The following is a 57,122-nucleotide window of genomic DNA, read 5'->3' as shown; positions in this document are numbered from 1 at the left end:
GACACATAGGCAGCCGCACCGACCGCGGTACCGGCGTCGCCGGAAGCCGGCTGGACGAACAGCTCCTTGAGGTCGGGGCGAGCAATGATCTTCTGGTTGAGCTTGACGTTAAGCGCGCAGCCGCCAGCAAAGGCCAGTTTGCCGGTCTCTTTGAGGATGTCGCCCAGGTAGTGGTCGATCATCTGCAGGGCGAGCTTCTCGAACAGCGCCTGCATGCTCGCGGCGTAGTGGATGTAGGGCTCGTCGGCGATGTCGCCTTCGCGTTTCGGGCCCAGCCACTCGATCAGTTTTGGCGAGAAGTAGAAACCCTTGCCCTTATCTTTATAACGACGCAGGCCGATGACGTTGGCGTAGTCGGTGTTGATCACCAGCTCGCCGTTTTCGAACGAGGCCAGGCGCGAGAAATCGTACTTGCTGGCGTCGCCATAAGGCGCCATGCCCATGACCTTGAACTCGCCATCGAGCATTTCGAAACCGAGGAACTCGGTGATCGCGCCGTACAGGCCGCCGAGGGAGTCCGGATCGAAGAATTCCTTGATCTTGTGGATCTTGCCGTTTTCGCCGTAGCCAAAGAAGGTCGTGGCGTATTCGCCCTTACCATCGATACCGAGGATCGCGGTTTTCTCTTTGAAACCGGAGCAGTGGTAGGCACTGGAGGCGTGGGCCAGGTGGTGCTCGACCGGCTCGATCTTGACCTTTTTCGGGTCGAAGCCCAGTTGCTCCAGGCACCAGACGATCTTCTTGCGGTAGCGCTTGTAGCGACGGTTGCCCATCAGGATCGCGTCAAGGGCGCGATCCGGGGCATACCAGTAACGCTTGGCGTAGTGCCAGCGAGCCTTGCCGAACAGGCTGATCGGGGCGAACGGGATCGCCACCACATCAACGTCGGACGGTTTGATACCGGCCTGTTCCAGGCAGAACTTCGCCGATTCGTAGGGCATGCGGTTCTTTGCATGTTTATCGCGCACGAAGCGCTCTTCTTCAGCGGCGGCAATCAGCTTGCCGTCGATGTACAGGGCCGCGGAAGGGTCATGACTAAGGGCGCCGGACAGGCCAAGAATCGTCAATGCCAAGGGTCTAGCCTCTTCAATCTGTATATATGCGCGCTGGCACGTGGGGCGAGCGGCAGCCAAAGAGCGGGATTATAACGCAAAGTGTGGGAGCGGGCTTGCCCCGCGATTCGGCGTAACTGACGCACCTCAAACGCGCGGCGAGCCCGCTCCTGCCGCGCTTATTCGGCGATCAGCCAATCCATCCGCCAGCTGCCCTGAGTCTGCGCCAGCACCTGCGACAGCCATGGCAACAGCGTGCGCAGCTCTTCTTCCAGGCCCCATGGCGGGTTGGCGATGGCCAGGCCCGAGCCGTTGAGGCCCTGCGGACTGTCCTGAGGGTGCACGTACAGCTCGACCCGCAGCAGCTTCGGCGCGCCGGTGCTGGTCAGGTCCTGGTAGAAGCGCACCAGCTGGCGCTGGTCCTTGATCGGGTACCAGATGGCCGCGACAGTCTGGCGCATACGACTGATGGTCTCTTTCATCGCCTGGGTGCAACGCTTGAGCTCATCCGCCTGCTCGAACGGCGGGTCGATGAGCATCACCGCACGTTTTTCCTGCACCGGCAGCAAGGCCCGCGGCACATGCCAACCCTCGCCCAGGTGCACGGCAACGCGCGGGTCCTTCTTCATGTTGTCCTTGAGCAGGCGACCGTCTTCGGGGTGCTTCTCGTTGAGCAGCACGCGATCCTGCTGGCGGGCCAGACGCCGCGCCAGCTCCGGGGAACCCGGGTAATAGCGCAGCTCGCCGTCGGGGTTCATCTTGCGCAGGATGCGCAGGTAGTCCGCGGTGATTTCCGGCAGGTCGTCGCGCCCCCAGAGGCGGCCGATACCTTCCAGCCACTCGCCGGTACGTGTCGCCTGATCGCCCTGCAGGTCGTAAAGACCAAGGCCTGCGTGGGTGTCGAGGTAGGCGAACGGCTGTTCCTTGCGCGACATCAAGGCGATAAGGCGGGTCAGCACAAGGTGTTTGAAGACGTCGGCGTGGTTACCGGCGTGGAAGGCGTGACGATAGTTCATGGCAACTCCTGCAAGACCGCGCAGTTTACCTTGTCATGCACAACAGGGGGAGCGGCGATGCGCAGATGCGGCTTGACCCGCGATGCCAGCCATCGCGGGTCAAGCCCAGTGGGAGCGGGCTTGCCCCGCGATGAGACCAATGCCGCCAGCCCACCTGCTGCTACCTGAATTGCGACCGCTTCGCGCTCGATCGCGGGACAAGGCCCGCTCCCACAAGACTCTTGCGAGGCCGGGCCGTGGTCAGGCGAAGCTCAACAGTCGATCAATGACCGGCCTTGAACGCCTCGTCGGCGGCTTCGAAGCGCGAAACCATCGCCTTCGACGGGCTGCCGGCCCGGCTGACGAAGTAGATCGCCAGGGCGCCGAGGATGAAGCCCGGGATGATTTCGTACAGGCCCCAGATGGAGAAGTGCTTCCACACCACCACGGTGATCGCACCGACCAGGATACCGGCCAGCGCGCCGTCACGGGTCATGCCTTTCCACAGTACCGAGATCAGTACCACCGGACCGAAGGCAGCACCGAAGCCGGCCCAGGCGTAGCTAACCAGGCCCAGCACGCGGTTCTCAGGATTGGAGGCGATCAGGATGGCGACCACGGCCACCAGCAGCACCATGGCGCGACCGACCCAGACCAGCTCCAGCTGCGAGGCACCCTTGCGCAGGAAGGTCTTGTAGAAGTCTTCGGTCAGGGCGCTGGAGCACACCAGCAACTGGCAGCTCAGGGTACTCATGACAGCCGCCAGGATGGCCGACAGCAGGACACCGGCAATCCATGGGTTGAAGAGGATCTTGGCCAGCTCGATGAACACACGCTCGTGGTTCTCGGTGACCGGGCCAGCAACTTCAGGGTGCGCCGAGAAGTAGGCGATACCGAAGAAGCCAACGGCGCAGGTACCGACCAGGCAGAGGATCATCCAGGTCATGGAGATGCGACGGGCCTTGGCGATCGACTTGACCGAGTCAGCGGCCATGAAGCGCGCTAGGATGTGCGGCTGGCCGAAGTAGCCCAGACCCCAACCCATCAGCGAAATGATGCCGATGAAGGTAGTGCCCTTGAGCATGTCGAAGTTGCCTGCGTCCTTCAGCTCGATAGCCGCGAAGGTGGTATCGAAACCACCGGTTGCGATCAAAACGATCACCGGGGTCAGGATCAGGGCGAAGATCATCAGCGTAGCCTGGACGGTATCGGTCCAGCTCACCGCCAGGAAGCCACCCACGAAGGTGTAGGCAATGGTTGCCGCCGCACCAGCCCACAGCGCTGTCTCGTAGGACATGCCGAAGGTGCTTTCGAACAGGCGGGCGCCGGCGACGATGCCGGAAGCGCAATAGATGGTGAAGAACACCAGGATCACCACGGCGGAGATGATCCGCAGCAGCCCGCTGTTATCTTCGAAGCGGCTGGAGAAGTAATCCGGCAGGGTCAGCGCATCACCGTTGTGCTCGGTCTGCACCCGCAGGCGGCCGGCGACGAACAGCCAGTTCAGGTAGGCACCGATGATCAGGCCGATGGCGATCCAGCTTTCCGACAGGCCCGACATATAGATGGCGCCCGGCAGGCCCATCAACAGCCAGCCACTCATGTCCGAGGCACCGGCCGAAAGCGCGGTAACCACGCTGCCGAGGCTGCGACCGCCAAGAATGTAGTCAGAGAGGTTGTTGGTAGAGCGATAGGCCATGAAGCCGATCAGCACCATTGCCGCGATATAGATCACGAACGTGATCAAGGTTGGATTGCTTACACTCATTGTTGCGCCCTGGCGTTTGTTTTTATGTAGCGACAGCCTCGAAGAGGTTGCACCCAGGCCGCGAATCCTATGCAACAACGCAAAGAGGGTGCAACCTGTTTTTACAATCAAGTTGCACCTCGTCGGAAATTTTGCGTAACAGCGGGTTTTTGCTCCCTTTTGGAGCAAGAAGACCTGTTTTCAGAAGAAAATGCACCACAAACAGCCATTTTTGCTGTGTGGTTTTACCCTCCGGACGAGTAGCACTTTTTTCCTGCATATTTTGGGTTGCACTAGGTTGCACCCAAAATCGCGCACGGCTAATCTTGGCGCCAGCTTAAGCCACAGCCTGTGGCAATAATGAGGATAAGAAATGGCGACGACCACCCTTGGGGTCAAACTCGACGACCCTACCCGTGAGCGACTCAAAGCAGCTGCGACCTCTATCGATCGCACGCCGCACTGGTTGATCAAGCAAGCGATCTTCAACTATCTGGAGAAGCTCGAGGGTGGCGCCACCCTGACCGAACTCAACGGTCAGCCCGGCCTTCATGCCGACGATGCCGGCGAAGTACAGGCCGACCACGCCCACCAGTGCTTCCTCGAATTTGCCGAAAGCATCCTGCCGCAGTCGGTCTTGCGCTCGGCCATCACCGCCGCCTACCGCCGCCCTGAGCCGGAAGTGGTACCGATGCTGCTGGAACAGGCGCGCCTGCCGGCCGCCATGGCCGAGGCCACCAACAAGCTGGCCGCCGGCATCGCCGAAAAACTGCGTAACCAGAAGAGCGCTGGCGGCCGTGCCGGCATCGTTCAGGGCCTGCTGCAGGAATTCTCCCTGTCGTCCCAGGAAGGCGTGGCGCTGATGTGCCTGGCCGAAGCCCTGCTGCGTATCCCCGACAAAGGCACCCGCGACGCCCTGATCCGCGACAAGATCAGCACCGGCAACTGGCAGCCGCACCTGGGCAACAGCCCGTCGCTGTTCGTCAACGCCGCCACCTGGGGCTTGCTGCTGACCGGCAAGCTGGTCTCGACCCACAACGAATCCGGCCTCACCTCTTCGCTCAGCCGCATCATCGGCAAGAGCGGCGAGCCAATGATCCGCAAGGGCGTCGACATGGCCATGCGCCTGATGGGCGAGCAATTCGTGACCGGCGAGACCATCGCCGAAGCCCTGGCCAACGCCAGCAAGTTCGAAGCCAAAGGCTTCCGTTATTCCTACGACATGCTTGGCGAAGCTGCGCTGACCGAACATGACGCTCAGAAGTACCTGGCTTCCTACGAGCAGGCCATCCACTCGATAGGCAAGGCTTCCCACGGTCGCGGCATCTATGAAGGCCCGGGCATCTCGATCAAGCTCTCGGCCCTGCACCCACGCTACAGCCGCGCCCAGTACGAGCGCGTGATGGAAGAGCTGTACCCGCGCCTGCTGTCGCTGACCCTGCTGGCCAAGCAATACGACATCGGCCTGAACATCGACGCCGAGGAAGCCGACCGCCTGGAGCTGTCGCTGGACCTGCTCGAGCGCCTGTGCTTCGAGCCGCAACTGACCGGCTGGAACGGTATCGGTTTCGTCATCCAGGCTTACCAGAAGCGCTGCCCGTATGTGATCGACTACGTCATCGACCTGGCCCGCCGCAGCCGCCATCGCCTGATGATCCGCCTGGTAAAAGGTGCTTACTGGGACAGCGAGATCAAGCGCGCCCAGGTCGAAGGCCTGGAAGGCTACCCGGTCTATACCCGCAAGGTGTACACCGACGTTTCCTACATTGCTTGTGCACGCAAACTGCTGTCGGTGCCGGAAGTCATTTACCCGCAGTTCGCCACCCACAACGCCCATACCCTGTCGGCCATCTACCATATCGCTGGCCAGAACTATTACCCTGGCCAGTACGAATTCCAGTGCCTGCACGGTATGGGCGAGCCACTGTACGAGCAGGTTGTCGGCAAGGTTGCCGATGGCAAGCTGAACCGTCCGTGCCGCGTGTATGCCCCGGTCGGTACCCACGAAACCCTGCTGGCCTACCTGGTTCGCCGCCTGCTGGAAAACGGCGCCAACACCTCGTTCGTCAACCGTATTGCCGACCAGTCGATCTCGATCCAGGAACTGGTCGCCGACCCGGTAGCCACCATCGAACAGATGGCTACCCAGGAAGGCAATACCGGCCTGCCGCACCCGCGCATTCCGTTGCCGCGTGACCTGTATGGCACCGAGCGGGCCAACTCCGCCGGTATCGACCTGGCCAACGAACACCGCCTGGCTTCGCTGTCCTGCGCCCTGCTGGCCAGCGCCCACAACGACTGGAAAGCCGCGCCTATGCTCGGTTGCGCCGCCAGCAACGAAGCAGCTGCGCCGGTACTGAACCCGGCTGACCTGCGCGATGTGGTCGGTCATGTCCAGGAAGCCAACGTCACTGACGTCGACAACGCCATCCAGTGCGCGCTCAATGCCGCACCGATCTGGCAGGCCACCCCGCCGGCCGAACGCGCCGCGATCCTGGAGCGTGCCGCCGACCTGATGGAAGCCGAGATCCAGCCGCTGATGGGCCTGCTCGCCCGTGAAGCCGGCAAGACCTTCGCCAACGCCATCGCCGAAGTGCGTGAAGCAGTCGACTTCCTACGTTACTACGCCGTCCAGGCGCGCAACGATTTCAGCAACGACGCTCACCGCCCATTGGGCCCGGTGGTGTGCATCAGCCCGTGGAACTTCCCGCTGGCGATCTTCAGCGGCCAGGTTGCCGCGGCCCTTGCCGCCGGTAACCCGGTGCTGGCCAAGCCGGCCGAGCAAACTCCGCTGGTCGCGGCCCAGGCCGTGCGCCTGCTGCTCGAAGCCGGTATCCCTGAAGGCGTGGTGCAACTGCTGCCGGGCCGCGGTGAAACCGTCGGCGCCCGCCTGGTCGGTGACGATCGGGTCAAAGGCGTGATGTTCACCGGCTCCACCGAAGTCGCCCGCCTGCTGCAACGCAACATCGCCGGCCGCCTGGATGCCCAGGGACGTCCGATCCCGCTGATCGCCGAAACCGGCGGCCAGAACGCGATGATCGTCGACTCCTCGGCGCTCACCGAACAAGTGGTCATCGACGTCGTATCGTCAGCCTTCGACAGCGCCGGCCAGCGTTGCTCGGCCCTGCGCGTACTGTGCTTGCAGGAAGATTCCGCCGACCGCGTGATCGAAATGCTCAAGGGCGCCATGGCCGAAAGCCGCCTGGGCAACCCTGAACGCCTGGCCGTGGACATTGGCCCGGTGATCGACGCCGAAGCCAAGGCCGGTATAGAGAAGCACATCCAGGGTATGCGCGACAAAGGCCGTACCGTGTACCAGATGGCGATCGCCGATGGTGAAGAGATCAAGCGCGGCACCTTCGTGATGCCAACCCTGATCGAACTGGAAAGCTTCGACGAACTGCAGCGCGAGATCTTCGGCCCGGTACTGCACGTGGTGCGCTACAACCGCAAGAACCTTGACCAGTTGATCGAGCAGATCAACGCATCCGGCTATGGCCTGACCCTGGGTGTCCACACTCGGATCGACGAAACCATTGCCAAGGTCATCGACAACGTCAATGCCGGTAACGTCTACGTCAACCGCAACATCGTCGGTGCCGTGGTCGGCGTGCAGCCATTTGGTGGCGAAGGCCTGTCAGGTACTGGTCCGAAAGCCGGTGGCCCGCTGTACCTGTACCGCCTGCTGTCGACCCGTCCGGCCGGCGCCATCGAGCAGTCGTTCCAACGCACCGACGGTGACAATGCCCCGGACACCCGCCTGCGCGACAGCCTGAGCAAACCGCTGCAGGCACTCAAAGCCTGGGCGGCGAACAACCAGTTGAACGACCTGAGCGGCCTGTGCGAGCAGTTCGCCCAGCAATCGCAAAGCGGTATCAGCCGTCTGCTGGCGGGCCCGACCGGTGAGCGCAACAGCTACACCATCCTGCCGCGCGAGCACGTGCTGTGCCTGGCCGAAGTCGAAGCCGACCTGCTGACCCAACTGGCTGCGGTACTGGCCGTAGGCAGCTCGGCGGTGTGGCCGGAAAGCGAGTTGAGCAAGACCCTGCGCAATCGCCTGCCGAAGGAAGTGCAAGCGCGCATCCAGCTGGTAGCCGACTGGAACAAGGACGACGTGGTGTTCGACGCCGTCCTGCATCATGGCGACTCTGACCAGCTGCGCGCCGTGTGCGAGCAGGTGGCCAAGCGCGCCGGTGCCATCGTCGGTGTTCACGGCCTGTCGTCGGGTGAAACCGCGATTGCCCTGGAGCGCCTGGTGATCGAGCGCGCACTGAGCGTCAACACCGCAGCTGCCGGTGGTAACGCGAGCCTGATGACTATCGGCTGACGTTAGCACCACAACGAAGAAGGGAGAGCATCGGCTCTCCCTTCTTCGTTGTGCGCTCAATTAAAGACCTATTACCAGCGAACCTACAGCTAGCAACACCAACGACGGCCAAAACAATAGCCCCCAAAGCATCCAGACCCAGTTAACTAACGATAGCTTTGCATTGGTCGCCCCTTGGTCATCTCCTTCACTGAAGTTGATGGCGCACTGAATTCTGACAATCACCCAGATGAACACTGCATATGAAGTCAGCAGGAGCATCGTGGCGATATGAAAGAACTGTTCCCAGGCACCTTGGTCCAACAACAGTAAAGGCCCCACGCCAATCAGATAAAGCGATGTCAGGAGCAATGGTGACCATCGGTATTCAAGCCTTGAATGGCGAATTCGCGCATCGATCCGTCTCATCAATGGATATAGGAAAATGACCGGGAACAATGCGCGAACTAACGGCAAGACAGGCTCGCCTGTAGCTTTTCGGTGCAAGACCCAGTTTCGGTGAAAGCAGAACCACCAATACAGGCCAAAGGTGAAGAAACTCATGATGGCCAGTTTTTTGGGCGACACCACATAAAACTGAGGGCAATTGTTGACCCTGACGATTGTTTCTAACGACATCGACGAATACCGACTCGGTGAACCATAGAATGAAGTGATATTTAACCGGTTTGAGGCATCTGGAATCTGCCCTACGGGTCCTAACCCTAAGTACGACCGGTCCTAAGCCGGGCGGATTAACTCGCTCATGCCCCGTCATCACCTGCACCTATTAACCTGTCCTGATCCTTGCCTCCCCCCTAGACTCGGCCCATCCCCAGACAGGAACGCCGCCATGTCCGAGACCCTGCTCAGTGCCCGCAACCTGGCCTTCGAACTCTACGAAGTGCTCGATGCAGAGGCCCTGACCCAACGCCCGCGCTTTGCCGAACACAACCGCGAAACCTTCGACGCCGCTCTGAGCACTGCGCGGACCATCGCCGAGAAGTACTTCGCCCCGCACAATCGCAAGGGCGACGAGCATGAGCCGCGCTATGAAAATGGCGAAGCGCTGTTGATCCCCGAGGTCAAGCCTGCGGTCGATGCATTCCTCGAAGCCGGCTTTCTCAACGCAAGCCGCGACTTCGAAGCCGGCGGCATGCAGTTGCCGACCCTGCTCTCGCAAGCCTGTTTCGCCCACTTCCAGGCGGCCAACGCCGGGACCACGGCCTACCCGTTCCTGACCATGGGCGCCGCCAACCTGATTGAGAGCTTTGGCAGCGACGAGCAGAAGCGCCTGTTCCTGCAGCCGATGATCGAAGGCCGTTTCTTCGGCACCATGGCCCTGACCGAGCCGCACGCCGGCTCGTCCCTGGCCGATATCCGCACCCGCGCTGAACCTGCCGGCGATGGCAGCTACCGGCTGCGGGGCAACAAGATTTTCATTTCTGGCGGCGACCATCCGCTGTCGGAAAACATCGTGCATATGGTCCTGGCCAAGCTGCCGGATGCGCCGCCCGGGGTGAAGGGCATTTCGCTGTTTATCGTGCCCAAGTTCCTGGTCAACACCGACGGCAGCCTCGGCCCGCGCAACGATGTATTGCTGGCCGGGCTGTTCCACAAGATGGGCTGGCGCGGCACCACCTCGACGGCGCTGAACTTCGGCGACAACGGCCAGTGTGTCGGCTACCTGGTGGGCAAGCCACACCAGGGCCTGGCCTGCATGTTCCAGATGATGAACGAGGCGCGTATCGGCGTCGGCATGGGCGCGGTGATGCTGGGCTATGCTGGCTATCTGTACTCGCTGGAGTACGCCCGCCAGCGTCCGCAAGGGCGCCTGCCAGACAACAAGGATCCGGCCACCGCTGCCGTGCCGATCATCAATCACAGCGACGTCAAGCGCATGCTGCTGACCCAGAAGGCCTACGTCGAAGGCGCCTTCGACCTGGGCCTGTACGCCGCGCGGCTGTTCGATGACACCCAGAGCGGCGAGAGCGATACGGTTCGCCAGCAGGCCCATGAACTGCTCGATCTGCTGACGCCGATCGTCAAGTCCTGGCCTTCGGAGTTTTGCCTCAAGGCCAACGAACTGGCCATCCAGATTCTCGGCGGCCATGGCTACACCCGCGAGTACCCGGTCGAACAGTACTACCGCGACAACCGCCTGAACCCCATTCACGAAGGCACCCACGGCATCCAGTCGCTGGACCTGCTCGGGCGCAAGCTGGCGCAAAACGGTGGAGCCGGGCTCAAGCAACTGGTCCGCCTGATCGCCACCACATGCGAGCAAGCCCACCCGCACAGCGGCCTGGACCGCCTGCGGTTACCGCTGGAGCAATTGCTCACTCGCCTGCAGGAAGTGACCCTCGGCCTGCTCGGCGATCTGGCTCAGGGCCAGGTCAATGCAGCCCTGGCCAACTCGGCGCTGTACCTAAAGGCTTTCGGTCACTGCGTGATCGGCTGGCGCTGGCTGGAGCAGGCGATCCGCGCCGAGCAGGGGCTGGCCCGGGGCAATCCGGCTGATCGCGACTTCTACCTGGGCAAATTGCGGGCCGCGCGTTATTTCCTGACCTGGGAAGTGCCGGGCTGCCATAATGAGCTGGCATTGCTCGCGGCCCGTGACGATACCTGCCTGAGCATGCACGACGAGTGGTTCTGAGGGGGAACCACCGCGCACACGGAGGTTCCCGCATGTTCGAGTTGACCGCATTGCTGCGCCAGCGCTTCGCCGCCCTGCGCAGCAGTGGCGAATTTTTCTCCCTGCGTTATGTACAGCAAAACCAGCAGCACCTGTCGGTGCGCAAGAATATCGCCGAGCCGCCGTTCCTCAGCCGCGACGAAGGCGCGATGCTCACCGTGCGCGTCCATGGCGTTGAAACCTACGCCGCCACCGCCGACCTGTCGCAAGCCGGCCTGCAGCGTGCCCTGGAGCAGGCTGAAGCCCTGGCCCGGCAAATCGCCGGGCGCGCCCTGCTCGACCTGCGCGAGCAACCGCTGGCCACAGGCCGCGCCGATTACTGCTCGCCCAACCTTGAGCAAGCCTTCCCGTCCCTGGCCGACTGCTACGCCCTGCTTGCCCAGGAATCGGCCAGCGTGCCGGACGACAGCCGCCTGGTGAACTGGCAGGCAAGCCTTGGCATCAGCACTATCGAGCAGATCTACCTGAACACCGCCGGCGCTGAACTGCGCCAGGCCCAGCGGTTTATTTACCCAGGCTTCAGCACCACCGCCTTCGACGGCCAGGACAGCCAGACCCGCACCCTGGGCCGGGAAAACTTCGGCCAGCAGGGCGGCCTCGATGTGATCGAGCGTTGCGGCCTGGTTGGTGCCGGGGCCAAAGTCGCCGAACAGGCCCTGCAACTGCTGCTGGCACCGAACACCCCGAGCGGTGTGCGCGACCTGCTGCTGATGCCCGACCAGATGATGCTGCAGATCCACGAATCCATCGGTCACCCGCTGGAAATGGACCGCATCCTCGGCGACGAGCGTAATTACGCCGGCACCAGCTTTGTCAAAGCCAGCGACTTCGGCAGCCTGCAATACGGCTCGAAATTGCTCAACGTGACTTTCGACCCATCGATTCGCGAAGAGCTGGCCAGCTACAGCCACGACGATGACGGCAGCGCTGCGCACAAGCAGTTCCTGATCAAGGACGGTTTGCTGATTCGCCCGCTGGGTGGCGCCCTGTCGCAGTTCCGTTCCGGCCTTGAAGGGGTGGCCAACAGCCGCGCCTGCGGCTGGAACCGGGCGCCGATCGACCGTATGGCCAACCTCAATATCGAGCCGGGGGACAAGACCCTGGCACAACTGGTCGGCGGTATCGAGCAGGGCATCCTGATGCGCACCAACCGCTCATGGTCGATTGATGATGCGCGCAACAAGTTCCAGTTCGGCTGCGAATGGGGCCAATTGATCGAAAACGGCGAGCTCAAGGGCGTGGTCAAGAACCCCAACTACCGCGGTATCTCCGCCCGGTTCTGGGGCAACCTCAGCGCCGTTGGTGACGCCAGTACCTTGCAGGTGCTGGGTACGCCGAACTGCGGCAAGGGCGAGCCCAACCAGGTGGTACGCGTGGGCCACGCCTCGCCCGCCTGCGTATTCAGCCAGATCGACGTATTCGGAGGAGACGCCTGATGGCTGCCACCCCATTGCAAAGCTTCCAGCACCTGGTCGCCAGCCTGCGCGACGCGGTGCGTGCGCCAGAGCATTTCACCTTGAGCTACAGCGGCGAGCACTCGCAGTTCATCCGCTTCAACCACGCCAAGGTGCGCCAGGCCGGCGAAGTGCAACAAGCCAGTTGCGTGCTCAAGCTGGTCGCTGACGGGCGCCAGGCCGAGTTGCAATTCACCCTCGGCAACGACGTCGAGGTCGATCGACTGCGCTTGCAGCAAGCCCTGGAACAACTGCGCCAGACCCTGCCGCTGCTTGAGCCCGACCCTTACCTGCAACTCAACGACAGCGCCTGGCAAAGCCATAGCGTGCAGGATCAGCCGCTGCCAGACAGCGCTGCGGTTCTGGCGCAGATCGAGCAAGGCGCAGGCGACCTCGACCTGGTCGGCATCTACGCCGCAGGCCCGATCTACCGGGGTTTTGCCAGCTCTTTCGGGGCGTTTGGCTGGCACCAGGCCAACAGTTTCAACTTCGACTGGAGCCTGTTCCACTGCAACGGCGAGGCGGTCAAAGCCAACTATGCCGGCCAGACCTGGAACGGCGAAGCCTTTGCTGTGCGCCTGCAGCAGACCCGCGAACAGCTCGACCACCTCGGCCGCCCACTGAAAAAGCTCGCCCCCGGCCAGTACCGCGCCTACCTGGCACCGGCGGCGCTGGACGAGATCATGGGCATGCTCTGCTGGGGCGGCTTCTCGGCACAGGCCATCGCCACCAAGAACAGCCCGCTGCAGCGCCTGTACAGTGCCGATGCCAGCCTGAGCCCGTTGGTCCAGATCAGCGAACAAGTCAGCGGCTCGCTGAGCCCGTCGTTCTCGGATGAAGGCCTGGTGCGCAGCGACCTGCGCCTGATCGACCAGGGCCAGGCCCACGACCGGCTGATCTGCGCCCGTAGCGCCGCCGAGTTCGAACTGGCGGCCAACGGCGCCGATAGCTACGAGTCGCCGTGCGCGCTGAGCATGGCCGGCGGCGTGCTTGCGCAGAGTGAAATCCTCGCGCGCCTGGGCACTGGCCTGTACATCAGCAACCTCTGGTACCTGAACTACTCGGACCTGCCCGCTGCGCGCATGACCGGCCTGACCCGCTTTGCCACCTTCTGGGTCGAGAACGGCGAGATCCAGGCGCCGGTGAGCACCATGCGCTTTGACGACAGCGTCTACAGTTTGCTGGGTTCACAACTGGAGGCATTGACGGCCGAGCGTGAGCTGATTCTGTCGACCAGCACCTACGGTCAGCGCCAGACCAGTTCGAGCCATTTGCCGGGAGCTTTGGTCCAACGCCTGACGTTGACACTGTAATTAGCCCATCGCGGGTCAAGCCCGCTCCCACAGACCCGCGATGAGCCCATCAAGGACTGCACACCAACCCATGCCCAACCGCGCCCCGCTGGACCCGACCACCGCCCGCTGGATTCCCTGGGTGGTGGCCATCGCCTTTTTCATGCAGTCGCTCGACGGCACCATCCTCAACACCGCCCTGCCCGCCATGGCCCGCGACCTGGCCGAAGACCCGCTGCGCATGCAGTCGGTGATCATCGCCTACATGCTCACCGTGGCCCTGCTGATCCCGGCCTCGGGCTGGATTGCCGACCGCTTCGGCACCAAGCGCATCTTCTTCGGCGCCATCCTGCTGTTCAGCCTCGGCTCGCTACTCTGCGCCCTGGCCAGCAGCCTCGGCATGCTGGTGGCGGCACGGGTGATCCAGGGCCTGGGCGGCGCCTTGATGCTGCCGGTCGGGCGCCTGGTGGTACTGCGTGCCTATCCGCGCTCGGAGCTCGTGCGGATCATGAGCTTCATCACCATCCCCGGCCTGCTCGGCCCGCTGCTGGGCCCGACCATGGGCGGTTGGCTGGTGGAGATTCTCAGCTGGCACTGGATATTCCTGCTCAACCTGCCGGTTGGCGCCATCGGCGGTTATGCCGTGTGGAAGTTCATCCCCGACCTGCGCGGCTCGGAGCGTACCCGCTTCGACGGCATCGGCTTCGTGCTGTTCGGCGCGGCGATGGTACTGATCACCATTGCCATGGAAGGCCTGGGCGAGCTGCACTTGCCGCACCTGCGGGTGATGTTGCTGCTGTTCGCCGGCATGGCCTGCCTGGCCGCCTACTGGCTACGTGCGGGTAGCATCGACAACCCGCTGTTTTCGCCAAAACTGTTCCGCACCCGGACCTTTTCGGTTGGCATCCTCGGCAACCTGTTCGCCCGTCTGGGCAGCGGCGCCCTGCCGTTTCTGGTGCCACTGTTGCTGCAGGTGGCGCTGGGCTATTCACCGTCCCAGGCCGGCATGAGCATGATCCCGCTGGCCGCTGCAGCGATGGTCGCCAAGTCGATTGCCCGGCCGCTGATCGAGCGCTTTGGCTACCGCAACATTCTCACCGGCAACACCCTGCTGCTAGGCCTGCTGCTGGCCAGCCTGGGCCTGGTCGACGAGCAGACGCCTTACGCCCTGTTGCTGTTGCAGTTGGGCCTGCTGGGCGCGGTCAACTCGATGCAGTTCACGGCGATGAACACCGTGACCCTGATCGATCTGGACGACAACAACGCCAGCAGCGGCAACAGCCTGCTGTCGGTGGTCGCGCAACTGTCGCTGAGCCTCGGCGTGGCCTGCGCCGGCGCCCTGCTTGGCGGCTTTACCGCAGCGGGCAGCGCCGAGGGCGTGGAGAGTACCCTCGGGGCGTTCCAGCTGACCTTCGTCACCATCGGCCTGATGGCCATGCTGGCGGCGGCGATCTTCATGCAGCTGTCCAGGGCGGACGGAAGGCGTGCCCCTCGTCCGGAACCGGAGATCGAGCCTTAGGGCTAAAGGCCATGAGGCTGGTACACTGCGCGACATTTTGTTTTGCAGGCCAGTCTCGTGACCACCATTGCCACCGCCTTCGCCACTTTGCCGCTGTCCGCCGCCATGCTGGCCAACCTGGACGCCCTCGGCTACGCCCAGATGACCCCGATCCAGGCCCAGAGCCTGCCGGTGATGCTCAAGGGCATGGACCTGATTGCCCAGGCCAAGACCGGCAGCGGCAAGACTGCCGCCTTCGGCATCGGCCTGCTCAACCCGCTCAACCCGCGCTACTTCGGTTGCCAGGCGCTGGTGCTGTGCCCGACCCGCGAGCTGGCCGACCAGGTGGCCAAGGAACTGCGGCGCCTGGCCCGCAGCGAAGACAACATCAAGATCCTCACCCTGTGCGGTGGCGTGTCCCTCGGCCCGCAGATCGCCTCGCTGGAGCACGGCGCGCACATCATCGTCGGCACCCCGGGCCGCGTGCAGCAGCACCTGAGCAAGGGCACCCTGGTGCTCGATGGTCTCAACACCCTGGTGCTCGATGAAGCCGACCGCATGCTCGACATGGGCTTCTACGACGCCATTGCCGACATCATCGGCCAGACCCCGAAGCGTCGCCAGACCCTGCTGTTCTCCGCCACTTACCCAGCAGGCATCAAGCAGCTGGCCTCGGCCTTCATGCGCGACCCGCAGACCGTCAAGGTCGACTCGCAGCACGCCGACAGCCAGATCGAGCAGCGCTTCTACGAGATCACCCCGGACCAGCGCATGGAAGCGGTGAGCAAGCTGCTCGGCCATTTCCGTCCGCAGTCGTGCGTGGCGTTCTGCTTCACCAAGCAGCAGTGCCAGGAGCTGGTCGAGCACCTGCAGGCCAAGGGCGTTGCCGCCCAGGCCCTGCATGGCGACCTGGAGCAGCGCGACCGCGACCAGGTCCTGACCCTGTTCGCCAACCGCAGCCTGTCGGTGCTGGTGGCCACCGATGTCGCCGCCCGCGGCCTGGATATCGATGCCCTGGACATGGTCATCAACGTCGAGCTGGCCCGCGATGCCGAGATCCACGTGCACCGCGTCGGCCGTACCGGTCGGGCTGGCGAGAAGGGCCTGGCGGTGAGCCTGGTGGCCCCGGCTGAAGGTCATCGCGCCCAGGCCATCGAAGACATGCAGAAGGCCGCCCTGCGCTGGGAACAGCTGGACAGCCTGAAGGCCCAGAATGGTGCACCGCTGCTGCCGACCATGAGCACCCTGTGCATTGCTGCCGGGCGCAAGGACAAGCTGCGCCCTGGCGATATCCTCGGTGCCTTGACCGGTGACGCCGGGTTGCCGGGCACGCAGGTCGGCAAGATTGCCATTTTTGATTTCCAGGCATTTGTCGCCGTCGAGCGGGCAGTGGCCAAGCAGGCGCTGCAGCGGCTCAACAGCGGCAAGATCAAGGGGCGGTCGTTGCGAGTTCGGATCGTCTAATTACCTTTCGCGGGGCAAGCCCGCTCCTACACACCATCGCTGTAGGAGCGGGCTTGCCCCGCGATAGCTTCACCATCGAATTTCGAGGATTTTGCAGTGCGTTCCACCGAAGTGATCATCATCGGCGCTGGTGCCGCCGGCCTGATGTGCGCCTTGACCGCCGCCAAACGCGGCCGTCAGGTGCTGTTGCTCGACCACGCCAACAAACCGGGCAAGAAAATCCTCATGTCCGGCGGTGGCCGCTGCAACTTCACCAACATGTACACCGAGCCGGGCAATTTCCTCTCGCACAACCCGCACTTCTGCAAGTCGGCCCTGGCCCGCTACACCCAGTGGGACTTCATCGAGATGGTCGGCAAGCACGGCGTGCCCTACCACGAGAAGAAGCTCGGCCAGCTGTTCTGCGATAACAAGTCCAGTGACATCCTCGGCATGCTCCTCGACGAATGCGCCAGCGCCGGCGCCGAGCTGCACATGGATACCAGCATCGCGCAGATCGAAAAACTCGACAGCGGTTACCTGCTGGAAACCAGCGCCGGACAGTTCCGCTGCCAGTCACTGGTAATCGCCACCGGCGGTCTGTCGATCCCGACCCTGGGCGCCACCGGTTTCGGCTACCAGGTCGCCCGCCAGTTCGGCCACACCCTGCTGCCGACCCGCGCGGGCCTGGTGCCGTTTACCATCACCGAACCACAGCTCAAGGCGATCTGCACTGAACTGTCCGGTACCTCGGTGGACTGCGTGGCCAGCTGCAACGGCACCAGCTTCCGGGAAAACCTGCTGTTCACCCACCGCGGCCTGAGCGGCCCGGCGATCCTGCAGATTTCTTCGTTCTGGCAGGCCGGCGACCCGCTAGAGATCAACCTGCTGCCGGAGCACGACGCCCTGAGCTGGCTGCAACAGCAGCAGGCCGAGCGCCCCAACAGCGAACTCAAGACCCTGCTCGGGGAGATCTTCACCAAGAAGATGGCCAACCTGCTGGCCGAGCACTGGTTCGTCTCCAAGCCGATGAAGCAGTACACCCCGGCGGAACTGGCCCAGGTCAGCGACAAGCTTGGGGCCTGGCAGGTGGTGCCGGCCGGCACCGAAGGCTACCGCACGGCCGAGGTGACCCTGGGCGGCGTCGATACCCGCGAGGTCTCGTCGAAAACCATGGAATCGCTGAAAAGCCCGGGCCTGTACTTTATCGGCGAAGTGCTCGACGTCAGCGGCCACCTGGGCGGCTTCAACTTCCAGTGGGCCTGGGCCTCGGCGTACGCGGCCGCGCAGTTCGTCTAACCTTCGCGGTAGAATCAGCGCATCAAGGAACAAATTTTGCTGGTCAGATGGCAGCGGTAACACTGCTGCCATCTGACTGGCTCAATTTCGATCATCGCCCAAGGCCTGCCCACCCGACATGTCATCCTCCTCGTTCAGCCAATCGTTGCGCCGCCTCTGGGCCCTGGACAAGTTCAGCTACGCCATCCGCGTTCTTATCGCCCTGACCGGCAGCATGCTGCTGTGCTGGTACAAGGACGAAATGAGCCTGCTGATTCCGCTGTTCCTGGGGATTATCGCCAGCGCCCTGGCCGAGACCGACGACAGCTGGCAAGGGCGCCTGAATGCCCTGGCAGTCACCCTGGTGTGTTTCACCATCGCCGCGCTGTCGGTGGAACTACTGTTCCCCTACCCGATCATCTTCGGCTGCGCCCTGGCCCTGGCCAGCTTCGCCCTGACCATGCTCGGCGCGCTCGGTGAGCGCTACGGCGCGATTGCCTCGGCGACCCTGATCCTGTCGGTCTATACCATGATCGGTGTCGACCAGCGCGGCGGCGAAGTCACCGATTTCTGGCATGAGCCGCTGCTGCTGGTGGCCGGCGCCGCCTGGTACGGCCTGCTCTCGGTGCTGTGGCAGGCGTTGTTCTCCAACCAGCCGGTGCAGCAGAGCCTGGCCCGGCTGTTCCGCGAACTGGGCCGTTACCTCAAGCTCAAGGCCACCCTGTTCGAGCCGATTCGCCAGTTGGACGTCGAAGCCCGCCGCCTGGAGCTGGCGCAGCAGAACGGCCGGGTGGTGGCCGCGCTCAACGCAGCCAAGGAGATCATCCTGCACCGGGTCGGCAATGGCCGGCCGGGGTCGAAGGTCAGCCGCTACCTGAAGCTGTACTTCCTCGCCCAGGACATCCACGAGCGCGCCAGTTCTTCGCACTACCCGTACAACGCCCTGACCGAAGCCTTCTTCCACAGCGATGTGCTGTTCCGCTGCCAGCGCCTGCTGCGCCAACAGGGCGTGGCTTGCCAGCAACTGTCCGAATCCATCCAGCTGCGCCAGCCGTTCACCTACGACACCAGTTTCGCCCAGGCCCTGGAAGACCTGCACGCTTCGCTCGAGCACCTGCGCATCCAGAGCAACCCGGCCTGGCGTGGCCTACTGCGTTCGCTGCGCGCACTCGCAGCGAACCTGGCGACTCTTGACCGTCTGCTCAGCGACGCCAGCAACCCCGACAACCTCGCCGATGCCAGCGACAGCAGCCTGCTCGACCGTTCGCCGCGTAACTTCAAGGACGTCTGGAGCCGCCTGCGTCAGCAACTGACACCGACCTCGCTGCTGTTCCGCCACGCCCTGCGCCTGCCCCTGGCACTGTCGATCGGCTATGGCATGGTGCACCTGATTCACCCGACCCAGGGTTACTGGATCATCCTCACCACCCTGTTCGTCTGCCAGCCCAACTACGGCGCCACGCGGCGCAAGCTGGTACAAAGGATCATCGGCACCGCCATCGGCCTGACCGTCGGCTGGGCGCTGTTCGACCTGTTCCCAAGCCCGGTCGTCCAGTCGCTGTTCGCCGTGGCCGCCGGGGTGGTGTTCTTCGTCAACCGCACCACCCGCTACACCCTGGCCACGGCGGCGATCACCCTGATGGTGCTGTTCTGCTTCAACCAGATCGGCGATGGCTACGGGCTGTTCCTGCCGCGGCTGTTCGATACCCTGGTGGGCAGCCTGATCGCCATCCTGGCGGTGTTCCTGTTCCTCCCGGACTGGCAGGGCCGCCGCCTGAACAAGGTGCTGGCCAACACCCTGAGCTGCAACAGCACCTACCTGCGCCAGATCATGCACCAGTACGCCCAGGGCAAGAGCGACGACCTCGCCTATCGTCTGGCCCGGCGCAACGCCCACAACGCCGATGCAGCGCTGTCGACCACCCTGGCCAACATGCTCATGGAGCCGGGGCATTTTCGTAAGGAGGCGGATGTCGGTTTTCGCTTTTTGGTGCTCTCGCACACCTTGCTCAGCTATCTCTCGGGCCTGGGCGCACACCGCGACAGCGCGCTGGATGTCGCGGTTCGCGAGCAGTTGATCGATGGCGCCGGGGCGAGCCTGGCCAGCAGCCTGGATGAGATTGCCGAAGGCCTGGCCAGCAAACTGCCGGTGGCGATCCACAGCGATGCCGAAGAAGCCCTGGCCAACGACCTTGAGCAGATGCCCGAAGAGCTCGACGAGAACCAGCGCCTGGTGCAAACCCAACTGGCGCTGATCTGCCGGCAACTGGCGCCACTGCGCACCCTCGCCGCGCACTTGATCAAGGACAGCGCGCCGGCCTGATTACAGGCCGTGCTGCTTGAGCAGCCGGGCATAGCTGCCGTCGGCTTTCATCTGGGCAATGGCGCGGTCGAAGCCGGCAACAATCTGCTGATGCTCGGGGTTCTTCAGGCTGACGAGGATATGCAGGCTGTTCTCGCTGACCGGCTTGTCGAAGAACTCGACCGCCTCACGCACCTCTTTCGGTTCGCGCTTGAGGTAATAACCGGCAACGAATTCATCCTCCAGCGCCAGGCGTACGCGCCCGGCGGCGAGCATGCCGACAGCGACGGAAAAACTGCGCACTGGAATCTTCTGCAATTGGGTGTCGCTGTCGAACTCGGGCGAGTAGGCATAATCGCGCACCACGGCGACAGGGAACGGATAGAGGTCGCTCAAGGCATTGAAGCGCACCGCATCGCCTTTGCGCTTGAGCAGGCGTATACGGTTGGTCAGGTAGCTGGCGGAAAACTGGCCAATCTGCGTGCGCGAGTCGTTGTACCAAGCATTGACCAGCACATCGTAACGCCCGTCCCCTACCCCCAACAGCGCTCGTGCCCAGGGCACCTGCTCGTACTGGCTGGTGTAGCCGGCGCGGGTCAGAGCGGTGGTGACGATGGCTGTGGCCAGGCCACCATTGGCCATGTTGGCATCGGTGAACGGCGGCCAACTGTCGGCCACCAGACGCAGCCGGGCGGCCTGCGCCGATGTGCTCAGCAGTAGCAGTATTCCCATTGAAGCCAAGACTCGAAGCAATGGCCGCATGCTCAAATCCTTTAGCGAACACCTGGTTCGCGCCGTTGATTTCAACTGCTTGAGAATGTTCAGTGCCTATCAGCCATCGCAGGTTACACAAAGAAGAAGTAATCGGGCAGTGGCAAATGATATCAAATGGCCTCTATTCCGGTCGACTTCCAGCCTGTGTTGACCTGGAGCAATTAGACCCTCGCCCCGCTGTCTGCCATGATCAGGGTATCAACCGCTTGAGAGACGCCCATGGCCATCGACTGGATCTGCAAACACCACAGTGACATCGGCAAGGAACAACTCTATGCCATTCTGCGACTGCGCACCGAAGTGTTCGTGGTCGAACAGAAATGCGCCTACCAGGAAGTCGATGGCCAGGACCTGGAGGGCGATACCTGCCACCTGATGGCCTGGGAGGGTGACAACCTGCTGGCATACCTGCGTTTACTCGATCCGCAATCCCAGGGCGGTGACGTGGTCATTGGCCGGGTGCTGATCGCCCCCGAGGCACGTGGCCGTGGACTGGGCCATGAGCTGATGGAGCATGGGCTCAAGTACGCAGAGCATTACTGGCCTGAAGTGCCGGTGTACCTGTCAGCCCAGGCGCACTTGCAGGGCTACTATGCACGCCATGGTTTCAAGGTGGCGGGAGAGGAGTATCTGGAAGACGATATCCCACACATTGGTATGCGGCGGGACTAGCAGCATCGCCGGTCAAGTCGGGTCGCCGCACCGCCGCTCCCACAATTATGTAAGAGCGGGCTTGACCCGCGATGGGGCCTTCAGGGATAGCCCAGCACTTGACGAATACTGCGCAAATGCTGAGTGATCCACTGCTTGTCGATCGCTCCCCAGTCGCGAATCCGGTAGTGCCCGGCGTGATTGCGCGCCCCTGCCTGCTGTTCGAATTCACAAACGATGTCCAGGTCTGCCAAAGCGGCAATGGTGTCCTGGGCGGTGCGCCGCGGCATGCCGGTGGCTTCCATCAAGGCCGGGACGGTGCTGGCAGTCTGGCTGTCGATCAGCCAGGCGACATACAGCCGGCGGTAGAAACTGCTCTTGGTCTTGCTCACTTCCATTGGCAAATCCTCAGGGCCTACAGGCTGGCGGGCAGCTCGCGGTAGGTCAGGTAAACCCGCAGGTCGAATTCCAGTTGATGGTAGCCCGGCTGCATGTACTCGCAGAGCTGGTAGAACGCCTTGTTGTGATCGGACTCTTTCAGGTGCGCCAGCTCGTGCACCACGATCATCTTCAAAAACTGCGGCGCCGCCTCCTTGAACAACGAGGCGATGCGAATTTCCTTCTTGGCCTTCAACTTGCCGCCCTGCACCCGCGACACTGCCGTGTGCAGGCCGAGCGCGCGGTGGGTGAGGTCGAGGCGGTTATCGAACAGCACCTTGTCGAGGTTCGGCGCGTTGCGCAGGTGCTCCTGCTTGAGCGCCTGGGCATAGGTGTACAGCGCCTTGTCGCTTTGTACCGCGTGCCTGTCCGGATAGCGCTGCTGCAAGTAGTCGCCCAGGCGATTGCTGGCAATCAACTGGCGGACCTGGTCTTGCAGGGCGGGCGGATAGGCTTGCAGGTACTTGAGCGCGGTCATGGTCAAACGGCTGACGATAAAAGCGCCCAGTGTACCCAACTACAACCGTTGCCAGTCAAAAAAGCCCGGAAACACCCCGGCGTCACTGGGGGTCAAGGGCCGCGCCACCAGAAAACCCTGCACATACTCGCAGCCATTGGCCTGCAGCCATTGCGCCTGTTCGCGGGTTTCGACACCTTCGGCGATCACGCTGATGCTGTACTGCCGGCACAGGTCGATCACGCAGCGAACCAGCGCCGCGTCCGCTTGCGACCCGGGCAAACGGGCGACCAGGTGACGGTCAAGCTTGAGGGTGTCGATCGGCAGGTCGCGCAGCATGCGCAGCGAGCAGTCGCCAGCGCCGAAATCGTCGAGGGCAATGCGTACGCCCAGTTCACGCAGCTTGTGCAACTGCTTCAGGGCCGCCTCGTGGTTGAGCATCAACGAGGTCTCGGCCACTTCGACCTCCATCTGCGAGGGTTCCAGGCCCTGGCTGGCGATCACCCGCCCCAGTTCCTCGGCCAGGTTGGGCATGGCGAACTGCACGCGGCTTAGGCTGATGCCCAGCACCAGTGCCGGGTCAAAGCATTCCTGCCAGTCACGCCGCTGCGCCGCGCCCTGGGCATAGATCCAGCTGGCCAGGCGTGAAATCAGGCGCGCCTCTTCGAGCAAGGGCAGGAACAACCCCGGCGGTACGTCACCGACGCTAGGGTGCTGCCAGCGCAACAGCGCCTCGAAGCCGCGCAGACGCCCGTCGGCGAAGGCCACCTGCGGCTGGTAAACGAGGCTGAAGTCCTTGTGCTCGATGGCACCGCGCACCGAATCTTCGAGCATCAGCCGTGAGCGCGCACGGCCATTGAGGTCCTGATCGTAGTAGCGATACTGCTGGCGCCCAGCCTGCTTGGCCGCATACATGGCGGCATCGGCCGCGCGCAGCAGGCCGTCGAGGCTGGCGCCGCAATCGGGGTAGGTGGCGATACCGATGCTCACGCCCAGGGTCACTTCCATGCCCTCTATCTGCTGGCAGATCGACATGCGCTCGATCACCCGCTCGGCAAAGCGCGCGGCCTGCTCCGGGTATTCCAGGGCGTCAAACAGCGCGGTGAACTCATCGCCGCCCATGCGCGCAAGGATGGCACTGGCGCCCAGGCAATCCTTGAGCTGCTCGGCGACCCAATGCAGCACCCGATCACCTGCCTCGTGGCCGAGAAAATCGTTGATGCGCTTGAAGCCGTCGAGATCCAGGTACATCAGCGCCTTGGTCTTGTCGCTGCGCTCATTGCGCACCAGGGCGCTTTCGGCGGCCTGATAGAAGCCGCGGCGGTTGAGCAAGCCGGTCAAGGGGTCGGTGACCGCCTGAAATTCCAGCTGTTGGTGCAGGTTGCGCACCACCGACATGTCCAGCACCGTCACCACCATGGCGCGCTGGCCATCGGTCAAGGGTGAACAGGACAGCGCTACTGGCAGCGGCTGACCGCCAGCCGTGCGCAGCAGGGCGTCGTGGATTCGGAAGATCTGCCGGTCCAGGTAGGCCTGGTAGAAGGCCGATTCAGCCCACAGGCTCACCCCCGGCGACTGCACGAAATCCAGTAGGTTGGCGCCTTGCAGCAGCTCCACCGGAGCTTCGAGCAACTGCGAAATGGCCGGATTGGCAAAGGTGATCTCGCCGTTTTCAGCCACCACCAGAATGCCTTCTGCGGCGTTGTTCAGCACCGAGGCATTGAACGCCCGCGCCGCTTCCAGATCGCGGCTCAAGCGCTGTAGCGAGCGCCGGTTGCGCTGTTGCTCGAGCAGGGCCTGGACCTTGGGCTTGAGGATCTGCGGATCGAAGGGTTTGAACAGGTAATCCACCGCACCACTGGCATAGCCCTTGAGCACGGCAGCCTGGGACTGTTCGTTGGCGGTGAGGAAGATGATCGGTGTCAGCCGCGTACGCTGGCTGCCGCGCATCAGGCGGGCGACCTCGAAACCATCCATGCCCGGCATCTGCACATCCAGCAGAACCAGGTCCACTTCATGTTCGAGCAGCGCGCTCAGGGCTTCCGTCCCCGAGCTCGCGGTGAGTACTTGCCAGTCCTGACGAGCCAGCAGGGCCCGCATGCTGATCAGGTTTTCCGGGTAGTCATCAACGACCAGCAGTACTGAGCCGCTGTCGTGTGACTGAGGTTGCGCGCAATCCATGCTGCTTCTCTTAAGGCACCAATGCCGGACTTCGGCTGAAATCTGTGCATAACTCTAGACCCGGCGGTCGCAAATCTGAAGTGCACAGATTGCCATCATGCACATAAATCATCTTTCGCCGACTAACGGTGTAGTGGGCAGCGCCCCGACCTCAACGCTATGCAGCAAAAAAGCGTGACAATGCGACTACGTAGTGAATCTCTCCACCAATTGTGCGGGCCCGTAGCTCGGTACACGAAATACCAAACGATCCCCTTTTTTTATCTCCAGCTTGCTGCCATTACCCAGGGTCAATTCACTCATGTAAGTCGCATCGCTGCGTATCACTTGAATAGAAGTGCTGGAAGAGTCATTCACCGCGAAAGACAGGTCCTGGCTCCAGTCGCCGTCAACCATTTCGAATATTCCATAGGACCGGGTCTGGATCCTTGCCCCCGACGTACGAGGACTGGAGTAAGTGACATGAGCGCCGCGCTGCTCGGCACGGACACCATTTGCAAAAATCACATTATCTACCAACCGCTGCCGCAGCGACCAATCAGTATTAATAATGTAGTGCCCTTGAATCGGACTGGCAGAGTTTCCTGCGGCAAACCAACCCATCAGGTCCTGCGAAAGATCTTTAGGCGTAAAAAAAGGCAGTGAATAATAAGCTGCCTGGACGGACTTGAGGGCGCCGAAGGTTTTACTTTCCTGCCCGACACCTCTTATAAATTTAGCCATTTGGCTATTGGTTGGTGTATTTGATCCAATCCACCGTTGTTCAACCCCCTCCCAGAACAACCGTGGGCGGCGTCCGTGGTTGTAGGCGATTACCGTATTCTTGTTCAGCGCCCATAATTGGCTCACCGAAGCGGTCCTACAAGATACAGGCACAATTGAATGCCCCAGCTTACGCTCGATCAAGTTAGCCAGTTCATCATGCGCTGCGTCGGTAAAGCGTCTGAAAAGATGAAAATTCAGGATGATTATTTCGTTATCTGCCCCGGCGCTACGCCGGTAGTGCAACAGTGCATCAAGCACGTCGACCTCTACCGTTCGACCATTGTTTGTAGAGTGATAAATAGAGAACCTGCGGGGATTCGAAACCCCTGCGAAAAACTCCACTCTCAGGTCGAGTACCCGAATACCTGCCATAAGTTGTTCATATACCGGAACATCCTGAGTTGTCTCCGAAGAGGGTGTCATCGGCGCCTTTTTGTCCATGCCGGAGTTATGCGTACCAGGCAACACCGCCTCACCAATGGGCAGTGACCCAATGGAGCGGTTCCCGCGATATCTGTACATCCAGCTACTGCGCTCATTTCTAGCAGGTGCGCAAATGCCCCCCGAGGCACTTCCACTTGGACACCATGCTCTCGGCTGAAGCTCCAGATCTTCTACGCCCCGCTCTGCTTGTATCTCTGGCAGCACGGTCTCGGCACTCACTTGCTCTACATTCTCTTGCCCCAAATAATCTTCAATCGCCATAAATAACCAATACCTTAAGGAGTGAAAGCATGAAGCTAATAGTTCCGAAGAAGGCATGGCATATAGAAACGGTTCCTTGCGCTGGTTTTTCCGCCTCAAAAAAAAACCCGCATCACTGCGGGTTTTTATTGAGTCCAGGTCTTAGTTGACCTTGGCGGCCAGCTCACCTTTGGCGTAGCGCTGGAACATGGCTTCGAGGGAGATCGGCTTGATCTTCGAGGCGTTGCCAGCGGTGCCGAAGGCTTCGTAACGGGCGATGCAGACGTCGCGCATGGCCTTGACGGTTTCGCCGAAGAACTTGCGTGGGTCGAATTCGCTCGGGTTGGTGGCCATCAGGCGACGCATGGCACCGGTGGACGCCAGGCGCAGGTCGGTGTCGATGTTGACCTTGCGCACGCCGTACTTGATGCCTTCGACGATTTCTTCAACCGGCACACCGTAGGTTTCCTTGATGTCGCCGCCGTACTGGTTGATGATCGCCAGCCACTCTTGCGGTACCGAGGACGAACCGTGCATCACCAGGTGGGTGTTGGGGATGCGCTTGTGGATTTCCTTGATACGGTCGATCGCCAGCACGTCGCCGGTAGGCGGCTTGGTGAACTTGTAGGCACCGTGGCTGGTACCGATGGCGATGGCCAGGGCATCGACCTGAGTGCGTTTGACGAAGTCGGCGGCTTCTTCCGGATCGGTCAGCATCTGGCTGTGATCCAGCACGCCTTCGGCGCCGATACCATCTTCTTCACCGGCCATGCCGGTTTCCAGCGAACCCAGGCAGCCCAGCTCGCCCTCAACCGAAACGCCGCAGGCGTGAGCCATGGCAACGGTTTGCTGGGTAACACGGACGTTGTAGTCGTAGTCGGTCGGGGTCTTGCCGTCTTCGCCCAGCGAGCCGTCCATCATGACCGAGCTGAAGCCCAGCTGGATCGAGCGCTGGCAGACGTCAGGGCTTGTGCCGTGGTCCTGGTGCATGCACACCGGGATGTGCGGGAATTCTTCGATCGCCGCCAGGATCAGATGGCGCAGGAACGGCGCACCAGCGTATTTGCGGGCACCGGCCGAGGCCTGGACAATCACCGGGGAGTCGGTCTTGTCAGCGGCTTCCATGATGGCGCGCATCTGCTCGAGGTTGTTGACGTTGAAAGCTGGAACGCCGTAGCCGAATTCAGCGGCGTGGTCCAGCATCTGGCGCATGCTAATGAGTGCCATTGTGTATCTCTCTCCCGACAAGCGTCGTTTTTCGTGCAAGCCTGCCGCAGCGGCGGTTGCTATTCAAGTTGTGTGGGCCATCACGCGGCCCGGCCAGTCACGGCGCCTTGCAGCCCCGCCCTATCAAATCGTTGGTGGCGACCCAGTACACCAGGCCTTCGTCACCCTTGCTGTGGAACGCCAGCACTCCATCGCTGTACAACGCGCCCGAGCCGCTGGGCTCCGGCTTGAGCCGGTAGACCTGGTCGCCGCCGCCAAGGCGCACGTCCACGTCCTGCTCGCTGCTATCGGTAAAGCGCCAGAGCACTTCAGCCTGGCTGTCACAGACCCAGCGGGTCCAGTTGTCGGCCGGCGCCGGCGCAGGCTTGAAGCTTGCACAACCACCGAGTAGTGCCAGGGCCATCGAGGCCGCTACCGCTTTCATCCAATATCCTCTAGCAGACCACAAACCGGCCAGTAGGTTGCCGTGAACCGATCAAGGGCAACCCTGGGCCTGACGCTGATGTTCGTCGTCGTATTTTTCCAGACCATCCGGGCCCAGCCTTTTGTTGATCACCGGTACCGTTTCAGCCTGCCACTCAGACTGATAGCAGCCACCTTTCGGCGCCCCGGGCTTTGCCGCCGCCTGCTCCGGGTTGCTGGAGCAAGCGCCGAGCAGCCCGGCCAGGATAATCACAGGCAATTGCTTGACCATCAGGTCGCTCCCTTTGCCAGGCCGAATGGATCAGGCCTTGGCCCGCTGTTCCAGCACTTCGACAGCCGGCAGCACTTTACCTTCGACGAACTCGAGGAACGCACCGCCACCGGTAGAAATGTAGGAGATTTGCTCGGCAACGCCATATTTGTCGATAGCCGCCAGGGTGTCGCCACCACCGGCGATGGAGAACGCAGCGCTCTCGGCGATGGCCTGGGCCAGGACCTTGGTGCCGTTGCCGAACTGGTCGAATTCAAAAACGCCGACCGGGCCGTTCCACAGGATGGTCTTCGACGACTTCAACAGCTCGGCGAAATTGGCTGCGGTTTGCGGGCCGATATCGAGGATCATGTCGTCTTCGGCAACGTCGGCCACCAGCTTGACGGTCGCGGCGGCACTTTCGGCAAATTCCTTGGCAACCACGACGTCGACCGGCAGCGGTACGTTGACCTTGGCGGCGATGGCCTTGGCGGTGTCGATCAGGTCAGGCTCGTACAGCGACTTGCCAACCGGGTGACCGGCTGCTGCCAGGAAGGTGTTGGCGATGCCGCCGCCGACGATCAGCAGATCGCAGATCTGGCTCAGGCTGTTGAGAACATCCAGCTTGGTCGATACCTTGGAGCCGGCAACAATGGCCGCCATCGGCTTGGCCGGGGCCTTCAGGGCCTTGCCCAGGGCATCCAGCTCGGCCGCCAGCAGCGGGCCGGCAGCAGCGACCTTGGCGAACTTGGCCACGCCGTGGGTCGAGCCTTCGGCGCGGTGAGCGGTACCGAAAGCGTCCATCACGAATACGTCACACAGGGCGGCGTACTTCTGCGCCAGCTCGTCGACGTTCTTCTTCTCGCCCTTGTTGAAGCGCACGTTCTCGAACAGGACGATGTCACCGGCCTTGATTTCGACACCGTCGAGGTAGTCGGCAACCAGCGGCACGTCGCGGCCCAGGGCCTTGCTCAGGTACTCGGCGACCGGCTTGAGGCTGTTCTCGGCAGAGAATTCGCCTTCGCTCGGGCGGCCCAGGTGCGAGCAGACCATCACGGCCGCGCCCTTTTCCAGGGCCAGCTTGATGGTCGGCAGCGAAGCGAGGATGCGCGCATCGCTGGCAACCACACCGTCCTTCACAGGCACGTTGAGGTCTTCGCGGATCAGTACGCGCTTACCTTGCAGATCGAGGTCGGTCATCTTCAACACGGTCATGAATGCAGTCCTTCAGGGCTGTTTACAAGTGGAGCGGGTTTGATTGACGACGTGCAGAAAGTGATCGGCAACGTCGAGCATACGGTTGGCAAAACCCCATTCGTTGTCGAACCAGGCCAGCAGGTTGACCAGCCGGGGGCCGGAGACGCGGGTCTGGCTGGCATCGACAATCGCCGAATGCGGGTCATGGTTGAAATCACAACTGGCGTGCGGCAGTTCAGTGTAGGCCAGCAGCCCCTGCAGCGGGCCACTCAGGGCGGCTTCGCGCAGCACCCGGTTGACCTCGTCCGCAGTGGTGTCGCGGGCGGTCTGCAGGGTGATGTCCAGGCACGACACGTTGACGGTGGGCACACGTACGGCTTTGGCCTGAATTCGCCCGGCAAGTTCCGGCAGCAGCCGTTCGATACCACGGGCCAAGCCCGTGGACACCGGGATCACCGACTGGAACGCCGAGCGGGTACGGCGCAGGTCTTCGTGGTGATAGGCGTCGATGACCGGCTGGTCGTTCATCGCCGAGTGGATGGTGGTAATCGACACGTACTCTAGGCCAAAGGCCCGGTCCAGCACCCGCAGCAGCGGCACGCCGCAGTTGGTGGTGCAGGAGGCGTTGGATACCAGCTTCTCGGCGCCGTCCAGGCAATCCTGGTTGATGCCGTAGACCACCGTGGCGTCTACATCTGCCTCACTGGCCATGGGCTGGGAGAACAGCACCCGTGGCGCGCCGGCGTCGAGAAAACGCATGGCATCGGCACGGGTGTTGTAGGCGCCGGAACACTCCAGCACCAGGTCGACGCCCAGCGCCGCCCAGTCGACCCCTTCCGGGGTGGCACTGCGCAATACTCTCACGCAGTCGCCATTGATATGCAGACAATCGCCGTCGACCTTCACCTCACCAGGGAAACGCCCGTGGGTGGAGTCGAAGCGTGTCAGGTATTCGATACTGGCCTGATCGGCCAGGTCGTTCAGTGCAACGATCTCGAAGCCCGCCTTCGCCCCCCGTTCAAAGAGTGCGCGCAAGACGCAACGACCAATACGGCCGTAGCCGTTGAGTGCAACTTTGTAAGGACGCGATTGGGGCATGGGATGCTCACGGAACAGAAGCGTTATCTGCAATCGCGGGGCAGGCCCGCTCCTACAGAACTGTAGGAGCGGGCTTGCCCCGCGATGATTCCAGCACTGTCGATCAGTCTTCCAGCAGCTCTTCAGCAATACCCAGGATGTTTTCCAGGGTGAAACCAAACTCTTCGAACAGGGCCGACGCAGGTGCCGACTCGCCGTAGGTGGTCATGCCGATGACGCGGCCTTCGAGGCCGACGTACTTGTACCAGAAGTCGGCATGGGCCGCTTCGATAGCGATCCGCGCGCCGACTTGCAGCGGCAGTACCGACTGCTTGTAGCCAGCATCCTGGGCATCGAACACGCTGGTCGACGGCATCGACACGACGCGGACCTTGCGGCCTTGCTCGGTCAGCTTGTCAAACGCCTGAACGGCCAGGCCGACTTCGGAACCGGTGGCGATCAGGATCAGCTCAGGCTCGCCGGCGCAGTCTTTGAGGACATAGCCGCCGCGGCTGATGTTGGCGATCTGCTCGGCATCACGCTCCTGGTGCTGCAGGTTCTGACGCGAGAAGATCAGCGCCGATGGGCCGTCTTTACGCTCCAGGGCGAACTTCCAGGAAACCGCCGACTCGACGGCATCGGCTGGGCGCCAGGTGTCCAGGTTCGGGGTGCTGCGCAGGCTGGTCAGCTGCTCGATCGGCTGGTGGGTCGGGCCGTCTTCGCCAAGACCAATGGAGTCGTGGGTGTAGACGTGGATGACCCGCTGCTTCATCAGCGCCGACATACGCACCGCGTTGCGAGCGTATTCCATGAACATCAGGAAGGTCGCGCCGTAAGGCACCAGGCCGCCGTGCAGGGCGACGCCGTTCATGATCGCGGTCATGCCGAATTCGCGCACGCCGTAGAACATGTAGTTGCCGCTGGCGTCTTCAGCGCTGACGCCTTTGCAGCCTTTCCACAGGGTCAGGTTGGAACCGGCCAGGTCAGCCGAGCCGCCGAGCAGTTCAGGCAGCAGCGGGCCGAAGGCGTTCAGGGCGTTCTGGCTGGCTTTACGGCTGGCGATGGTCTCGCCCTTGGCCGCGACTTCAGCGATGTAGGCCGCTGCTTTTTCGGCGAAATCGGCCGGCAGGTCACCGCTCAGGCGACGCACCAGTTCGTTGGCCAGCTCCGGGTGAGCGGCGGAGTAGGCAGCGAAACGCTGGTCCCACTCGGCTTCAACGGCCTTGCCGGCTTCCTTGGCATCCCACTCGGCGTAGATCTCAGCCGGGATTTCAAACGGGCCGTGGTTCCAGTTCAGTTCTTTGCGCGCCAGGGCGATTTCGTCGTTGCCCAACGGAGCACCGTGGCAATCTTCCTTGCCCTGCTTGTTCGGCGAGCCGAAACCGATGATGGTCTTGCAGCAGATCAGGGTCGGCTGCTCGCTCTTGCGTGCGGTATCGATGGCGGTGCGGATTTCGTCGGCGTCATGGCCGTCGACATTGCGGATCACCTGCCAGTTGTAGGCTTCGAAACGCTTAGGGGTGTCATCGGTGAACCAGCCTTCGACTTCGCCGTCGATGGAGATGCCGTTGTCGTCGTAGAAGGCGATCAGCTTGCCCAGGCCCAGGGTACCGGCCAGGGAAGCGACTTCGTGGGAAATGCCTTCCATCATGCAACCGTCACCCAGGAACACATAGGTGTGGTGGTCGACGACGTTGTGGCCTTCGCGGTTGAACTGGCCAGCCAGGACCTTTTCCGCCAGGGCGAAACCGACAGCGTTGGCCAGGCCCTGACCCAACGGGCCGGTGGTGGTCTCGACGCCCGGGGTGTAACCGAACTCCGGGTGACCCGGCGTACGGCTGTGCAGTTGACGGAAGCTCTTCAGGTCGTCGATCGACAGGTCGTAACCAGTCAGGTGCAGCAGCGAATAGATCAGCATCGAACCGTGGCCGTTGGACAGCACGAAGCGGTCACGGTCAGCGAAGTTCGGGTTGGTCGGGTTGTGCTTCAGGTAGTCACGCCACAGAACCTCGGCGATATCCGCCATGCCCATAGGGGCACCGGGGTGGCCGCTGTTGGCCTTTTGCACGGCATCCATGCTGAGGGCACGAATGGCGTTGGCACGCTCACGACGGCTGGGCATCGCTTATCTCCTGGGTGTTGAATTAGTTACGAAACGAAAAAAGGCGGCCATTTTCGCCCAGGCACGTGCCCGGGGGCAATGACGGATGGTCGATGCAGCATGATTTTCCTGTGATTGGGAGAAGAATCAGGCGTTAACCCGGGCAAACAGCCGGATCGGTCGCTCAACCTGCGACGAATTGCCCCGCCTATCGAGCAATATCAAAACTTTTTGATATTGGCCTTGCGGGGTAACCGTTGCCTGACTAGACTGCCGCTCCATGAACCTACCCGTGCCGTCGATCCGCCAAGAGCAAAGCGATGCGCTGGCTGCCCTGTGCAAAGCCGGCGGCGATCCGCTGCGCCTTAACGTATTGCGCGCCCTGGCCAGCGATTCGTTCGGCGTGCTGGAACTGGCGCAGATCTTCGCCATCGGCCAGTCGGGAATGAGCCATCACCTCAAGGTCCTGGCCCAGGCCGGCCTGGTGGCGACCCGTCGTGAAGGCAATGCGATCTTCTACCGCCGCGCCCTGCCCGATGGCCTGAGCCTGGGCGGCAAGCTGCATGCGGCGTTGCTCGACGAAGTCGACGGGCTGAGCCTGGCCGATGAGGTCCAGGCCCGTATCGCCCAGGTGCAACAACGCCGGGCAGCTACCAGCCAGGACTTTTTCCTGCGTGTCGAAGAAAAATTTCGCGCCCAGCAGGATTTGATTGCCGGCTTGCCGCAATACCGCGAAAGCCTGCTGGCCCTGCTCGACAAACTCAGTTTTGAGGCTGGCGCCGATGCCCTTGAAGTGGGCCCCGGCGATGGCGAATTTCTTCCCGAGCTGGCCCGGCGCTTTGCCCGGGTCACCGCCCTGGACAACAGCCCGACCATGCTCGACCTGGCCCGCCGGGTCTGCGAGCGCGAAGGTCTGGCTAATGTGAACCTGCAGTTGGCCGATGCACTCAGTGCAACGGATGTGGAAGCCGACTGCGTAGTGCTGAACATGGTCCTGCACCATTTCAGCGCCCCGGCCGAAGCCCTGCGGCAGCTGGCCAACCGCGTGAAACCAGGCGGAAGCCTGTTGGTAACAGAGTTGTGCAGCCACGACCAGAGCTGGGCCAGAGAGGCCTGTGGCGATATCTGGCTGGGCTTCGAGCAGGACGACCTGGCCCGTTGGGCCAGCGCTGCGGGACTGGCTCCCGGGGACAGCCTCTATGTGGGCTTACGTAATGGTTTCCAGATTCAGGTCCGCCATTTTCAGCGACCGGCTGGCGACATCACCATCGGTAAATTTTAGGAACCCGTCGAGATGAGCGAATACTCCCTTTTCACCTCCGAGTCCGTGTCTGAAGGGCATCCGGACAAAATCGCCGACCAGATTTCGGATGCGGTGCTGGACGCCATCATCACCCAGGACAAGTTCGCCCGCGTGGCCTGCGAAACCCTGGTGAAAACCGGCGTCGCGATCATCGCTGGCGAAGTCACCACCTCGGCCTGGGTCGATCTGGAAGACATCGTTCGCAAAGTCATCGTCGATATTGGCTACAACAGCTCCGACGTCGGCTTCGACGGCGCGACCTGCGCAGTCATGAACATCATCGGCAAGCAGTCGGTAGACATCGCCCAGGGCGTTGACCGCAGCAAGCCTGAAGACCAGGGTGCCGGCGACCAGGGCCTGATGTTCGGCTATGCCAGCAACGAAACCGACGTGCTGATGCCAGCACCTATCTGCTTCTCGCACCGCCTGGTCGAGCGCCAGGCCGAAGCGCGCAAGTCCGGCCTGCTGCCGTGGCTGCGCCCGGATGCCAAGTCGCAGGTCACCTGCCGTTACGAAGGCGGCAAAGTGGTCGGTATCGATGCCGTGGTGCTGTCGACCCAGCACAACCCTGAAGTGTCGCAAAAAGACCTGCAGGAAGCGGTGATGGAGTTGATCGTCAAGCACACCCTGCCGGCTGAACTGCTGCACAAGGGCACCCAGTTCCACATCAACCCGACCGGCCAGTTCATCATCGGTGGCCCGGTAGGCGACTGCGGCCTGACCGGTCGCAAGATCATCGTCGACAGCTACGGCGGCATGGCCCGTCACGGCGGTGGCGCGTTCTCCGGCAAAGACCCGTCCAAGGTTGACCGTTCCGCCGCCTACGCCGGTCGCTACGTGGCCAAGAACATCGTCGCTGCCGGCCTGGCCGAGCGTTGCGAGATCCAGGTTTCCTACGCCATTGGTGTCGCTCAGCCAACGTCGATCTCGCTGAACACCTTCGGCACCGGCAAGATCTCCGACGACAAGATCGTTCAGCTGGTGCGCGAGTGCTTCGACCTGCGTCCGTACGCGATCACCACCATGCTCGACCTGCTGCACCCGATGTACCAGGAAACCGCTGCTTACGGTCACTTCGGCCGTATCCCGCAGCAGAAGACTGTTGGCGACGACACCTTCACCACCTTCACCTGGGAACGCACCGACCGCGTCGACGCCCTGCGCGCTGCTGCCGGTCTGTAAGGGCTGAAGCCACAAGCTGCAAGCAAAAGCCCCGACCGGGTAACTGGTCGGGGCTTTTTCATTGGCCTAGACACATGACCTGACATGTTGAATACCTTCAAGGCGCTCAATCTTTCCTAGGCTTGGTATTCCACCCCGCCGAGCAAGGATGCTCGCCATGCTGCACACGCCCCTGCTGTCCCTTCTGCTCTTCTTTTGGCTGCTTCCGGCACACGCGCAGACTTGCCCCGACTGGCCGCCTGTTCAGGCCCGGGCTGAAATCCGCCAGCTCCAGCAGACGCTTGCCGACTGGGACGATCACTATCACCGTCAGGGTGTCTCGCTGGTCGCTGACGAACTCTACGACCAGAGCCGCGCACGCCTGGGCCATCTGCAAAGCTGCTTCCCCGCTTCGGCCAAGCCGCAGGACAGCCCGTTGAAAACCGCTGTCGGCCCCCTGCGCCATCCGATTGCCCATACCGGCCTTGGCAAGCTGGCCGACGATGCGGCGGTCAAAGCCTGGATGCACGGCAAGCAAGAGATGTGGATTCAACCCAAGGTCGATGGCGTGGCGGCCACCCTGGTCTATCGCGCAGGCACGCTGGTGCAACTGATCAGCCGCGGCGATGGCGTCCATGGCCACGACTGGAGCCGGCACATCCCGGCCCTGGGCACACTCAACCAGCAATTGCCCAAGCCGCTCGATCTGGTCCTTCAGGGCGAACTGTTCTGGCGCCTGGACGGCCACGTACAGGCCAATGCCGGCAGCCTCAACGCCCGCGGCAATGTCGCCGGCTTGCTGGCGCGCAAACGCATCAGCGCCGAACAGGGCGCGGTGGTCGGGCTGTTTGTCTGGGCCTGGCCACTGGGACCGACCGATCAGCGCGAACGGCTCAAAGGCTTGAGCGCGTTGGGTTTTGAGCATAGCGAACGCTACAGCGAACCCTTGAGCAGCTTTGCCGAAGCTGCCCGCTGGCGTGAGCACTGGTACCGCAGCCCGCTGCCGTTCGCCAGCGACGGCGTGGTGCTGCGCCAGGGCAAGCGTCCGCAAGGCGACCGCTGGCGAGCACGCGACCCATACTGGATTACCGCGTGGAAATACCCCTTTGCCCAGGCAATGGCTGGAGTCCGTGGCGTGCACTTCAACATCGGCCGCACCGGGCGCATCACCCCGGTGCTGAAGATCGAGCCGGTGCAACTGGATGACCGGCAGATCCGCCAGGTCAGCCTCGGCTCCTTCCAACGCTGGCAGCAACTGGACATCCGCCCCGGCGACCAGGTCTCCATCAGCCTGGCCGGGCTGACCATTCCACGCCTGGATGAAGTCGTGCACCGCAGTGTTCAACGCACGGATATCGCAGTGCCGGACCCCGCCCATTACCACTCGCTCAGTTGCTGGCAGCCGAAAGATGGCTGCCGCAGCCAGTTCGTCGCCCGCCTCAACTGGCTCAGCGGCAAACAAGGCCTGAACATGCCGCGGTTAGGTCCAGGCACCTGGGAAAAACTCATCGACAGTGGCCACGTACAAGGCCTGGGCGACTGGCTCGACCTGCAGGATGAAGACTTGCAATCGATACCTGGACTTGGCGAACGCAGCCGCCAGCAGTTGCTGCAAGCCTTCGACCAGGCCCGCCGGCAACCCTTTGTTCGCTGGCTTAGTGCCCTCGGCGTTCCAGCCGCAACGTCGCTGGCAGCGGATATTACCTGGGCAGACCTGCGCCAGCGCGATGCCGGGCAATGGCTGGCCGAGCCTGGTATTGGCCCGGGCCGCAGCGCTCAATTGCTGGCATTTTTCCGCGCCCCGGAGGTGCAGATAGTGGCCGAACAATTGCGCAGACACACAATCGAGGGTTTCTAATTTTGTCGGATCAGGGCAGCATCATGGATTCTGCCAAGCCCGCGACAACGGAGCCCCTAATGAAACTGCTTTCCCCGCTTGCCCTGTTCACCGCCTGTTCACTCCTGGCCACGCCTTTGCTGGCCGCCGAACAACAGCCAGGCCTGACCGGTTGTGCAGCCAAGAAGCAAGCCATCAGCGAACAGATCAAACAGGCTCGCGCCCATGGCAACAGCAACCAGCAAGCCGGCCTGGAAAAAGCCCTCAGCGAAGTGACCGAGCACTGCACCGATGCCAGCCTGCGCAAAGAGCGCGAACAAAAAGTCCTCGATGCCCGCCACGAAGTGAATCAGCGCACCAAGGACCTGGACAAGGCCATGAAAAAAGGTGACGCCGAGAAGATCAACAAGCGCAAGGACAAGCTCGCCGAGTCCAAGCAAGAGCTGCAGCACGCCCTGGATGAGTTGGAGAAGTAACAGCAGGCGGGAACATTGGGGCTGCTACGCAGCCCATCGTCGGCAAAGCCAACTCCCACAATGGGACTTGCCAGCGATGGGGCGCCTCGCGCCCCTTGATCACTCAGTGATTTCGAAACTCGGTATGACAGGCTTTGCACGCCGCCTCGACCTTGTCCATCGGCGCAGCCAGGTCAGCCGCCTTGAGCGGCTGGATGCGGGTCACCGCGACCAGCTCGGCGGTACTGGCTTCCATCTGCCGGGCCAGGTCCTGGAAGCGTGCCTGCTTCTCCCAGACATCAGCACGGGCGCTGGTATCATCCTCTTCGCGAACCTGTGGAAAGTGCTTCCAGGGCTCGCGGGACAGGGTGTCAAGCTTGACCGCGCCATCGGCGAACTTCTGCCCATCGAAGGCCAGGCGCCCGCGCAGCATGCCGCCGAGGTCTTCACTGGTCTTGAGCATTTGCTTGAAGATCGTCTTGCGCTGGCCCAGTGGCGAGTTGGGATCGACCCCGCCACAGGCACTCAGGGTCAAACACGCCAGCAGTACAACAGAAAGTCGCTTGAGCATCTTGATCACTTCGGCTCACGGAAAAAGGCGGCCAGTATCCTCGCCTCACCGGCAAAGACCAATACCCTTATTAAAACTACGGTTTGCGAAAACGGCTGCAAGCCACGCCAACCGTCGAGGAACCCCGTTGATGAAACTTCCTTTGCGCCACCTTGGCTGGACCCTGTCCGTGCTGGCCCTGCTGGCCGGCTGCAATGGCAGCGCGCCAGAAAAACCCAAGCCACACCCGCTGGCGACCTACGTCGGCGCCACCTGGAAAGACCTGCCACAGGTCAGCGACAGCGACCTGGTCGCCGGTTTCGAGTCGTGGCGCAGTGCCTGCGAGCGGCTCAAGCGCGATGCGATCTGGGCCAACACCTGCAGCGCAGCGGCAGCCATTCCTGCTAGCCCGGCTGAAGTGCGCAGCTTTCTTCAGGCGCAGCTGGACGTCTACAGCATGCGTTCGGCCGAGAACAATGCCAACGGCTTGATCACTGGCTACTACGAGCCGGTTTATCCCGGCAGCCTGGCCCAGACCGACAACGCCAACGTGCCGGTCTATGGCGTACCGGACGACATGATCGTGGTGGCGCTGGACAGCGTCTATCCCGAGCTCAAGGGCAAGCGTCTGCGCGGTCGCCTCGAAGGCCGGGTACTCAAACCCTACGACACTGCAGAGACCATCAACGCTCAGGGCGCCAAGGCACCGGTCCTGGCCTGGCTGACCGACCCGATGGACCTGCAGTTCCTGCAGATCCAGGGTTCTGGTCGCATCCAGCTGGAAGACGGCCGCCAACTGCGCATCGGCTATGCCGATCAGAACGGCCACCCTTATCGCCCGATTGGCCGCTGGCTGGTGGAACAAGGACAGTTGAAGAAAGAAGAAGTGACCATGGGCAGCATCCATGCCTGGGCCCAGAGCAACCCGGCGCGGGTCCCGGAACTACTGGCAAGCAACCCCAGCTACGTGTTCTTCAGCACCCGCCCGGACAGCAACGAAGGCCCGCGCGGCTCGCTCAATGTGCCATTGACCGCCGGCTACAGCGTGGCCATCGACCGCAAGGTGATTCCGCTGGGCAGCTTGCTGTGGCTCTCTACCACCCGCCCTGATGGCGCGCCGGTGGTGCGTCCGGTGGCCGCCCAGGATACCGGTGGGGCGATCACCGGCGAAGTGCGCGCCGACCTGTTCTGGGGCACCGGCACTGAAGCCGGCAAACTGGCCGGCGACATGAAGCAGCAAGGCCAGATCTGGCTGTTGTGGCCCAAGGGCGCAGCCTTGCCGGACGTGCCGCAGGTGCCGTGATGCGGCTCAGACCGAGACGAAGAAGAACGACGCAATCAGGCCCAGGCCGACGAACCACACCAGCGAACGCAGGGCGGCCCAGTCGGCCAGGTAACAGATGATGTAGAGCAGGCGGCTGGTGATGTAGAGCACCGCCAGCACGTCCTGGGTCACCTGCTCGGCATTGCCGACAATGTCGGCGATGATCACTGCCGCAGCGAACGCCGGGAAGGCTTCGAAGCTGTTCATCTGCGCCGCGTTGGCCCGGCGCGGCAAGCCTTCGAGTTTGTCGAGGAAGGCCCGCGGGTCGTGGTTCTGGCGCAGGCTGAAGCGCCCGCTGGCAACCTTGGCGATGCTGGTACACACAATGGGCAGGAACAACGCAATCAGTACACACCAGAAGGCAACGGTCATGGCCAAGTCCTTGTCAGTAGAGTTATCAGAGTTTCATGATCAGCATGCCGATCAGCACCAGCGCACAGGCTAAGAGCCTCGGCCCGCCAAAAGGTTCTTTGAGGTAGCGCATGCCGAACAGTACCACCAGGATCACGCTGACCTCGCGCAGCGCCGCCGCCTCGGCCACCGACCCCAGTTGCATGGCCCAGAGCACCAGGGCATAGCTGAACAACACGCAAAAACCCACCGCCAGCCCCAATCGCCACTGCAGCCGCCAGAACAGTATGAACGGCGCGCGCCGGGCCACCCCTGCCAACAGCGGAAACGGCCAGGCACTGATCAGCGTCAGCCATACAAGATAGTCCAACGGTTGCGACCACAGGCGGATCGCCTGGCCGTCAAGCCAGGTGTAACAACCGATGCACAGACCTATCAAGGCCACCACCGGCAACATCGACCAGGGCAGCCGGTCACCGCCGCCGCCCTGCCAAAGCAGGCAGGCCATGCCACAAGGAATGAGCAGGATGCCGATGATCTGCTGGCTACTCAGGGCTTCGCCGGCAAAGGTCAGGGTCAGTGCCAGCACCACCAGCGGCGACAAGCCACGCATCAACGGATAGACCAGCCCCAGGTCGCCGACCCGATAGGCCTGGATCAGCAGGAACCGATAGAAGAGTTCAAACAGCGCCGACGCCAGCATCCACGGCCAGACTTCGGCCGGCGGCACCTGGACGAATGCGACCATGGCGACGGCAAACACCAGCGCCACCGCGTCCATGCTGGCAATCACCAGCAGGCGTTCGCCGCTGAATTTGATCAGGGTGTTCCAGGTCGCGTGCAGCAGCGCCGCGACCAATACCAATGAGGTGGCTAACACGCAATGGTCCTTGGCAAGGCAGGTGAGGTCATCAATGGCCAGCGGCTATATAACCACTTTCGCGCGGGCTGCTGGAAACGAAATCGAAGGAACGCGGTCAACGAATCCAGTCAAAAGTGTGTCCCGAAGCCCTTGGCAGGTCATCAAAGAAATGCCCGAGGCTATCGGGTGTCGACTTGGAAGCCACTACAGGACCTAGGATGCTTGAGCTCGTTGCTGCGTTTATCTGTTTGACCACCCTCCTCACCTATGTAAATTACCGTTTCATCGGCCTGCCCCCAACCATCGGCGTGATGGTCACCGCCTTGCTGTTCTCGCTGCTGCTGCAAGGCCTGAGCGTGATCGGTTACCCCGGCCTGGAAGAGCGCGTGCAGGGCTTGATGAACCAGATCGACTTCAACGATCTGCTGATGCACTGGATGCTTTCATTCCTGCTGTTCGCCGGCGCATTGCACGTAAACCTTGCCGACCTGCGCAGCTACCGCTGGCCCATCGGGCTGCTGGCGACCGTCGGCGTGCTGATCGCCACCGTGGTCATCGGCTTTCTCGCCCACTGGATTTTTGCCCTGTTCGGCTGGCATGTGAGCCTGCTCTACTGCCTGCTGTTCGGCGCGTTGATCTCGCCGACCGACCCGATCGCGGTTCTCGGTGCACTGCGTACCGCCAATGCCTCCAAGCCTCTGAAGACCACCATCGTCGGTGAGTCGCTGTTCAACGACGGTACTGCAGTCGTGGTGTTCACCGTGCTGCTGGGTATCGCCCAGCTTGGCGAAACACCGACGGTGGCCGACACCGCGATCCTGTTCGCCCGCGAAGCCATTGGCGGCATCCTGTTCGGCGGCCTGGTGGGCTACATCACCTACCGCATGATCAAAAGCATCGAGCAGTACCAGGTCGAGGTCATGCTGACCCTGGCGCTGGTCATCGGCGGCTCGGCGATGGCCTATGAGCTGCACGTTTCGGCACCGATCGCCATGGTCGTGGCCGGCCTGATCATCGGCAACCTGGGGCGCAACCTGGCCATGAACGACATGACCCGCCGTTACATGGACGGGTTCTGGGAGCTGATCGACGATATGCTCAACGCCCTGCTGTTCGCCCTGATCGGCCTGGAGCTGTTGCTGCTGCCGTTCTCGTGGATGCACCTGGCGGCGGCCGGGGTACTGGCAGTGGCAATCCTGCTGTCGCGCCTGCTGACTGTGGCGCCAGCCATCCTGATGTTGCGCCGTTGGCGCACCGTTCCGCGCGGCACCGTGCGGGTACTGACCTGGGGTGGCCTGCGTGGCGGTGTGTCGGTGGCCCTGGCCCTGTCGCTGCCATCGGGCACCGAACGTGACCTGCTGCTGAGCATCACCTACATCGTGGTGCTGTCGTCGATCCTGTTGCAGGGCCTGACGATCGGGCGGGTGGTGCGCGGGGTTACCGAGCAGCCTTGAGACCGCTATCGCCGGCAAGCCAGCCCCCCACAGGGATATGTGGGAGCCGACTTGCCGGCGGTGCCTATCATTCCACCGCGGTATCGAACTGATCCTTGATGTACTTGATCTCGGTCCGCCCGTGCGGTGCCGGCAAGCCGTCTTCCCCAAGGTTGACGAAGACTATGCGGTCAACGGTGAGGATGCTCTTGCGGGTGATCTTGTTGCGCACTTCGCACTTGAGGGTGATCGAGGTGCGACCGAATTCGGTGGCGGTGATGCCCAGCTCGATGATGTCGCCCTGGCGCGACGCGCTGACGAAGTTGATCTCCGAGATGTACTTGGTTACCACGCGCTGGTTGCCCAGCTGGACGATCGCATAGATCGCCGCCTCTTCGTCGATCCAGCGCAGCAGGCTGCCGCCGAACAGGGTGCCGTTGGGGTTGAGGTCTTCGGGTTTTACCCATTTGCGGGTGTGGAAATTCATCTGTACTCCTGACCTTGGCCTCTGGAAAGTCGAGCACCGAAGGGCAATTCAGCCCTGCGGCCCTTGCGTTACATGGTAGCCCCATTCTGGGGTAATCGACCATTACGACCATTGGTCAGTAGCCGCCAAAATTCCGCTCGGCACGCTTTGACAGCCCAATCGATGCGGCTAGCCTGAGCATGTGATCCGCAGATCACTCCAGGTAGTCGGACCACCGGAACTTGGCATACGGCGCGGCAGAACCGGCATCGCAGGAAGCGAAGCTCCGGGCAGTGCCAGTGGAGAGCATCCGAGGCTCACCATTGACCTACTCGTACAGTGAAAAGGAATCCACTCATGTCCAGAGTTATCGACGTCAGCATCAACTTCGACACCGAAACCATCCTCAAGAAATTCCCCAATCCGAGCAAAGACCCGAACAAGCCCACGTTCATCCCGCCAGAACACATCTACATGGTCACCTACCAGGACAACGTCATCTCTGGCCAGGCCGGCGGCGAGTTGCACCTCAAGGGTCGCGTAGGTGATGTGGTGCGCTGGCGTGAACAGAGCATTTCCTTTGGCTTCGAGCAGTCGGTGATCCTCTATGGGTTCGTTTGCGACGACCCCAATCACCAACTGCTGGAAGACCCTCGGGCACTGAAGGCCAAAGTGCAATCGGCCGTGCCCAATGCCAACAACAAAACCGTGCCGACCTGCCAGATCAACGACAACTACTACTGGCGTGGCGACTTGCTTGCGCAAGGCAAGGTCACCTACCACTTCAAGTTCATGATCGTCGATCGTGATTGCAAGTGCTGCGGCTACTTCGAATGGGATCCGTTCATCACCATCACCAACTGATCCAGGGCAAGCGCCGCCGGCCAGCCGGCGGCGCACACCGCAACCCGCCCCAATTGGTGCTCATGGAAGGAGCTCATCATGGCTACGGAGAAACCTGAACACGTTGTACTGATCGTCGATGCCAAGGGCCTGCTTGCCTCGCTCGATCCTTTGCCCGGCAACCCGGGTTCGCCCATCGCGCTCGACCCTCGCCACCTGTGCATCCTGCACGCCCGAGCGCAGCCGGTCGACTTGCTGCTTATCGACTCCGCCCGACTGACCCTCGAAGCCGGGACCCCGCTACTGCTGCGCATGGTGCCGGTAGCACTGCTCGGCGAAGAAATACTGTTCAGCCACAGCCCTGCCAGCACGCCGCCGCTGACAATCGAGCTGATCGAACAGCACAATCTGCGCCTGGCACGTCCTGAGCCATCCACACCATTGCAGCCGTCGTGCCGTGAGGTCGACGACTACCACTGGCATCTGCGCAGCGACCAGCCGGGCGAGTTCAAGCTCACCTGGCAGGTAATGCTGCTGACCCAGGGCTGCGAACCGCTGGCGTACCTGAGCCTGCACCTGGACCTGCAGGTCACGGTGCCGACCGGCTGACCCTCTGATTTGTCTTTAGCGCTTGGGATGCTCGAAAAGCCCGGCTATAATCGCCCGGCATTATTCGACGGTGGCTGCATTGGCCACCGTTCCCGCCACCTGTCCGAGGGGCGCTGCAGCAGGTTCAACCTGTCAGGCTCGGATGGGGCGTTGTCCGCCAGGCCTGCCTGCGGACACTAAACGCACAACGGCGCCCATTCGCACACTACGAATGGAGGCTCTCAATGAGCGCTGTAAACACGCCTGCTGGTTTTACCGATTACAAAGTCGCCGACATCTCCCTGGCTGCCTGGGGCCGTCGCGAGACCATCATTGCCGAATCGGAAATGCCTGCGCTGATGGGCCTGCGCCGCAAGTACCTTGAAGAGCAACCGCTCAAGGGTGCAAAAATCCTCGGCTGCATCCACATGACCATTCAGACCGCCGTGCTGATCGAAACCCTGGTAGCCCTGGGTGCCGAGGTACGCTGGTCGTCCTGCAACATCTTCTCGACCCAGGACCAGGCCGCTGCCTCCATCGCCGCTGCCGGCATCCCTGTGTTCGCCTGGAAAGGCGAGACCGAAGAAGAGTACGAGTGGTGCCTGGAGCAGACCATCCTCAAGGATGGCCAGCCATGGGACGCCAATATGATCCTCGACGACGGCGGCGACCTCACCGAGCTGCTGCACAAGAAGTACCCGGCTGTGCTGGAGCGCGTCCACGGTGTTACCGAAGAGACCACCACCGGCGTGCACCGCCTGCTCGACATGCTGGCCAAGGGCGAGCTGAAAGTCCCGGCGATCAACGTCAACGACTCGGTCACCAAGAGCAAGAACGACAACAAGTACGGCTGCCGTCACAGCCTCAACGATGCCATCAAGCGCGGCACCGACCACCTGCTGTCGGGCAAGCAGGCGCTGGTCATCGGTTACGGTGACGTGGGCAAGGGCTCGGCCCAGTCGCTGCGTCAGGAAGGCATGATCGTCAAGGTTTCCGAAGTTGACCCGATCTGCGCCATGCAGGCCTGCATGGACGGCTTCGAGCTGGTCTCGCCGTTCATCGACGGTATCAACAACGGCACCGAAGCGAGCATCGACAAAGCCCTGCTGGGCAAGATCGACCTGATCGTGACCACCACCGGTAACGTCAACGTCTGCGACGCCAACATGCTCAAGGCCCTGAAAAAGCGTGCAGTGGTCTGCAACATCGGCCACTTCGACAATGAAATCGACACCGCTTTCATGCGCAAGAACTGGGCCTGGGAAGAAGTCAAACCACAGGTACACAAGATCCACCGTACCGGCCATGGCGACTTCGACCCACAGAACGATGACTACCTGATCCTCCTGGCCGAAGGCCGCCTGGTAAACCTGGGTAACGCTACCGGCCACCCAAGCCGGATCATGGACGGCTCGTTCGCCAACCAGGTCCTGGCGCAGATCTTCCTGTTCGAACAGAAGTACGCCGACCTGCCAGCCGCTCAGAAAGCCGAGCGCCTGACCGTTGAAGTCCTGCCGAAGAAACTCGACGAAGAAGTGGCCCTGGAAATGGTCCGCGGCTTCGGTGGTGTAGTGACCCAACTGACCCCGCAACAGGCCGAATACATCGGCGTAACTGTTGAAGGGCCATTCAAGCCACACGCCTACCGTTACTGAAAGTTGGTAGCTGCAAGCTGCAAGCTGCAAGCGGTTCGCGCCGCTTCTGCTTGTCGCTTGCGGCTTGTAGCTTGCCGCTGAAGAGAACCTTCTATGTCTCAGGAACGTCGTTACAGCTTCGAGTTCTTCCCGACCAAGACCGATGCTGGACATGAAAAACTGCTTGCCACTGCCCGCCAGCTGGCCAGCTACAACCCGGATTTCTTCTCCTGCACCTACGGTGCCGGTGGCTCGACCCGCGACCGCACGCTGAACACCGTGCTGCAGCTGGAAAGCGAAGTGAAAGTCCCCGCCGCCCCGCACCTTTCGTGCGTTGGCGACAGCAAGGACGATCTGCGCTCGCTGCTGACCCAGTACAAGGCAGCCGGCATCCAGCGCATCGTCGCCTTGCGCGGCGACCTGCCGTCGGGCATGGGCATGGCCAGCGGCGAGCTGCGCTATGCTAACGAACTGGTGGAGTTCATCCGTCAGGAAAGCGGCGATCACTTCCATATCGAAATCGCCGCCTACCCGGAGATGCACCCCCAGGCGCGCAACTTCGAGGATGACCTGAAGAACTTCGTGCGCAAGGCCAACGCCGGTGCCGACAGCGCTATCACCCAGTACTTCTTCAACGCCGACAGCTACTTCTACTTCGTCGAGCGCGTGCAGCAGATGGGTGTGGATATTCCGGTAGTCCCGGGGATCATGCCGATCACCAACTACAGCAAGCTGGCACGCTTCTCCGACGCCTGCGGCGCCGAGATCCCACGCTGGATCCGCAAGCAGCTGGAAGCCTACGGCGACGATGTGAAGAGCATCCAGGCCTTCGGTGAAGAAGTCATCACCCGTATGTGCGAGCAACTGCTGCAAGGCGGCGCTCCAGGGTTGCATTTCTATACCCTGAACCAGGCCGATCCGAGCCTGGCGATCTGGAACAACCTCAAGTTGCCCCGCTGATCGAATCGCTACACCGCAGGTAACAATTGCGTCAGAATACTGAAAAGGCCTTTAGCTTACGCTAAGGGCCTTTCTGCATTCCTACCCCTGACGGATTTTCGTGCCTTCCATGCGCCAAGGACTTACCCCTGCTCGACCGCAACTCGTTTACCTGGTCTTCGGGCCACATACCTATCATCAGGAAGCCCAGTTCAGCATCGTCAGCGCCCTGGCCAACCTGCGCAAGACGCCCGGGGAAGCACTTGATATCCAGGTCTACAGCGACAATCCCGAACCCTACCAGCACCTGCCGGTAAGCGTTCATCCACTCGACGCCGCCACCCGCGAAGCCTGGAACCAGCCGTATGGCTATCACTTTCGCAGCAAGCACGTGGTGCTGCGCCAGGTGCTGGCCAGCGCACCCATGGCCGTGCTGATCGATACCGACACGTTCTTCCATCAGTCGCCCATCGAGCTGTTTCGCCGGGTCAAGCCAGGGACCCTGCTGTGCAACGCCATCGGCAGTACCTATGGCAATGATCCGCAGTGCCCGCTGTTCCAGAGCCTGGCGCCGATGCTCGAAGAACGCGGGCTGGCCGACCAGCACATGCCGCTGCTGAATTCCGGGGTCATCGGCCTGCTGCAGGAAGATGCGCCATTGCTCGACCGCTCCATCGCCTTGATGGACGAGTACTACCCCCACGCCAACGGTGCCTACACCCTGGAGGAGTTCTGCCTGGGCGTGGCCGCCTATCGGCAGATGCAGGTCAGCCAGTGCACCGACCTGATCCATCATTACTGGAGCCGCAAGCAGCTGTTCCGGGCCAAGGTCCAGGCCTGGCTGGCCAAGCACCAGCATGCGCCCCTGAGCGAGGAGGCACTGGCCGACGTCACCCGCGTCAATGCCCAGTTGCCCAAGCCGCCGACCTTGCACCGCCTGGGCTACAAGGCGCTGAGCCTGGCCCTGCCGAGCGAGCAGCGCCAGTTCATGCGCGAACTGCTCAATGGCTGCTACGACTACCCCAACGAGTTCGACCGCGCCTGCGCTTCAGCGTGGTGGGACAAGGCCCTGGACAACGTCAAGGCTCGCCACCCACGGCCGATTTGCCCCGATACCCTGCACCGCTGGTTCGAGCACCCAGGCATGCGCCTCTCGCTGGGTCGCAAGCACCGCACGGTACGTGATTCACTGTTAAAGCGATCACAGCGCTGACACCCCGGCTGGCTCGACATGCACGGCTACTAGCCATAGCCGTGCGCACGTCGTAATCTCCAGCCATGCCCGATTTCACCCGCCTGTTGACCGCGCTGTTTCTCACTTGCCTGAGTGCCTTTGCCCACGGCGAGAAGCTGCGTATCGTCACCGAACCCTGGGCCCCCTATGTCTACCTTGAGGGCGGCCAGGCCAAAGGCATCGACTATGAAGTGACCGCCGAGGTGTTCAAGCGCCTGGGGGTCGATGTGGAGTGGCAGTTCCTGCCCTGGAAGCGCTGCCTGGCGATGATCGAGCAGGGTCTGGCCGATGGCGTGCTGGATATCTTCCAGACCGAACAGCGCGACAGCCAGTTGTTCTACCCCAGCGAGCCGCTGTCCGACGTCGAATTCACCCTGTTCTATGCCAATGCCCGCCCGCACAAGGTCAAGCGCCTGGAAGACCTGCGCGGCCTTACCGTTGGCACTTCACCCGGTTACAGCTATGGCGGCGCATTTATCGACTCGCCGCTGTTCACTCGCGAACCAGCACCCACTCACGAGGCCAACTTCGGCAAGCTCCAGCGCGGACGGATCGACCTGTTGATCACCGATCGGCGGGTAGGTCGCTACATGATCAAAACATTGGGCCTGGAACAGCAAATCAGCGAGTTGCCTCTGGTGATCAGCCGCCACAGCCAGTACCTGGCGGTGCGCCGCAATGTCGGCATGGACCTGCTGGCCCAGCGCTTTGCCGCCGAGCTGCGCCGCTTCAAGCGCGAGCCGGCCTATGCCGCGCTGCATGCACGCTACGCCGGCACTGCGGAATACTTTCCAACCGCCGTTGAGCAGCAGGAACGCAGCACGCGCTGAATGCTCTGTTATACTCGGGCCTTCCCGCCAGGCTTACGCCCGGACGCTCGGCCTTGCAAAAGGCATCCCGACCGGCAGGACAGCGCGGCCCAGAGCCCGCCCGCCGCCCCGGATGCGCATTGAAGACCCTGCTGGACCGGACGCGATAGCATCAGCTGATGCCCGTCGCGCCAGGCAAGATTATCCCATCGGGCACAGCCCCCATTAGAACAGGATTACTCATGTCCTTTGCTTCCCTCGGTCTCTCCGAGGCTCTAGTTCGCGCCATCGAGGCTGCGGGCTACACCCAGCCCACTCCGGTGCAACAGCGGGCCATTCCCGCCGTGTTGCAAGGCCGCGACCTGATGGTTGCCGCCCAGACAGGTACTGGTAAAACCGGCGGTTTCGCCCTGCCGATCCTCGAACGCCTGTTTCCCGGTGGTCACCCGGACAAGTCCCAGCGCCATGGCCCACGCCAGCCGCGGGTACTGGTGCTGACCCCGACGCGCGAACTGGCCGCCCAGGTTCACGACAGCTTCAAGGTCTACGCCCGCGATCTCAAATTCGTCAGCGCCTGCATCTTTGGCGGCGTCGGCATGAACCCGCAGGTTCAGGCCATGGCCAAGGGTGTTGACGTGCTGGTGGCCTGCCCGGGTCGCCTGCTGGATCTCGCCGGCCAGGGCAGTGTTGACCTGTCGCACGTCGAAACCCTGGTGCTCGATGAAGCCGACCGCATGCTCGACATGGGCTTCATCCATGATGTGAAGAAGGTCCTTGCCCGCCTGCCGGCCAAGCGTCAGAACCTGCTGTTTTCGGCGACCTTCTCCAAAGACATCACCGACCTTGCCGACAAGCTGCTGCACAACCCCGAGCGCATCGAAGTCACGCCGCCGAACACCACGGTCGAGCGTATCGAGCAGCGCGTCTACCGCCTGCCGGCCAGCCACAAGCGCGCCTTGCTGGCGCACCTGATCACCACCGGTGCGTGGGAACAGGTGCTGGTGTTCACCCGTACCAAGCATGGCGCCAACCGCCTGGCCGAATACCTTGAAAAGCACGGCCTGACCGCCGCCGCGATCCACGGCAACAAGAGCCAGAACGCGCGTACCAAGGCCCTGGCCGACTTCAAGGCCGGCACCGTGCGGATCATGGTTGCCACCGATATCGCCGCCCGTGGCCTGGACATCGACCAGTTGCCGCACGTGGTCAACTTCGAGCTGCCCAACGTTGAAGAAGACTACGTTCACCGTATCGGCCGTACCGGTCGCGCCGGTCGTTCGGGCGAGGCCATCTCGCTGGTTGCCCCGGACGAAGAAAAGCTGCTCAAGAGCATCGAACGTGTCACCCGCCAGAAGATCCCGGATGGCGACCTGATGGGCTTTGATGCCTCCAAGGTCGAAGCTGAAAAACCCGAAACCCGTGAACGCCCGCAAAACAACCCGCGCGGTGGCCGTGGCCAGCGCGCCGATGGCAGCAATGCCGGCAGCGGCGGTCGCAAGGACAAGGGCAAGGATCAGGGCAAAGACAAAGGCCGCGACAAGGATAAGGAAAAATCCGCGGAGAAATCCGCCGGTGGGCGCCAGGAGCGTAAGCCGCGCGACAACAAGCCGCGTCAGGCCCAATCGAGCCAGCCGGGTGTCCCGCCAGTGCCGGCCAATCGTGATCCGGAAGAGTTTCTGGATGACGAAGTCGACAACTTCGGTAACCGCGCCGACTACGTCAGCCCTTACCAGAACAAAGGCAACCAGGGCCGCAACCGTCGCCCGGGCGCACCTGCCCAGGCCGGCGCCGGCACCGGTGGCCAGCCACGTGGCGGCCAACCGCGCAGCAACAACGGCCCGCGCAGCGGTGGTGGTGCTTCGGCCAATGGCGAGAAGCGCGGTGGCGGTGCCCGTAATGGTGGTGGCAGCCGCGACGGCGGCGGTCGCAATCGCCGCCCGGCGCGCGATGATCAAGCAAGCAAAGAGCCGGCCGTACGCAATCCGCGTGAAGGCCAGCCGCAGCCAAAGATCGTCCACAAGGAGTCGAAGGTCGACCGCTTCCCGACTGCCGAACAGCTCGAGCAGCTGCCAAGCCGTCCACGTGGCGAGAAGCCTGCACTGCTGACGCGTAACCGCTGATTCAGCGAGCGCGCCAACAAAAACGCCGCCCCTAGGGGCGGCGTTCTCGTTTATGCAGCAAGCATTACTTCTGCTTGATACCTTCGATCGAGATGTCCAGATCCAGGGTCTGCGAAGACGGGCCTGGGCCTTTGATGCCGAAGTCGTTCAGGTTCAGCGTGGTCTTGGCGTTGAAGCCAGCGCGCTCACCGCCCCATGGATCCTTGCCTTCACCGTTGAAAGTGGCCTTGAAGGTGACTGGCTTGGTGACGCCGTGCAGGGTCAGGTCGCCGGTCACGTCAGCAGTTTTCTCGCCAGTCGATTTGACAGCGGTGGAGACAAACTTGGCCTCTGGGAATTTGCTCACATCGAGGAAGTCTTTGCTGGCGATGTGCTTGTCACGCTCGGCGTGGTTGGACCACAGGCTGGCGGTTTTCAGGTCGACAGCGATCTTGCTGGCTTCAGGCTTGGTGGCATCCCAGCTGAAGGAGCCATCGAAGTCCTTGAAGGTACCGTGGATGAAGCTGTAGCCCAGGTGGCTGATCTTCCAGTCAACGAAGGCGTGCTGGCCTTCCTTGTCGATCTTGTAGTCTGCTGCCATTGCCTGGCCGGCCGAGAACAGTGCGGTACCGAGCGCCAGAGCGGCAAAAGTCTTTTTCAACATGCGTCTATATCCCTTTTGGAGTTGAGGTTGAGCATCAAGCTTTGCGGCCCAGCATGCGGATCAGGGTCGCGTCACGGTCGATAAAGTGGTGTTTCAGGGCTGCCAGGCCGTGCAGCCCGGCAAATATCACCAGGCCCCAGGCCAGGTAGAAATGGATCTCACCGGCGACATCGGCCTGGTCGGGCAGGTTGCTGACCAGCGCCGGCACTTCAAACAGGCCGAAGACCGGGATGCCAACGCCATCGGCGGTGGAAATCAGGTAACCGGCAATCATCACCGCGAACAGGCCCAGGTACAGCAGGCCATGGCCGGCCTTGGAGGCGATGCGGGTGAGCTGGCCGTGGTTGCTCGGGGCCGGCGGTGGCGGGCTGACAAAGCGCCAGAGCACCCGCAGCAGCATCACGCCCAGCAGCACCAGGCCAATGCTTTTGTGCAGGTCGGGGGCGTCTTTGCGCCATGGGCTGTAGTAGTCCAGGCCCATCATCCACAGGCCCAGGCCGAACAGGCCGAATACCGCCAGTGCAACACCCCAATGCAGGACGATGCTGACAAAGCCATAACGAGAAGGTGAGTTGCGCAGTTGCATTGCCGTGTTTCCCTGTAAGAACTGTGCTCAAGACTAACGAGTTATTTATCGATTAAAAGCAGAAAAACTTGCTCTGAAATATCGAGAAATATGATCTTTAGTATGAAACGAAGCTATTAAGGAAACATTAACTACGTGGGAAGGGAAGACCCTGCGGGCCTTGGGGCCGCTGCGCGGCCCATCGCCGGCAAGGCCGGCTCCCACAGGTTCAGTGTGTGCTTGCCCCTGTGGGAGCCGGCGTTGCCGGCGATGAAGTCAGCGCATTACTGCGCCTTGGCCTGGGTATTGGCCGCCGGCTTCTTCGCAGGCGCAGCCTTGACTGCGGCTTTCTTGGGCTGTTGCGCCTTGGCCACCGGTTTTTTCACCGGCGCCTTCTTGGCCGCAGGTTTGGCCGGGGCCGCTTTCACCGGGGCCTTGGCCGGCTCTTCCTTGGCAACCGGTGCGACCGCAGGTGCTGGCGCAGCCGCCGGCGCGGGGGCCGGAGCCACGTCCGCTTGTTTGGCCGCTGGCTGCTCGGCAGGCTTGTCATCGCTACCGAACATGCGCTTGAAGAAGCCTGGCTTGCTCTCTTCCTTCTTCACCGGCTCTTGGGCCTTGGCCGGCTTGTCGGACGAGCCGCCAAACAGGTTGCTGAAGAAGTTGCCTTTGCTCGCCGCGGCAGCCGCAGTGCCTGCAGCAGCGGTGGCGGCAACCGCCTTGACCGGCTCGAACGACTTGCCGGCGGCCAGGTCCTGGACCTGGCTGGCAGCACGCTGGCCACTGCGCAGGGCGCCTTCGAGGGTGCCTGGGTACATCGCATCGGTGTGCTCACCAGCAAAGGCAACCCGCTGCACCGGTCGCTCCCACAGGCGCCAGTACTTGCTGATCTGCCCAGGGCCATAGGCCAGGTAGGCGCCACCGGTACCGACGTCGGTGCTGTAGCGGCGCACTTCGTAGCCGGTGAAGGCGCCACGGGCCTGCGGGTAGAAGGCGTGCAGGCGGATCAGCACCTGGTCGACCATCTGCTTGTCGCCAAAGGCCTGCAGCAGACGCGCGTTGTCACCGGAGAGGTTGATTACAACGTTAGCGCCGCCCTTGAGCGCAGGCTCGATCCAGAGCATGCCCAGGCCGGTGTTGCTGTAGATCTCGCCGGACATCCGTGCGCGGCTTTCCCACACCGGGGTCTTGAACTTGAGCATGAGCTGGTCGCGCCAGCCGTAGTTGGTGCCCTTCAGGGCGGCCAGGTGCTTGGTGTCCAGGCCCGGTGTCATCTGGATCTTCGACAGCGCGCGCAGTGGCACCGCCAGCACCACATAATCGGCCTGGTAACCGACGCTACCAACCTTGACAGTGACGCCGTCCTTGTCCTGGATGATGGCGCTGACCGGTGACTGGGTCTTGATGGTCTTCAGCTGCTTGACGAAAGCCTGGGCCAGCACCGGGCTGCCGCCTGGCAGGCGCGCGGCGCGCAGGTCACGGTCGCTGACGCCACGATAAACGCGGGTCTGCTGGGCGAAATAGAGCAGCGACAGGCGCGACGGTTCGTCGTAGCGGGTACGGATCTGCTGGTTGACCAGCTGGCGCGCGGTGGCCGGCAACTGCAGTTTGTCGAGCCAGCCGGAGACGTTGAGCTGGTCGAGGGCGAACAAGGTGCTGTTGGCCGCCGGGTTCAGCGGATCGTCAATCGAACGCGCCAGGTCGTCGAGGGTCTTCTCGTAACGCTTGAGTGCCTCGGCGGTGGCCGGTTGCTTGGTGGTAAGGTCGGCGGCGCTGAAATACTCGCCATCGATCAGATAACCCGGGGTGCGCACGAACTCGGGTGCCGGCAAAGTGCTGAGCTTGAAGGCGTCCAGGTACTGGTTGAGCACCGGCTGGGCCTTGCTGTTGCCAATCCACTCACTGGTGGCCAGGCCCGAACGCCCGCCCATGCCGGTCTTGGCTTCCAGCAGGGTCACCTGCCAGCCCTTGTTCTGCAACTCATAGGCGGCTGTCAGGCCGGCCAGACCGCCACCGACGACGATTGCCGTCGGGGCCTTGTCCTTGGCCAGCGCAGTGCCGCTGAACAGTCCTATCATTACCAGCGCACAGGCGCGCAGCCAACCAGCAGACATTCGGCGAACTCCGGATCAAAGCAGAAGTGTTTGGGGGGATCCCCCCAGAAAGAGTAGCCGAAGGATACGCCACGCCAAGCGCCCCCGCCAGCAACGCCAGCAACGCCAGCACCCTGATTGCAGCGCACGGGTTGTTCTCGACCGGCGCATTGCATAGGCTTGCGCGGCATGTCCGAGCCGCCGTCGCCAGGAGAATCGAAATGGGCCTCAACCAACAGTGGATGCAACGTGACCTCAAGGTCCTGTGGCACCCCTGCACCCAGATGAAAGATCACGAACAACTGCCGCTGATTCCGATCAAGCGCGGCGAAGGCGTGTGGCTGGAAGACTTCGAAGGCAAGCGCTACCTCGATGCCGTCAGCTCTTGGTGGGTCAACGTTTTCGGCCATGCCAACCCGCGCATCAACCAGCGCATCAAGGACCAGGTCGACCAGCTCGAGCACGTGATCCTCGCCGGCTTCAGCCACCAGCCGGTGATCAAGCTGTCCGAGCGCCTGGTGCAGATCACCCCCGAAGGCCTGGACCGGGTGTTTTACGCCGATAACGGTTCGTCCTGCATCGAAGTGGCACTGAAAATGAGCTTTCACTACTGGCTGAACAAAGGCCAGCCAGAGAAGAAGCGCTTCGTCACCCTGAGCAACAGTTACCACGGCGAGACCATCGCGGCGATGTCGGTTGGCGACGTGCCGCTGTTCACCGAGACCTACAAAGCGCTGCTGCTCGACACCATCAAGGTACCAAGCCCGGATTGCTACCTGCGCCCCGAGGGCATGGGCTGGGAAGAGCACTCGCGCAACATGTTTGCGGCCATGGAGCAGACCCTGGCCGAACACCACGCCACGGTCGCCGCTGTCATCGTCGAGCCATTGATCCAGGGCGCCGGCGGCATGCGCATGTACCACCCGGTGTACCTCAAGCTGCTGCGCGAAGCCTGTGACCGCTACGGCGTGCACCTGATCCACGACGAGATCGCCGTGGGCTTTGGCCGCACCGGGACGATGTTCGCCTGCGAACAGGCCGGCATCCGTCCGGATTTCCTGTGCCTGTCCAAGGCCTTGACCGGCGGCTACCTGCCGCTGGCCGCGTGCCTGACCACCAACGAGGTGTACAGCGCGTTCTACGACGATTACCCGACCCTGCGCGCCTTTCTCCACTCGCACAGCTACACCGGTAACCCGCTGGCCTGTGCCGCGGCGCTGGCGACCCTGGATATCTTCGAGCAAGACAACGTCATCGAGGCCAACAAAGCCCTGGCCCAGCGCATGGCCAGCGCCACTGCGCACCTGGTCGACCACCCGCATGTCGCTGAAGTACGCCAGACCGGCATGGCCCTGGCCATCGAGATGGTCCAGGACAAGGCCAGCAAGACCGCCTACCCGTGGCAGGAACGCCGCGGCCTGAAGGTCTTCGAGCACGCCTTGAGCCGTGGCGCCCTGCTGCGCCCGCTGGGCAGCGTGGTGTACTTCCTGCCGCCTTACGTGATCACCCCCGAGCAGATCGACTTTCTTGCCGAGGTGGCCACCGAGGGCATCGACATTGCCACCAGCAGCAGCGTCAGCGTGGCGGTGCCGGCTGATTTCCACCCTGATTTCCGCGATCCGGGCTAACTGCATCGCGGGGCAAGCCCGCTCCTACAAAGATCCCTGTAAGAGCGGGCTTGCCCCGCGATGAAGCCCGCACTGCCAACACATTTTTAGAGTTAGTACATGAGACTGTCCCGCTTTTTCATCGACGCCCCCCTGAGCCTCGGCGCCCACGACCTGCCCGAAGCCCAGGCCCACTACATCGGCCGCGTACTGCGCATGGCCGTTGGCGATGCCGTGCAACTGTTCGACGGCAGCGGCCAGGAGTTTCGCGGCCAATTGCTGGAAGTCGGCAAGAAAACCGTCCGCGTCCAGCTCGACGAAGCCTTTGCCGGGCAACCCGACTCCAGCCTCAAGGTTCACCTCGGCCAGGGCCTGTCGCGCGGCGAGCGCATGGACTGGGCGATCCAGAAAGCCACCGAGCTGGGCGTCAGCGCCATCACCCCGATCGTCAGTGAGCGCTGCGAAGTGCGCCTCAAGGATGAGCGCGCCGACAAGCGCCTGGCCCATTGGCGCCAGGTGGCGGTCAGCGCCTGTGAGCAATGCGGGCGCTCCAGCGTGCCGGTCATTCACCCGCCGCAGCTGCTCGCCGACTGGCTCAAGGCCTGCGACCAGGACCTCAAGCTGGTTCTGCACCCGGTCGCCGAACCCATGGTCAGCCACCAGCAACCCGCCAGCCTGGCGTTCTTGATCGGCCCTGAAGGCGGCCTCAGCGAGACGGAAGTCGAGCACGCCAAAGGCGCCGGCTTCCATGCCGCGCGCCTGGGCCCACGGGTGCTGCGCACCGAAACTGCGCCGGTGGTGGCCCTGGCCGTGGCCCAGCAGCTGTGGGGCGACTTCTAGAGCACGTAGAAGAACACCGCGATGAAGTGCAGCAGGCTGCCGGCAATCACGAACAGGTGCCAGATACCATGCCAATGGCGAAAGCGGCTGTCGTAGGCGAAGAAGATGATGCCGATGGTGTAGAACGCGCCACCGGCCGCCAGCCAGGCAAAACCTGCGGCGCCGAGGCTGGCCAGCAAGGGCTTGACCGCCACCAGCACGATCCAGCCCATCAGCGCATAGATGATGATCGACATGACCCGCGCTTCGGAGCGCGGCTTGATCTCTTGCAACATGCCGATCACCGCCAGCCCCCAGACGATTCCAAACAGGCTCCAGCCCCAGGGCCCGCGCAGGCTGACCAGGCAGAACGGCGTATAACTGCCGGCAATCAACAGGTAGATCGACAGGTGATCGAGCTTGCGCATGATCACTTTGGCCTTGCCGCGCACGCTGTGATAGAGCGTCGAGATGCTGTAGAGCAACAGCAGGGTAAAGCCATAGATCGCCAGGCTGACGATCTTCCAGGGGTCGCCCTGCAGGCTCGCCACCACCAGCAGCCAGATGGCGCCGATGCAGGCCAGAACGGCACCGACCAGATGGGTCCAGGCATTGAAACGTTCACCGTGATACATGCAACAGGGTCCTCCTGATGTGAAACAGGTCTCCCATCCTACACAGGCAAATGTTTCACACCACCCCTGCGTCCATCAGCAGCTGTTCCAGTGCCGGCAGGTCCGGCACCCGCGCCACTTGTTCGCCCACCTGTACCGCCGCCAGCTCCAGGCCAGCCAGCGGCACATCGACGTAGTTGAGCTGACTGTCGAGCTTGCACGAGCGCGGAATGCCCTGCACCAGTAAGGCGATGAAGCGCAGCGGGCTATTGCCCAGGGCATTGAGCACGACGATCCGCGCCCGCTCGCCAACCTGCAACTGGCCACCGCACGCCGACTCGAAGCTCAGCAGCGGCAGGCGCTGGCCACGCCAGTCGATCCAGCCGAGCATCCACTCGGGTGGCTCCAGCGTCGGGCTGCCGGGCTGAAAGCCGATCAGTTCGGCCACGGCCACGTTGGGCAGTACCAGGCAGCGATCGCTCAAGGGCAGCAGCAGGCCGGTGAGGCTGCTGCGGCGGTTTTGCCGGGCCGGTTGTTCAAGCATCGCGGCGACTCCATTGGGCAATGCTCTGCAGCAGCACCGATTCC

The 57,122-nt window shown here is 62.5% G+C and carries 49 protein-coding genes and 1 riboswitch (2 of these 50 cut by a window edge); of the genes, 24 read left to right on the top strand and 25 right to left on the bottom strand.

The window, feature by feature from the left end:
* From ABIE20_RS18850 to putP, 3 genes are all read right to left on the bottom strand, one after another.
* Positions 1-1,073: the 5' portion of a carbamoyltransferase family protein gene (locus ABIE20_RS18850; RefSeq protein ID WP_429506513.1), read on the bottom strand. 685 nt of this gene lie to the left of the window's left edge; 1,073 of the gene's 1,758 nt are visible here — the first part of the coding sequence; it begins with the start codon at positions 1,071-1,073; the stop codon falls past the left edge of the window.
* Positions 1,074-1,231: 158 nt separating this feature from the next.
* Positions 1,232-2,068 (bottom strand): 23S rRNA (adenine(2030)-N(6))-methyltransferase RlmJ, encoded by an 837-nt coding sequence (locus tag ABIE20_RS18845; protein WP_045193787.1) that lies wholly within the window; start codon positions 2,066-2,068, stop codon positions 1,232-1,234.
* A gap of 262 nt (positions 2,069-2,330) precedes the next feature.
* The gene (gene putP, locus ABIE20_RS18840; protein ID WP_195885531.1) at positions 2,331-3,815 is read right to left on the bottom strand and encodes a sodium/proline symporter PutP; all 1,485 of its coding nucleotides are present in this window, start codon (positions 3,813-3,815) and stop codon (positions 2,331-2,333) included.
* A gap of 352 nt (positions 3,816-4,167) precedes the next feature.
* Between putP and putA the strand changes: the two genes are divergently transcribed.
* On the top strand, positions 4,168-8,121 hold the full coding sequence (gene putA, locus ABIE20_RS18835; protein WP_429506512.1) for a trifunctional transcriptional regulator/proline dehydrogenase/L-glutamate gamma-semialdehyde dehydrogenase: 3,954 nt from the start codon (positions 4,168-4,170) through the stop codon (positions 8,119-8,121).
* Between the two features lie 60 nt (positions 8,122-8,181).
* Here the strand turns inward: putA and ABIE20_RS18830 are convergent, their stop codons facing one another.
* Entirely contained in the window at positions 8,182-8,739 is a 558-nt protein-coding gene (locus ABIE20_RS18830; RefSeq protein ID WP_429506510.1) for a hypothetical protein, read from the bottom strand.
* Positions 8,740-8,953: 214 nt separating this feature from the next.
* Between ABIE20_RS18830 and ABIE20_RS18825 the strand changes: the two genes are divergently transcribed.
* From ABIE20_RS18825 to yccS, 7 genes are all read left to right on the top strand, one after another.
* Complete coding sequence (locus ABIE20_RS18825) at positions 8,954-10,756, top strand: acyl-CoA dehydrogenase (protein WP_429506509.1); 1,803 nt, start codon at positions 8,954-8,956, stop codon at positions 10,754-10,756.
* A gap of 32 nt (positions 10,757-10,788) precedes the next feature.
* Entirely contained in the window at positions 10,789-12,231 is a 1,443-nt protein-coding gene (locus ABIE20_RS18820; RefSeq protein ID WP_429506508.1) for a TldD/PmbA family protein, read from the top strand.
* Entirely contained in the window at positions 12,231-13,562 is a 1,332-nt protein-coding gene (locus ABIE20_RS18815; RefSeq protein ID WP_429506506.1) for a TldD/PmbA family protein, read from the top strand. The genes ABIE20_RS18820 and ABIE20_RS18815 overlap by 1 nt, the downstream gene beginning before the upstream one ends.
* A 40-nt stretch (positions 13,563-13,602) precedes the next feature.
* On the top strand, positions 13,603-15,060 hold the full coding sequence (gene mdtD, locus ABIE20_RS18810) for a multidrug transporter subunit MdtD (RefSeq protein WP_429506505.1): 1,458 nt from the start codon (positions 13,603-13,605) through the stop codon (positions 15,058-15,060).
* Positions 15,061-15,165: 105 nt separating this feature from the next.
* A complete protein-coding gene (dbpA, locus tag ABIE20_RS18805) occupies positions 15,166-16,503 on the top strand; it encodes an ATP-dependent RNA helicase DbpA (RefSeq protein WP_429506553.1) in 1,338 nt (445 codons plus the stop codon).
* Positions 16,504-16,599: 96 nt separating this feature from the next.
* Entirely contained in the window at positions 16,600-17,781 is a 1,182-nt protein-coding gene (locus ABIE20_RS18800) for an NAD(P)/FAD-dependent oxidoreductase (protein ID WP_429506504.1), read from the top strand.
* Positions 17,782-17,899: 118 nt separating this feature from the next.
* Positions 17,900-20,083, top strand: a complete 2,184-nt coding sequence (gene yccS, locus ABIE20_RS18795) for a YccS family putative transporter (protein ID WP_429506503.1) — start codon at positions 17,900-17,902, stop codon at positions 20,081-20,083.
* Here yccS and ABIE20_RS18790 read toward each other — a convergent pair whose 3' ends face one another.
* Entirely contained in the window at positions 20,084-20,824 is a 741-nt protein-coding gene (locus ABIE20_RS18790) for a substrate-binding periplasmic protein (RefSeq protein ID WP_429506501.1), read from the bottom strand. It lies immediately after the preceding gene.
* A gap of 231 nt (positions 20,825-21,055) precedes the next feature.
* Here ABIE20_RS18790 and ABIE20_RS18785 point away from each other — a divergent pair, with 231 nt between their 5' ends.
* Entirely contained in the window at positions 21,056-21,508 is a 453-nt protein-coding gene (locus ABIE20_RS18785) for a GNAT family N-acetyltransferase (RefSeq protein WP_429506500.1), read from the top strand.
* Positions 21,509-21,588: 80 nt separating this feature from the next.
* On the opposite strand, the gene ABIE20_RS18780 is transcribed toward ABIE20_RS18785, so the two are convergent.
* The 10 genes from ABIE20_RS18780 to tkt all read right to left on the bottom strand — a co-directional run bounded on the left by ABIE20_RS18780 (position 21,589) and on the right by tkt (position 32,308).
* Complete coding sequence (locus ABIE20_RS18780; protein ID WP_429506499.1) at positions 21,589-21,885, bottom strand: winged helix-turn-helix domain-containing protein; 297 nt, start codon at positions 21,883-21,885, stop codon at positions 21,589-21,591.
* A gap of 17 nt (positions 21,886-21,902) precedes the next feature.
* Positions 21,903-22,403, bottom strand: a complete 501-nt coding sequence (locus ABIE20_RS18775; protein ID WP_115089209.1) for a M48 metallopeptidase family protein — start codon at positions 22,401-22,403, stop codon at positions 21,903-21,905.
* Positions 22,404-22,442: 39 nt separating this feature from the next.
* Positions 22,443-24,563, bottom strand: a complete 2,121-nt coding sequence (locus ABIE20_RS18770) for a putative bifunctional diguanylate cyclase/phosphodiesterase (protein WP_429506497.1) — start codon at positions 24,561-24,563, stop codon at positions 22,443-22,445.
* A 186-nt stretch (positions 24,564-24,749) separates the two neighbouring features.
* Positions 24,750-26,033 carry a hypothetical protein gene (locus ABIE20_RS18765; protein ID WP_429506496.1) on the bottom strand — a complete coding sequence of 428 codons (1,284 nt, stop codon included), beginning with the start codon at positions 26,031-26,033 and terminating at the stop codon, positions 24,750-24,752.
* A 141-nt stretch (positions 26,034-26,174) separates the two neighbouring features.
* Positions 26,175-27,239 (bottom strand): class II fructose-bisphosphate aldolase, encoded by a 1,065-nt coding sequence (gene fba, locus ABIE20_RS18760; RefSeq protein ID WP_043863595.1) that lies wholly within the window; start codon positions 27,237-27,239, stop codon positions 26,175-26,177.
* 97 nt (positions 27,240-27,336) lie between these two features.
* Positions 27,337-27,663 carry an MliC family protein gene (locus ABIE20_RS18755; protein ID WP_429506494.1) on the bottom strand — a complete coding sequence of 109 codons (327 nt, stop codon included), beginning with the start codon at positions 27,661-27,663 and terminating at the stop codon, positions 27,337-27,339.
* Positions 27,664-27,714: 51 nt separating this feature from the next.
* The gene (locus tag ABIE20_RS18750) at positions 27,715-27,933 is read right to left on the bottom strand and encodes a hypothetical protein (protein WP_429506492.1); all 219 of its coding nucleotides are present in this window, start codon (positions 27,931-27,933) and stop codon (positions 27,715-27,717) included.
* A 30-nt stretch (positions 27,934-27,963) separates the two neighbouring features.
* Entirely contained in the window at positions 27,964-29,127 is a 1,164-nt protein-coding gene (locus tag ABIE20_RS18745) for a phosphoglycerate kinase (RefSeq protein ID WP_429506490.1), read from the bottom strand.
* A gap of 12 nt (positions 29,128-29,139) precedes the next feature.
* On the bottom strand, positions 29,140-30,207 hold the full coding sequence (epd, locus tag ABIE20_RS18740) for an erythrose-4-phosphate dehydrogenase (protein WP_429506488.1): 1,068 nt from the start codon (positions 30,205-30,207) through the stop codon (positions 29,140-29,142).
* A gap of 103 nt (positions 30,208-30,310) precedes the next feature.
* Positions 30,311-32,308, bottom strand: coding sequence for a transketolase (tkt, locus tag ABIE20_RS18735; protein WP_429506486.1), 1,998 nt, complete (start codon positions 32,306-32,308; stop codon positions 30,311-30,313).
* A gap of 259 nt (positions 32,309-32,567) precedes the next feature.
* Between tkt and ABIE20_RS18730 the strand changes: the two genes are divergently transcribed.
* The 4 genes from ABIE20_RS18730 to ABIE20_RS18715 all read left to right on the top strand — a co-directional run bounded on the left by ABIE20_RS18730 (position 32,568) and on the right by ABIE20_RS18715 (position 37,064).
* Complete coding sequence (locus tag ABIE20_RS18730) at positions 32,568-33,569, top strand: ArsR/SmtB family transcription factor (RefSeq protein WP_429506485.1); 1,002 nt, start codon at positions 32,568-32,570, stop codon at positions 33,567-33,569.
* 12 nt (positions 33,570-33,581) lie between these two features.
* A complete protein-coding gene (gene metK / locus ABIE20_RS18725; RefSeq protein WP_010221525.1) occupies positions 33,582-34,772 on the top strand; it encodes a methionine adenosyltransferase in 1,191 nt (396 codons plus the stop codon).
* Between the two features lie 157 nt (positions 34,773-34,929).
* On the top strand, positions 34,930-36,609 hold the full coding sequence (gene ligB, locus ABIE20_RS18720) for an NAD-dependent DNA ligase LigB (RefSeq protein WP_429506483.1): 1,680 nt from the start codon (positions 34,930-34,932) through the stop codon (positions 36,607-36,609).
* Positions 36,610-36,668: 59 nt separating this feature from the next.
* A complete protein-coding gene (locus tag ABIE20_RS18715; RefSeq protein ID WP_429506481.1) occupies positions 36,669-37,064 on the top strand; it encodes a DUF1090 domain-containing protein in 396 nt (131 codons plus the stop codon).
* Between the two features lie 103 nt (positions 37,065-37,167).
* Here the strand turns inward: ABIE20_RS18715 and ABIE20_RS18710 are convergent, their stop codons facing one another.
* Positions 37,168-37,614, bottom strand: coding sequence for a c-type cytochrome (locus tag ABIE20_RS18710; protein WP_429506479.1), 447 nt, complete (start codon positions 37,612-37,614; stop codon positions 37,168-37,170).
* Positions 37,615-37,744: 130 nt separating this feature from the next.
* Here ABIE20_RS18710 and mltA point away from each other — a divergent pair, with 130 nt between their 5' ends.
* Positions 37,745-38,896, top strand: a complete 1,152-nt coding sequence (mltA, locus tag ABIE20_RS18705; protein ID WP_429506477.1) for a murein transglycosylase A — start codon at positions 37,745-37,747, stop codon at positions 38,894-38,896.
* 6 nt (positions 38,897-38,902) lie between these two features.
* Here the strand turns inward: mltA and ABIE20_RS18700 are convergent, their stop codons facing one another.
* Positions 38,903-39,289, bottom strand: coding sequence for an MAPEG family protein (locus ABIE20_RS18700; RefSeq protein WP_429506476.1), 387 nt, complete (start codon positions 39,287-39,289; stop codon positions 38,903-38,905).
* Between the two features lie 25 nt (positions 39,290-39,314).
* A complete protein-coding gene (locus tag ABIE20_RS18695; protein ID WP_429506474.1) occupies positions 39,315-40,148 on the bottom strand; it encodes an EamA family transporter in 834 nt (277 codons plus the stop codon).
* Positions 40,149-40,348: 200 nt separating this feature from the next.
* Between ABIE20_RS18695 and ABIE20_RS18690 the strand changes: the two genes are divergently transcribed.
* Positions 40,349-41,584: a cation:proton antiporter gene (locus ABIE20_RS18690; RefSeq protein ID WP_429506473.1), complete on the top strand. Its 1,236-nt coding sequence runs from the start codon at positions 40,349-40,351 to the stop codon at positions 41,582-41,584.
* Positions 41,585-41,651: 67 nt separating this feature from the next.
* On the opposite strand, the gene ABIE20_RS18685 is transcribed toward ABIE20_RS18690, so the two are convergent.
* A complete protein-coding gene (locus tag ABIE20_RS18685; protein ID WP_429506472.1) occupies positions 41,652-42,050 on the bottom strand; it encodes an acyl-CoA thioesterase in 399 nt (132 codons plus the stop codon).
* Positions 42,051-42,386: 336 nt separating this feature from the next.
* On the opposite strand from ABIE20_RS18685, the gene ABIE20_RS18680 reads away from it, so the two are divergent.
* From ABIE20_RS18680 to ABIE20_RS18650, 7 genes are all read left to right on the top strand, one after another.
* Complete coding sequence (locus tag ABIE20_RS18680) at positions 42,387-42,893, top strand: inclusion body family protein (protein ID WP_123564896.1); 507 nt, start codon at positions 42,387-42,389, stop codon at positions 42,891-42,893.
* Positions 42,894-42,971: 78 nt separating this feature from the next.
* Positions 42,972-43,481: a hypothetical protein gene (locus ABIE20_RS18675; RefSeq protein ID WP_429506470.1), complete on the top strand. Its 510-nt coding sequence runs from the start codon at positions 42,972-42,974 to the stop codon at positions 43,479-43,481.
* Positions 43,482-43,580: 99 nt separating this feature from the next.
* A riboswitch (S-adenosyl-L-homocysteine riboswitch) is annotated at positions 43,581-43,684 on the top strand.
* A 21-nt stretch (positions 43,685-43,705) separates the two neighbouring features.
* Positions 43,706-45,115, top strand: a complete 1,410-nt coding sequence (gene ahcY / locus ABIE20_RS18670) for an adenosylhomocysteinase (protein WP_429506468.1) — start codon at positions 43,706-43,708, stop codon at positions 45,113-45,115.
* Between the two features lie 93 nt (positions 45,116-45,208).
* Positions 45,209-46,054 (top strand): methylenetetrahydrofolate reductase [NAD(P)H], encoded by an 846-nt coding sequence (gene metF / locus ABIE20_RS18665; protein WP_429506467.1) that lies wholly within the window; start codon positions 45,209-45,211, stop codon positions 46,052-46,054.
* 109 nt (positions 46,055-46,163) lie between these two features.
* On the top strand, positions 46,164-47,246 hold the full coding sequence (locus ABIE20_RS18660) for a hypothetical protein (protein WP_429506465.1): 1,083 nt from the start codon (positions 46,164-46,166) through the stop codon (positions 47,244-47,246).
* Between the two features lie 65 nt (positions 47,247-47,311).
* Positions 47,312-48,097 carry a substrate-binding periplasmic protein gene (locus ABIE20_RS18655; RefSeq protein WP_429506464.1) on the top strand — a complete coding sequence of 262 codons (786 nt, stop codon included), beginning with the start codon at positions 47,312-47,314 and terminating at the stop codon, positions 48,095-48,097.
* A gap of 221 nt (positions 48,098-48,318) precedes the next feature.
* A complete protein-coding gene (locus ABIE20_RS18650) occupies positions 48,319-50,196 on the top strand; it encodes a DEAD/DEAH box helicase (RefSeq protein ID WP_429506463.1) in 1,878 nt (625 codons plus the stop codon).
* A 64-nt stretch (positions 50,197-50,260) separates the two neighbouring features.
* Here the strand turns inward: ABIE20_RS18650 and ABIE20_RS18645 are convergent, their stop codons facing one another.
* The 3 genes from ABIE20_RS18645 to ABIE20_RS18635 all read right to left on the bottom strand — a co-directional run bounded on the left by ABIE20_RS18645 (position 50,261) and on the right by ABIE20_RS18635 (position 53,515).
* Positions 50,261-50,839, bottom strand: coding sequence for a YceI family protein (locus ABIE20_RS18645; protein ID WP_429506462.1), 579 nt, complete (start codon positions 50,837-50,839; stop codon positions 50,261-50,263).
* Positions 50,840-50,873: 34 nt separating this feature from the next.
* Complete coding sequence (locus ABIE20_RS18640; RefSeq protein ID WP_429506460.1) at positions 50,874-51,425, bottom strand: cytochrome b; 552 nt, start codon at positions 51,423-51,425, stop codon at positions 50,874-50,876.
* Between the two features lie 263 nt (positions 51,426-51,688).
* Positions 51,689-53,515, bottom strand: a complete 1,827-nt coding sequence (locus tag ABIE20_RS18635) for a flavin monoamine oxidase family protein (protein WP_429506459.1) — start codon at positions 53,513-53,515, stop codon at positions 51,689-51,691.
* Positions 53,516-53,715: 200 nt separating this feature from the next.
* Between ABIE20_RS18635 and ABIE20_RS18630 the strand changes: the two genes are divergently transcribed.
* Positions 53,716-55,122 (top strand): adenosylmethionine--8-amino-7-oxononanoate transaminase, encoded by a 1,407-nt coding sequence (locus ABIE20_RS18630; protein WP_429506458.1) that lies wholly within the window; start codon positions 53,716-53,718, stop codon positions 55,120-55,122.
* A 99-nt stretch (positions 55,123-55,221) separates the two neighbouring features.
* Positions 55,222-55,941, top strand: a complete 720-nt coding sequence (locus tag ABIE20_RS18625) for a 16S rRNA (uracil(1498)-N(3))-methyltransferase (RefSeq protein WP_429506457.1) — start codon at positions 55,222-55,224, stop codon at positions 55,939-55,941.
* Here ABIE20_RS18625 and trhA read toward each other — a convergent pair.
* The 3 genes in view from trhA to ABIE20_RS18610 are tightly spaced (at most 55 nt apart) and all read right to left on the bottom strand, a layout consistent with a single transcriptional unit that may run on beyond the window.
* Positions 55,938-56,555 carry a PAQR family membrane homeostasis protein TrhA gene (gene trhA / locus ABIE20_RS18620; protein WP_429506456.1) on the bottom strand — a complete coding sequence of 206 codons (618 nt, stop codon included), beginning with the start codon at positions 56,553-56,555 and terminating at the stop codon, positions 55,938-55,940. The two genes, ABIE20_RS18625 and trhA, sit on opposite strands and share 4 nt — an antisense overlap.
* Positions 56,556-56,610: 55 nt before the next feature.
* A complete protein-coding gene (locus ABIE20_RS18615; RefSeq protein ID WP_429506454.1) occupies positions 56,611-57,078 on the bottom strand; it encodes a chemotaxis protein CheW in 468 nt (155 codons plus the stop codon).
* Positions 57,071-57,122, bottom strand: partial view of an Hpt domain-containing protein gene (locus ABIE20_RS18610; protein WP_429506452.1) — the 3' portion only. It continues 5,258 nt past the right edge of the window; only the last 52 of its 5,310 coding nucleotides appear in the window; the start codon falls outside the window, past its right edge; the stop codon is at positions 57,071-57,073. Before ABIE20_RS18610 ends, ABIE20_RS18615 begins: the two co-directional genes overlap by 8 nt.

It is taken from the genome of Pseudomonas sp. 2835 (genome assembly GCF_050435905.1).
GTDB lineage: Bacteria > Pseudomonadota > Gammaproteobacteria > Pseudomonadales > Pseudomonadaceae > Aquipseudomonas.
Note: the sequence above shows the minus strand (reverse complement) of the source record. Positions and strands in the feature narration are given on the sequence as shown.

Excerpts from the sequence above, each read along its gene's own strand:
- ABIE20_RS18845 (WP_045193787.1), bottom strand. The coding sequence starts at position 2,068 with ATGAACTATCGTCACGCCTTCCACGCCGGTAACCACGCCGACGTCTTC.
- putP (WP_195885531.1), bottom strand. The coding sequence starts at position 3,815 with ATGAGTGTAAGCAATCCAACCTTGATCACGTTCGTGATCTATATCGCG.
- putA (WP_429506512.1), top strand. The coding sequence starts at position 4,168 with ATGGCGACGACCACCCTTGGGGTCAAACTCGACGACCCTACCCGTGAG.
- ABIE20_RS18830 (WP_429506510.1), bottom strand. The coding sequence starts at position 8,739 with ATGTCGTTAGAAACAATCGTCAGGGTCAACAATTGCCCTCAGTTTTAT.
- ABIE20_RS18825 (WP_429506509.1), top strand. The coding sequence starts at position 8,954 with ATGTCCGAGACCCTGCTCAGTGCCCGCAACCTGGCCTTCGAACTCTAC.
- ABIE20_RS18820 (WP_429506508.1), top strand. The coding sequence starts at position 10,789 with ATGTTCGAGTTGACCGCATTGCTGCGCCAGCGCTTCGCCGCCCTGCGC.
- ABIE20_RS18815 (WP_429506506.1), top strand. The coding sequence starts at position 12,231 with ATGGCTGCCACCCCATTGCAAAGCTTCCAGCACCTGGTCGCCAGCCTG.
- mdtD (WP_429506505.1), top strand. The coding sequence starts at position 13,603 with ATGAGCCCATCAAGGACTGCACACCAACCCATGCCCAACCGCGCCCCG.
- dbpA (WP_429506553.1), top strand. The coding sequence starts at position 15,166 with ATGCTGGCCAACCTGGACGCCCTCGGCTACGCCCAGATGACCCCGATC.
- yccS (WP_429506503.1), top strand. The coding sequence starts at position 17,900 with ATGTCATCCTCCTCGTTCAGCCAATCGTTGCGCCGCCTCTGGGCCCTG.
- ABIE20_RS18790 (WP_429506501.1), bottom strand. The coding sequence starts at position 20,824 with ATGCGGCCATTGCTTCGAGTCTTGGCTTCAATGGGAATACTGCTACTG.
- ABIE20_RS18785 (WP_429506500.1), top strand. The coding sequence starts at position 21,056 with ATGGCCATCGACTGGATCTGCAAACACCACAGTGACATCGGCAAGGAA.
- ABIE20_RS18780 (WP_429506499.1), bottom strand. The coding sequence starts at position 21,885 with ATGGAAGTGAGCAAGACCAAGAGCAGTTTCTACCGCCGGCTGTATGTC.
- ABIE20_RS18775 (WP_115089209.1), bottom strand. The coding sequence starts at position 22,403 with ATGACCGCGCTCAAGTACCTGCAAGCCTATCCGCCCGCCCTGCAAGAC.
- ABIE20_RS18770 (WP_429506497.1), bottom strand. The coding sequence starts at position 24,563 with ATGGATTGCGCGCAACCTCAGTCACACGACAGCGGCTCAGTACTGCTG.
- ABIE20_RS18765 (WP_429506496.1), bottom strand. The coding sequence starts at position 26,033 with ATGGCGATTGAAGATTATTTGGGGCAAGAGAATGTAGAGCAAGTGAGT.
- fba (WP_043863595.1), bottom strand. The coding sequence starts at position 27,239 with ATGGCACTCATTAGCATGCGCCAGATGCTGGACCACGCCGCTGAATTC.
- ABIE20_RS18755 (WP_429506494.1), bottom strand. The coding sequence starts at position 27,663 with ATGAAAGCGGTAGCGGCCTCGATGGCCCTGGCACTACTCGGTGGTTGT.
- ABIE20_RS18750 (WP_429506492.1), bottom strand. The coding sequence starts at position 27,933 with ATGGTCAAGCAATTGCCTGTGATTATCCTGGCCGGGCTGCTCGGCGCT.
- ABIE20_RS18745 (WP_429506490.1), bottom strand. The coding sequence starts at position 29,127 with ATGACCGTGTTGAAGATGACCGACCTCGATCTGCAAGGTAAGCGCGTA.
- epd (WP_429506488.1), bottom strand. The coding sequence starts at position 30,207 with ATGCCCCAATCGCGTCCTTACAAAGTTGCACTCAACGGCTACGGCCGT.
- tkt (WP_429506486.1), bottom strand. The coding sequence starts at position 32,308 with ATGCCCAGCCGTCGTGAGCGTGCCAACGCCATTCGTGCCCTCAGCATG.
- ABIE20_RS18730 (WP_429506485.1), top strand. The coding sequence starts at position 32,568 with ATGAACCTACCCGTGCCGTCGATCCGCCAAGAGCAAAGCGATGCGCTG.
- metK (WP_010221525.1), top strand. The coding sequence starts at position 33,582 with ATGAGCGAATACTCCCTTTTCACCTCCGAGTCCGTGTCTGAAGGGCAT.
- ligB (WP_429506483.1), top strand. The coding sequence starts at position 34,930 with ATGCTGCACACGCCCCTGCTGTCCCTTCTGCTCTTCTTTTGGCTGCTT.
- ABIE20_RS18715 (WP_429506481.1), top strand. The coding sequence starts at position 36,669 with ATGAAACTGCTTTCCCCGCTTGCCCTGTTCACCGCCTGTTCACTCCTG.
- ABIE20_RS18710 (WP_429506479.1), bottom strand. The coding sequence starts at position 37,614 with ATGCTCAAGCGACTTTCTGTTGTACTGCTGGCGTGTTTGACCCTGAGT.
- mltA (WP_429506477.1), top strand. The coding sequence starts at position 37,745 with ATGAAACTTCCTTTGCGCCACCTTGGCTGGACCCTGTCCGTGCTGGCC.
- ABIE20_RS18700 (WP_429506476.1), bottom strand. The coding sequence starts at position 39,289 with ATGACCGTTGCCTTCTGGTGTGTACTGATTGCGTTGTTCCTGCCCATT.
- ABIE20_RS18690 (WP_429506473.1), top strand. The coding sequence starts at position 40,349 with ATGCTTGAGCTCGTTGCTGCGTTTATCTGTTTGACCACCCTCCTCACC.
- ABIE20_RS18685 (WP_429506472.1), bottom strand. The coding sequence starts at position 42,050 with ATGAATTTCCACACCCGCAAATGGGTAAAACCCGAAGACCTCAACCCC.
- ABIE20_RS18680 (WP_123564896.1), top strand. The coding sequence starts at position 42,387 with ATGTCCAGAGTTATCGACGTCAGCATCAACTTCGACACCGAAACCATC.
- ABIE20_RS18675 (WP_429506470.1), top strand. The coding sequence starts at position 42,972 with ATGGCTACGGAGAAACCTGAACACGTTGTACTGATCGTCGATGCCAAG.
- ahcY (WP_429506468.1), top strand. The coding sequence starts at position 43,706 with ATGAGCGCTGTAAACACGCCTGCTGGTTTTACCGATTACAAAGTCGCC.
- metF (WP_429506467.1), top strand. The coding sequence starts at position 45,209 with ATGTCTCAGGAACGTCGTTACAGCTTCGAGTTCTTCCCGACCAAGACC.
- ABIE20_RS18660 (WP_429506465.1), top strand. The coding sequence starts at position 46,164 with ATGCGCCAAGGACTTACCCCTGCTCGACCGCAACTCGTTTACCTGGTC.
- ABIE20_RS18655 (WP_429506464.1), top strand. The coding sequence starts at position 47,312 with ATGCCCGATTTCACCCGCCTGTTGACCGCGCTGTTTCTCACTTGCCTG.
- ABIE20_RS18650 (WP_429506463.1), top strand. The coding sequence starts at position 48,319 with ATGTCCTTTGCTTCCCTCGGTCTCTCCGAGGCTCTAGTTCGCGCCATC.
- ABIE20_RS18645 (WP_429506462.1), bottom strand. The coding sequence starts at position 50,839 with ATGTTGAAAAAGACTTTTGCCGCTCTGGCGCTCGGTACCGCACTGTTC.
- ABIE20_RS18640 (WP_429506460.1), bottom strand. The coding sequence starts at position 51,425 with ATGCAACTGCGCAACTCACCTTCTCGTTATGGCTTTGTCAGCATCGTC.
- ABIE20_RS18635 (WP_429506459.1), bottom strand. The coding sequence starts at position 53,515 with ATGTCTGCTGGTTGGCTGCGCGCCTGTGCGCTGGTAATGATAGGACTG.
- ABIE20_RS18630 (WP_429506458.1), top strand. The coding sequence starts at position 53,716 with ATGGGCCTCAACCAACAGTGGATGCAACGTGACCTCAAGGTCCTGTGG.
- ABIE20_RS18625 (WP_429506457.1), top strand. The coding sequence starts at position 55,222 with ATGAGACTGTCCCGCTTTTTCATCGACGCCCCCCTGAGCCTCGGCGCC.
- trhA (WP_429506456.1), bottom strand. The coding sequence starts at position 56,555 with ATGTATCACGGTGAACGTTTCAATGCCTGGACCCATCTGGTCGGTGCC.
- ABIE20_RS18615 (WP_429506454.1), bottom strand. The coding sequence starts at position 57,078 with ATGCTTGAACAACCGGCCCGGCAAAACCGCCGCAGCAGCCTCACCGGC.